This window comes from Rhodococcus sp. TAF43 (assembly GCF_052113525.1).
GTDB lineage: Bacteria > Actinomycetota > Actinomycetes > Mycobacteriales > Mycobacteriaceae > Prescottella.
The window spans coordinates 1-56,735 of the sequence record NZ_JBFRDL010000048.1 but is presented as its reverse complement, the minus strand read 5'-3'; the positions used below and the strand labels follow the sequence as shown (position 1 = coordinate 56,735).

Here is a 56,735-nt window from a genome sequence, read left to right as displayed (position 1 = left end):
TCGCGGGCGGCTTGGAGATCGTCGACGCGATCGGCCGACTCCGGCGGGCCGGCAAGCACACCGTCGTACTGACCGTCGGCGGGAGTGAGGCCAGCACCCGCCTGGCCCGCTCTCACACCGGTTCGCTCACGTCGAGCACCGACGTCGTCGACGCCGCGTTGCGGGTCGCGGGCGCCGTCCGGGTCGCCACCCCCACCGAACTCGTCGACCTCGCTCGGTTACTCCTCTCGAGCGCGCTGCCGGGAGGCGGCCGGGTGGCCATCGTCGGCGACAGCGGAGGCCAGACCGGCATCGCGGCGGACGTCACGGCGCACGCCGGGCTGCAGGTTCCCGAGTTCTCGCCCGACCTGGAATCGGCTCTCGCGAGGCAACTCCCGTCCGGAGCGGCGTGCAGCAACCCGGTCGACCTCGCCGGGGCGGGTGAGCGCGACCTGGCGTCCTACTCCGACGTCGTCTCGCTGCTGCTCGCGTCCGACGAGGTGGACGCCGTCGTGCTCACCGGGTACTTCGGCACCTACGGCGCGGACACCCCGTCGCTCGCCGACCGTGAGCTCGAGATCGTACGCGCCCTGGGCACGGCGGCCTCGGTGTCCGGCAAGCCGCTGCTGGTGCACACCATGGTCGACGGCAACGCCGCCACCGAGGAGATGGCCGCCCGGTCGGTCCCGACCTACCCGGCGATCGACGCCACGGTCCGCGCGCTCGCGCACGGTGTCCGACTGGCCGAGGCCGGACGCGAGCAGCGCCACCCGACACAACGCACCGACATCCTCGATGCGGGCTATCTGGGAGCACAGAAACTTCTGGGCGACACCGGAATCCGATTTCCCGGGAGCGTACCGGTGCGCGGGCGCGACGACCTCGCGGTCGCAACCGCGCGGCTCACACCACCGTACGTCCTCAAGGCCGCCTGGCTCGAGCACAAGAGCGAGGTCGGCGGTGTCCGGGTCAACCTGCCCGACGCCGCCGCACTGGCCGCCGCGTTCGATGCCATGCACGCCGCCCTGGGTGACGGCGACTACGTCGTCGAGGAACTCGACACCCGCCCACACACGGTGGAGATCCTGCTCGGTGCCCGGCGCGACCCCGACCTGGGCGCGGTGGTCGTCGTCGGCGCCGGCGGTACCGAGGCGGAGGTGTACCGGGACGTCGCCGTCGAGTCGGCCCCTGTCGACACCGGCACGGCCCGGCAGATGCTCGAGCGCCTCACCTGCTTCCCGCTCCTGCAGGGCTGGCGCGGACGGCCGGCGGTCGACGTCGCGGCCCTCGCCTCCGCAGTGGCCGCGGTGTCCCAACTCGCCGCCGCGCACCCGGGCATCGCCGAAATCGAGATCAACCCGCTTCGGGTGGGCCCCGACGGGGTCCTCGCCGTCGACGCGCTCGTCATCGAGCAGCAGTACTGACCCATCACTGACCGACCCATCCCGTATCCCCCCGTATCCAAGGAACGATTCATGACTGCACCTGACATCAGAGCCGAGTTCGCCGACCGCGTGGCGGTCGTCACCGGCGGCGGATCCGGGATCGGCCGGGCCGTCGCGGTGCGCTGGGCGGCCGCCGGCGGCACCGTCGCCGTGATGGGACGCCGCGAAGACGCCCTCAACGAGACCGTCGCCCTCGCCGAGCAGGCCGGCGGCAAGGGCATCGCACTGCCTTGCGACGTGCGCGACGCCGCCGCCGTCGACGCGGCGATCGACTCGGTTGTGGAACGGACCGGACGGCTGGACGCGCTGGTCAACAACGCCGCGGGCAATTTCGTGGTGCCGGGCGAGAACCTGTCTCCGAACGGCTGGAAGGCCGTCATCGACATCGTGCTCAACGGAACCTTCTACTGCACCCGGGCCGCCTCCCGCCACATGCTCGCCGCCGGCTCCGGGTCGATCCTCAGCGTGATCGCCACATACGCCTGGCACGGCCACCCCGGCACCGTCCACAGTGCCGCAGCCAAGGCCGGCGTCGTCGCGATGACGCGCACGCTCGCGGTCGAGTGGGCTGCGCGAGGCGTTCGCCTCAACTGCATCGCCCCGGGTCCGACCGAGACCGCCGGCGCCGGGGCCGCGCTGTGGCCCACGGAGGAGGCGCGCAGTCAGGTGCTCTCGAGCGTCCCCGCCGGGCGTTTCACCACGCCCGACGAGGTGGCCGAGTCCGCCGCCTACCTGCTCTCCGAGCGGGCCGCGTACGTGACGGGCGACGTCCTCGTCGTCGACGGCGGCCAGTGGCTGGGCAAGGCCATCTACACCGATCCGACGAAGGGTGCGTGACATGCAGAGCACAGTTCGCACCGGCGGGCAGGCGCTCGTCGACGCCCTGGCTCGACACGGCGTCGACGTGGTGTTCGGGATTCCGGGCACGCACAATCTGTCGATCTACGCCGCTCTCGCCGAGTCCGGCATCGAACACGTCTCACCGCGTCACGAGCAGGGCGCGGGATACGGTGCCGACGGGTACGCCCGCGTCAGCGGTCGCCCCGGGGTCTGTATCACGACAACCGGTCCCGCCATCCTGAATGCGGCAGCTGCTGCGGCGCAGGCATACTCGGATTCGGTGCCGGTCCTGTTCGTCGCGCCCGGCCTGCCGCTCGGTCACCCGAGCAACGGCAACGGCTACCTGCACGAGGTCCGGGACCAGTTTCGGGCGATGGACTCCGTCGTCGGTCACGCACAACGCGTCACGAGCGTCGCGGAAATCCCTCTCGCCGTTGCGCAGTGCTTCGCCGCCATGGCAACCGGACGTCCGCGTCCCGCATACCTCGAGATTCCTCTCGATCTGCTCGACGAAAGCGCCCCCGTGATTCCCGTCGCGCCGGTGAGCCCCTCCATCATCACACCGGCACCATCGCTCCTGGACGAGGCTCAGGCATTGCTGGGCCGATCCGAGCAGCCACTGTTGATCGTCGGTGGCGGTGCAGCAGGGGCCGCCTCCGAGGTTCGTGCGCTAGCCGAACTGCTGGGCGCACCGGTGATCACGACCGCGAACGGAAAAGGCACACTGGAGGAATCGCATCCGCTCGCCCTCGGTGCGGGACTGCAGCACCCGTCGGTCGCGAAACTGGTCGCCGACAGCGACCTGGTGATTGCGGTGGGCACCGAGCTCGCTCCCTCGGACTGGTGGTGGGGGCCTATCGCCGACACCACGCTGATCCGGATCGATGTCGACCCCACCTCGGTCTCGACCAATGCGCGGCCCACCGTTGCCATCGTCGGCGACGCCGCGAAATCCCTCGCTGCGTTGACCGCCGCGTACACGGGAGCTCCGCGGGACGGTGCCGCGAGAGCACAACTGTGGCGCGAGCGACTGCAGGCGGATGCGCGCGACGAGGGGGCTCGCTACGTGCGGCTGTGTAGGTCGCTCGATGCGGTGCTCGACGACACCGCCGTGCTGGCCGCCGACAGTGCAATGGCCTGTTACTACGGAGCGCTGTCGAACCTTCCGCTGCACCGGCCGCGGTCCTTCCTCTACCCCACCGGGCTCGGCACCCTCGGCTACGGCCTGCCCGCGGCGATCGGAGCGAAAGTCGGTGCACCGGAGCGGCAGGTGGTTGCGATGCTGGGTGACGGCGGGGTGATGTTCACGATCGCCGAGCTCGCCGCGGCGGCCGAGGCCCGGCTGCCGATCCCCGTGGTGATCGTCGACAACGGCGGCTATGGGGAGATCCGCAACGAGATGGTCGACCGCGACGACCGGGTCCACGCCGTCGACCTCGGCACCCCCGACTTCCCCGCGCTGGCTCGCGCTCTCGGCTGCTACGGGGTAGCTGTCGGATCCTCGGAGGAAGTTGGTCCCGCGGTCGCGGCCGCCCTCACTGCGGACCGTCCGACCCTGATCCATGTGCGCGAGGAAGAGGTGGAGCAGTGACGACATCGTGGATGCGTGACGCGGTCCTGATCGACAACGAGTGGCGCCGCTGCCCGACCGTCTCCGACGTGTACAACCCGGCGACGGAGGAGGTCGTCGGCAGCGCCGCGACAGCATCGATCGCCGATGTCGATGCGGCGGTGCGGTCCGCACGGAACGCGGGGAAAGACTGGGGCCGAACCGATACCGGCACCCGCGCCGACCTGTTGGACGCCCTCCATGCTCAGTTGGTCTCCGGGCGCGATCGACTCGTGGCCGCCACGGTCGCGGAGGTGGGCGCCCCGGTGACCGTCGCCGAGGCCTCGCACGTCGACCTGGCGATCGAGATCATCGCATCGTTCGCCGACATCGCCCGACGGATGCCGGCACACGACACGATCGGCAACTCGACCATCCTACGGCGCCCGGCCGGGGTGGTCGGCTGCATCACGCCCTGGAACTACCCTCTGTACCAACTGGCGGCGAAGGTCGGCGCGGCGCTGGCCGCCGGGTGCACCACGGTCGTCAAGCCTGCCGAGCTCACCCCGCTCTCGACGTACCTGTTCTGCGACGCTCTACTCGAGGCCGGAATGCCTTCGGGTGTCGTCAATCTCGTTCCCGGGCGCGGATCGGTCGTCGGTGCCGCCATCGTCGAGCATCCCGGCGTGGACGTGGTCTCGTTCACCGGTTCGACGACGGTGGGCCGCCAGGTGGGGCGGGTGGCGGGTGAGCAACTCAAGCGTGCGTGCCTGGAACTGGGAGGCAAGTCGGCCAGCGTGGTCCTCGATGACGCCGACCTGTCGAGTGCGGTCGTCGGCTCGGTGGAAGCTGCGATGCTCAACAGCGGGCAGACGTGCAGCGCCTGGACCCGGCTGTTGGTTCCGCGGCAGCGGTACGCCGAGGCCGTCGAGATGGCGGCGGCCCATTCCGAGGCGATGACCGTGGGCGACCCGCTCGATCGCAACACCCAACTGGGGCCGGTGGTCTCCGGTCAGCAGCGGGCCGCGATTGCGGACTCGGTCGAGCGCGCACTCGCCCGTGGCGCTCGATTAGCTGCCGGTGGCACTCAGACGATTTCGGACCGCGGACACTACCTTCGCCCCACGGTCCTGGCCGACGTCGACCGGGCGGACCCGATTGCCCGGGAGGAGATCTTCGGCCCGGTGCTCGTGGTCCTTCCCCACGACGGCGACGACGACGCGATCGAAACGGCCAACGACAGCGAGTACGGACTTGCCGGCGCAGTCTGGTCGGCGGACCGCGATCGCGCGCTGGCGGTGGCCGGTCGCATGGACACCGGTCAGGTCGACGTCAACGGTGCCGATTTCAATCCGCTGGCCCCCTTCGGCGGTTGGAAGAACTCCGGCCTCGGTCGAGAGTTGGGCCGCGTCGGCATCGACGAATACACCGAACTGACGGCTGTCCAACTCTGACGATGGACCGCCGACTCCCCTGATTCCCCCTCAGCAACACACACCTTCACCAACGCCGAAAGAGGCTCCCCATGACCAGCACCCAGTTCGATCCGTGGCCGCTCACCGTCGAGCAGCGCGAGATCGTCAAGCTCTGCCGTGATTTCGCCGAGAAGGAGATCCGCCCGCGCGGCCGCGAGGTCGACGAGGCCGACGTGGTCACGCCCGTCGACATCTTCGCCAAGGCCGCCCAGGTCGGCATCACCGACTTCATGATCGCCGAGGAGTTCGGTGGCGGCGGCATGACCGACGTGTTCACGCAGTGCCTGGTGCAGGAGGAGCTCTGCTGGGGCGACCCCGGCATCGGAAACCTGGTGTGCTCCAACGGCTTCTTCTCCGACCCCCTGATGGCACTCGGCACCGCCGAGCAGAAGGAGAAGTGGCTGCGGCCGCTCACCGGCACCAATCCGCTGATGACGGCGCTGGCCACCACCGAGCCCGGCTCGGGCTCGGACGCCGCGTCGATCATCACCACCGCCGCCCGCGTGGACGGCGGGTACCGGATCAACGGCCAGAAGGCGTGGATCTCCAATGCGGGCGCTGCCGACCAGTACGTGGTGTTCGCCAAGACCGATCGCAACGAACGGTCCAAGGGCGTCACCGCATTCCTGCTCACCAAGGACACGCCCGGCTTCACATGGGGTGAACCGATGAAGAAGATGGGGCAGCGTGCGATCGTCTGCCGCGAGCTGTTCTTCGACGATGTGTTCGTCCCCGAGGAGAACCGGCTCGGCGACGAGGGCCAGGGCTTCTACGGTCTCATGGAGACCTTCGACATCTCACGAATCGTCCTCGGTGCGGCCGCCGTGGGAGCTGCCCGCGCCGCCTACGAGTACGCGCTCGAGTACGCCCGCACCCGCAAGCAGTTCGGCAAGCCGATCATTGAGCACCAGGCCGTCGCATTCCGACTGGCGGACATGGCAACCCGGATCGAGGCGTCACGGCTCATGGTCCATCACGCCGCGCGCTCGATCGACGCGGGCGTGAACACCACCGGGCTGGCAGCGATGGCCAAGCTGACCGCGTCCGAGACCGCAATGTTCGTGACCCACGCCGCCGTCCAGACCCTCGGCGGCTGGGGCTACTCGCGCGAGTACCCGGTCGAGCAGTGGATGCGGGATGTCAAGCTCGAGGAGATCGAGGAAGGCACCTCCGACATCATGCGGCTCATCATTTCCCGGAAGCTCTGATGAGCCGAGGCCCAGGCGCCGCCGTGAACGCCGGATCGCGTTCGCTAGGGACAGGCGCCTGGGCCGCCGGGCTCGCGTCCGCCGCGGCGTACGGTCTGACTCCCGTGGTCGCGGTCCTCGCGTACCACGACGGAGTCTCGCCGTCCGTCCTCGTCACCCTACGGGGAGTGTGCGGTTCCGTGGTGCTGCTGTTGATCGCTGCCGGAACCGGCCGCCTTCGGGGCATCAGCCGGCGACCGGCAGCGGCGCTGCTCTTCCTGTGCGGTCCACTCTTCGGAGTCCAGATCCTGGCCTACTTCGCGGCGGTGCAAGCCACCGGCGCCCAGGTGGCGCTGGCGCTGGTCCACATCTACCCGTTGTTCGTGCTGCTGCTGGTGTGGCTGGCCCGCCGACAACGCGTCAACGTGTGGACGGTGGCGCTGTGTGTGCCGATGCTCTGCGGGATCGGCCTCGTCGCCGGTGGCGGTGCAGCGTCGTCCTCGATCACGGTGATCGGTGTCGGCGCGGCATTGCTCAGCGCCTCCGGATACGCGGTGTATCTGGTCCTGGGCGAAGAATGGGGACGATCGGTCGGAGTTGTCAACGCGGCACTGCTCGTCACCGTCGGAGCGACGATCACAACCGGAATCGTCGCTGTGGCGACGAGCCAGAGTTTCGCCGTGCCACAGGGTGTATGGCACGTCGCTGTCGTGCAGGGGCTACTGCTCAATCCGGTCGGAATCGGTTGCGCGTTCTACGCGATGCGGCGTCTGGGATCGGTGGCGATGAGCATGATCGGTCTTCTCGAACCGATCTTCGGCATCGTCAGCGCGGCCCTTGTTCTCGGCGAACGCCTCGACCCGGTTCAGTGGCTCGGCGTCGGCTTCATCCTCTCGCTCGGCGGCCTGCTGCCGTGGACGATGTCGGATCGGCGCCGACGCCCAGTCGCATCGTCAGGCGCGGTCCATGCTCACCAGGAAGTCGACCGTGCCGGCGTCGTCGATGGTCACGAATCCCAGTGACGGCGGCGTGATTCCGTAGTCGGACCACGTGACCGGGACGCTGCCGGACGCAACCAGTTTGTCGCCGGCGTGCAGGACCTTCACGTCGACGGTCACCGGCCGGGTCTGGTCCTCGAGGGTCAGCCTCCCGTCCGCCTTCACGGTGGTGGCGGTTCCGTCGGTGGGTAGCGAGGCCGGATCGACCGGCGTCGTGAGGGTGAACGTCGCGGTCGGGAACGTGTCGGCGGCCATGACGTTGCCGCGGAACTGTCCGTCGCGACGCGAGTTGTCGGTGGCGATGGCGGCCACCTGGACCACCACCTGGGCGCCGGAAAGCTTCTCACCGGAGACGTCGGCGGTCCCGGCCACCTGGTCGGTGGCGCCGACGACAGTGACCCGCGCGCCGAAACCGACGCCGCCTGTGCACCCTCGGTGGACACGCTCGCGGCCGGGGCGTCGTCCTCGGCGATGAACTCACCGTAGATCCAGGGGCCCGCCGGAACACCTGCGAGCACCACCACGACCGCGCCACCGATGAGCCACCACTTCTTCATCGGCACAGCGTATGAGCACGACGGGGTAGGCACCACGGCTACGTCGCCGCCCGGTGAGGTCTCGACCACCGGTGCGCCGCTCGGCCCCGCACGTCCGCCTCGAAACGCCGGGCCCGGTCGACCTCGTGTTCAGAATCCCGCATCGTCGCCGCATCGAATTCATCCGTCGATTCATCCGTCGACTTCCGAATCGGAACACTCCGGCCATGATTCACTCGACAAGGCTGATGAGCACTGCAGATCGAAAACCCATCAAGACCAAGCCGGACATCACCGAACCCCGCTTCGGGGCGGCCACGGGGAGGATGGATCTCAATGAGTACGATTCGCGACGTCACGTTCGATCTTCTGCGCAAACTCGGAATTACCACGGTATTCGGCAATCCAGGTTCGACCGAGGAGACATTCCTGAAGGATCTGCCCAGCGACTTCAGATACATCCTGGCGCTGCAGGAGGCTTCAGCAGTCGCCATAGCCGACGGCTACGCTCAGGCCACCCGCTCCCCCGCGCTGGTCAACGTGCACACATCGGCGGGCATTTCCAACGCGATGAGCAACATCATGACTGCGGCGATGAATCACACCCCGCTCATCGTGACCGCCGGAAACCAGACGCGAGAAATGCTCCTGATGGAGCCGTGGCTGACCAACGTCGAGCCCGAAATGCTGACGAAGCCCTGGGCCAAGTGGAGCTACCAACCGGTGCGCGCCGAGGACGTGCCCGCGGCGTTCATGCGTGCGTACGCGATGGCGATGCAGCCGCCGGCCGGTCCGGTCTTCCTCTCGATCCCGCTGGACGACTGGGACCGACCCGCGGCGAGCACCCCGGTGCTTCGCTCGGTGACGACGCGGATCGGACCGGACCCCGACCGAATCGAGGAGTTCGCCCGCCGGTTGTCCGACGCGAAGAACCCGGTGCTCATCTACGGCTCCTCGATCGCGCGCGGGGACGGCTGGGCACAGGCGGTGGCACTGGCGGAGAAGCTCGGTGCACCCGTGTGGGCGGCACCGTCCTCGGAGCGCCCGCCGTTCCCCGAGAACCACCCCAAGTACAGGGGCGGGCTGCCGTTCGCCATCGGCCCCCTGTCGGAACGACTGGCGGGCCACGACATCGGAATCGTCATCGGGGCACCGGTGTTCCGCTACTACCCGTACGTTCCGGGAGAGTATCTACCGGAGGGCATGTCACTCCTGCACGTCACCGACGACCCCGCCGAGGCAGGGAAGGCCCCGGTCGGCGACAGTCTGCTGTGCGATGCGGTCCTGGCCCTCGAGGGTTTGCTCGAGCGGGTCGAGGAACGGGCCCCGAGTGGCCCCGTCGCCGTGAATCCGCACCGCATGGCCCCGCATCCGGCGCCGCTTGTCGCCGAGGCGGGCGAGGCGGGCGGGACACTGACCGCGCTCGAGGTGTTCGAGGCGATCCGGTCCGTGGTGCCCGACGGCACCGTCCTGATGGAGGAGTCGCCGTCCAACATCGCGGAGTTGCACACCGCGTGGCCCATCGAGAAGCCCGACTCGTTCTACACCGCCGCGAGCGGCAGCCTCGGCTGGAATCTGCCGGCCAGTGTGGGTATCTGTCTCGCGGAACGTGATTCAGGCCGCAATCGCCCGGTGGTGGTGATGATAGGCGACGGATCGTTCCAGTACGCCATCCAGGCGTTGTGGACCGCCGCCGCCCACGAACTACCGATCCTCTACGTGGTTCCTCGGAACGAGGAGTACGCCATCCTCAAGGCGTTCGCCAAGCTGGAGGAGACGCCAGGAGTGCCGGGACTCGACATCCCGTCCCTCGACTTCGTCTCCCTCGGAGAGGGATACGGATGCGCAGGCGAACGAGCGGAGACCGTGGACGAGGTGCAGATCGCGGTGAAGGCCGCGCTCGCACGCTCCGGCCCCACCGTTCTGGAGGTTCCGATCGCAGCAACGGTCCCGCCACTGCTGTAGCCCGACATGGACTCCTCGATCGACTACCCAGACGCCGATCGACTACCTGACGCGCTGCCGTTAGCAGCGACCCACAGCCGCTTCGACATTCGAGGTGGCCTGATCTGATAGACCCGACTTCGCCAGACAAGTGGCCGTGCCGAGCTGAACCGCGAGCAGAACCAACACCGCCCCGCCCGCGCCGGCGGTGTTGGCTGCCTAGTGGGACTGCCTGAGAAACGGTGGATCCGGTCGTGGTCTGACACGCCGGGCGTGAGCCTGGCGGGAAGTATCGAGAGTCACCGATGCCTCGTTCGACCCGTAGATCGTCGGGAAACGTCAGCGACGCCTGACCGGGGTGGACGAGATCGTCCACTCGACCGGAACTACCACCCTCACCCACGCGACAACGCTCACGCCCTGTGGGTGCCAGCCCTGTTCCATTTTTCCCTTCACTGTTCCCGTCGAGTGGGCAGTTGGCGGAACGTCACGAGTGGCAGCAATACCGCAAGTCCGAGCACGAACAGGCTCGCGCGCAGCGCGACCAGTCTGGAATCGACGTTGATCTCCACCGCGCGGTCGAGCTGTGCCGAGGTCAAGTCCAGTCCGGCGAGACGGCCGCGGAGGTCATCGTTCGCGACGAAGCTGACCGAACTGGTGGTCACTTCGATTCTGCTGTCGGACCGCAGATCCGGGTCGTCAGCGACACGGCCCGAGGCGGATTGGGCGAGCACGGACATCAGCACGGCTCCCGCGACGGCAGTACCGGTGCAGAGTCCGAGGAAGTTCGCCATACCCCGAGCACTGCCGATCTCTCCGGAGAGCGACTGCGGGCTGGTCTCCATGAGCAGTGCACTTCCCGCACTCAGTCCGACTCCGATACCGAGACCCAGGCACACCTCGCTGACCCCGGTCCACACACCCGACCACTGATTCGAAATGGTCAGTGCCAGCAGCATCACGGCTGCGGCAGCGAGCACATGGGCACCGGTCAACAGCCAGCGGCACGCGAACAATCGCATCAGAACCGGTGTCGCAGCCGCCGAGACGAGCGCGGCGAGGGAGATCGGCACCAGCATCAGTGCCGAACCCACGGGCGTCTTGCCCAATACCATCTGGGTGTACAACGGCAACAGGTAACTCACGCCGGCCATCAGCAGGTTCACCGCGACCAGACCAATCAGGCAGGCACGGTTGAGCCCCGACCCGAACACCTGGGGGTCGAGCAGGGCCGTCCTGCCACCGTCGACGAGCGAATGCTGCCGCGCGGCGAACACATGCAGCACCAGCACGCCGAGCAGCAAAAATGCCAGCACGGGCGACAGGCCGAGCACACTCACCGGCGCCGACTCGGCGGCCAGGAGAAGTCCCCATGCGCCGATCTGGTTGATCGCCGCGACCAACAAGAGCACACCGACCGCCGACAGCGCGATACTCGCCTTGTCGATGGAGCCCCGGAAGGGAGTCCGGGGCAGAACCACCCGGGAAGCGATGACGATGGTCCCCGCGATGACAACGAGCAGAAGGAGGAAGGGCGCCCGCCAGCCCCAGGTCTGCACGAGGAATCCACCGACCAACAGCGCGAGCGCAGCACCGATACCCGTGCTGCCCGCCAGGATCGACACAGCGACGGTGCGCTGTGTGCCGGAGTAGGCCTGACCGAGAATCGCCAGCGCGTTGGGAACGAGCAGCGCGCCACCGAGTCCCGCGACCGCTTCGCCCGCGATCAGCGCCGAGACATCCCGGGCCAGGAGACAGATCAGCATGCCTGCGATGTAGACGGTCAAGCCGAGCAGCTGGGTGTTCTTGGCACCGAGGACTCCGCTGATCTTGCCGCCCGTGACCGTGAAGGCGGCAACGAACACCCCGTACGCGACGATCGCCAACTGCACGTTCGAGATCGTGGTGTCCAGGCCCTCGACCACGCCGCTGATCGCCATGGGTAGCACCGACGCGTTGAACACCGAGACGAGACCAGTGAAACACACGAGAATCAGCGGCAACCAGCTCGCTCGCAGCAGCGCCTCGTCCGCGCTCTCGGTTGTCACACGAACGGCAGGCTGCTGATCAGCGGTGTCCATAGGTGCACCCCTCGGGGATCGTGCAGTGGGTTCGAGCCTGAAGATCAGGACGGCAGAGTCAGGAACTGCATCGGGGCCGTTTCCGCGAAGCGGCCGGTGACGTTGCCGGCGAGTCCGCCCTCGAGCGCCGTATCGCTCATCAGGTCAAGCTTGCCCGCCGGCGCGCCCACCCCGAAATCCAGCTTGTCCAGGTCCACCCACACGATGTTGGGCCGTGTCGTCGAGTCGAAGACGAACCGCTTGTTGGTCAGGTCGGCAACCGTCTGCCAAATCGTCTGCGACGCATACGGCTTGTCGGGATCGGGGATGCGGAAAGGCTGGGCGGCATTGCGGATGACGCTGAACATTCCCGCGACCGCCTCGACCTCGGTCTTGGGCTCGGGCAACCGGCCCACGTAGTACGCGGCGCGGGCGAACCGGTCGGTCGCGAGCGTGGTCCCGGGCAGGGGCCTGGTCCCACCGAACCCGTCGATCTCCTCGAGCAGTTCGATCTGCTTGTCGTAGGTCGGCGAATTGGTCATCACGCGATAGGCGCGGTCGTGCCAGACGGTGGCCTTGCCGTCGACGTACTCGATGATCGCCGAATCTCCGGTCGCATCATCCAGCGCGAGGTGTACCGCGGGCACCTCGCCGGTCGCCGGGTCCCCGAGCGGTACAACCTGAACGTCGGACTCGGTGATCCACGCGGCGGCGTCCGCCACCGTGGCGAAGTTGTCCAGGAAGTACTGAAGCCAGATCGCCATGCTCAGAGCCGGCCGCGACTTGTCATGGGTGCCGTACTCGGACTCCGCGAGCCACAGGACGTGCCCCGCCAGCCCCGCCTCGTTCATGCCGTCCACCGTCATCATGTCGAACGCACCGGCCACGACACTGCCGTATTCGGCGGCCCAGCTGAGTGAACCACCGACGCCGTCATCACGTTTGATTCCCCGGGGAAGCGACCACAGGTTCGTTCCGGTATCTCGGTGATAGTCCATATTTCGCCCGACGAGCACAGCCCCTGCGGCGTCCGGCCAGATCACCCTGGTGCACATCACTCCACCTTCCGCAGGTCTCGAAAGAGCTGGCTTCTTCGTCGAGATCTCGAAACTGGATTAGGCGAACGATAGCAAGACTTTCGAGAGCGGCAGGCTCATTGGAGCAATCACCGCGAGCCCCCCACCACTCGTTCTCAGCCCGCGCCGAAACTCTCAATCATTTTGGTGGACACCCTGTTCTCCGATCCGGTCATCGTGTTCGAGGAGTGGGACGAGGTCGGGGCTCCCGGACACGACGAATGCGAGCGAGTCCCTCCGCGTTGGAGTTCCAGACGGGGTGCGTCTCGGTGAACGCCGCGCTCGCATGCTCCGGCCCACCGGTCTGGAGGTTCCGAGCGCGGCAACGGCCCCGCCGCTGCTGTGGCCGCCGACTCGGGTCTCGTCGGGTGATGCCTGCCGGATCGGCCGGGACCGGTCTGGCAGGTATCCCGCACGGGAAGATCTTCCGGACCGGATACAACTGGTTCACCGGCGACGGCATGGTTCACGGCGTCCGACTCGGCGACGGGCAGGCACTGTGGTACCGGAACCGGTGGGTCGACTCGGAAGCGACGTCGGCGACCCTGCAACGGTTGGCCCCCTCCGAGCGCGGCCGATCACCCCTGCACGGACCGTCTGCGAACACGAACGTCATCGGGTTCACCGGCAAGACGCTCGCCCTGGTCGAGGGCGGTCTGGCGTGCGTGGAACTGTCCGAGGAACTCGACACTGTCGATGTCTGCGACTTCGACGGCACCGTTCGCGGCGGATACACAGCGCACCCATCGGGGGATCCGGAAACCGGTGAGCTCCATGCGGTTTCGTACCACTTCGGTAGGGGAAACACCGTGCAGTACAACGTGATCGGCGCCGACGGCCACCTCCGGAAGAAGATCCCGATCCGCGTCGGCGGCAGTCCGATGATGCACGCCTTCTCCCTGAGTCGCGACTACGTGGTGGTCTACGACCTGCCGGTGACGTTCGACGTTCGAAGCGCCGTCGCGGCCAACGTGGCCCGGCCACTGCGCCCCCTTGGCGGCATTGGCCTCCGAACGGACCGTGACCGCGGCGTGGCCGCCACTCGCGACTTCGATCCCCGATCGGCGATCGGCGATCGGGGAGTTCGTCTTTCATCCCGCGTCTTCCGTTTGCGCGGAGGCCGGATTCCACGGCAACTGGATACCGACAGCGACGCACACGCCCTGACGCAACCGTGTCGACGTCCAGCGGTCTACGGGTGCGAGGGCCTCGGTTCGACGGAACGTTCGGTGACGGCCACGCCGACCTCGTCGACGGCCGTGCGGATCATCGCCCCGTACCCGTCGTCGCCGAGCGCGTCGAAATACCGACCGGCCGCATCGCGATGCTCGCGCGCCTGGTCGAACGATCCGAGCTGCCGGAGGTTGTCGGCGAGATTGAGGTGCAGCGACGGATAGAAGCCGCGAACCACGAGACCCGCGCGGTGTTGCCGGACACGGTCATTCGTGAGGGCATCGGCGCGGGCGGCGTCCGGGTCGCCGTCGCGGCCGAGCGTGACGGCACGGATGATCGCGTCCGTCGTGAGGTCCGTGGTCATCGCGGTTCTCCTGTCGCGGTGGAAGTTACGGGGCAGTGGGCATGGCGAGCGTGGTGAGGTCGCCGACGGTGGCGGAGCGGATGACGACGGGCTGGTCGGCGGCGGAGAGGTCGAGCATGACGTCCGGTCCGACAGCCGTGGCGAGCGCGGCGCGCAGGGTGCCGGACGCGAAGTGCACCTCGATGCCCGGGCCGGACACCTCGGCGGTGAGGCGCGTTTCGCCCTCGCCGACACACACCCCCACGGTGTCGGTGGCGATCGTGCACCGGATCCTCGCGTCGGGACTGTCCTCGATCGCGGCGAGCAGGGCGTCCCGGGACACGACGACCCGGGTGGACGCGGCGGGCAGGGCGGTGAGCATCGCCCGGTAGTCGGGGAACGCGTCGTCGATGGTGGCGCATCGTCTTTCGTCATCGCCGGCGGCGACGACCAAGCGATCGGATCCGGATCGGAGGACGACGTCCCGGCACCCACGCAGCCACGGGCCGAGCGCGGCAAGCTCGGCGGCGGCCACGACGACGGCCCACGGATCACCCGCGCCGGGGCAGGCGATGCTGCGCGTCGACAGGCGGTATCGGTCGGTGGCGGTGAGTGTGACGGCCCCGTCCCCCACCTCCACGAGAATCCCGGCCAGGACCGGAAACGCGGGATCCGACGCCACAGCGACCCGCACCTGCCCGATGGCATCGGCGAGCGTGGCGGCGCAGATCGACGCCGAGGGCCGCGGCGGCGGCGCCTGTCGGACGGACTCGGCGACCGCGGCGGCGGCGTCGGCCCGCTCCCGCAGCGCGCGGACGTGTGCGTCGAGCAGGCGCCCGGCGTCGTCGACCCCGTCGAGGATCCGCGCCACGACGTCCAGCGGGACGGCGATCTCCCGCAGCCGGCGGATCATCGTGGCCTGGTCGCGTTGGGCCTCGGTGTAGTACCGGTACCCGGTCGACGGATCGACGCAGGCCGGGACGAGTAGCCCGCAGTCGGCGTAGAAGCGCAGCGCGCTCGGTGTCAGTCCGCTCGCTCGCGCGAGCACGCCGATCGTGATCAACCTGTCCGTTCCGAATTCGCTCATCGGGCCATCATGGAGTCTCGACCAGCTTGAAGGTCAAGCCGCTTTCGAACGGACGGCCTCGGTGGACGCCGGGCCCTCGGCGATCGCGGGGGCCGGGGCGGTCGGTTCCTCCGGATCCTCGGGGATCGGTTGCGCCTGGGCGGTGACCTTCTTGCCGCGGCCGATCACGATCGCCGCGACCAGGGCGACGACCAGACACGTGATCGCGCCGAGCAGCAGCCCGGCCCGGCCGCCCCACTCCTGGCTGACCCAGCCGGCGACGGGGCCTCCGATGGCCGTCGAGCCCTGGAACGCCGTGGCCCACAGCGCCATGACACGGCCACGCATCTGTGGTTCGGCCTCGAGCTGGAGGGTGCTGTTGGTGGTGGAGTTGAACGCGATGCTGACGGCGCCGACGATCACCAGCGCGATCAGTTCCACCGCCAGCGTGGGCGCGGCGGCCGCGGCCACCAGCGAGAAACCGAACGCGGCGGCCGCGACGATCAGGACGCGAGTGCCGGTGCGACCCCACGTGGCGACCAGCAGGCCGCCGCACACCGCGCCGATGCCCATCGCGGCCGTCATGAACCCGTACGCCTCGGAGCCGGCGCCGAACGTTTGATCGGCGACGATCGGGAGCACCACCTGGAACTCGAACGCGAGGCATCCGATGAACGCCATCATCAGCAGCGGCACCGCGAGATTGCGGTTGCCGCGGACGTAGCGCAGGCCCTCGCGGAGCTGGCCGCGGGCGCGTTCCATCGGCGGCGAGCGGTGCAGCTCGGAGACGTTCAGTCGCAGCAGCGACGTCACCACCGCGACGAAGCTGGCGGCGTTGAGCAGGAAGCACACGCCCAGCCCGCCGGCCGCGATCGTGACACCCGCGACCGCCGGACCGACGATGCGCGACGCGCTGACCAGCGTGGACTGCAGGCTGACGGCGTTGCGCAGGTCCGCCGGACCCACCATCTCGAGCAGGAACGACTGCCGTGCCGGGTTCTCGAAGCAGTTGTTGAGGCCGAGCAGCAGCGCGAGCACGTACACGTGCCACAACTGGACGGTGCCGGTGATCGTGAGGACGCCGAGGACGAGGGCCTGGACGCCCATCATCGTCTGCAGCACGATCATCAGCCGTCGCTTGTCGGTGCGGTCGGCGATGACACCGCCGTACGGCCCGAGCAGCAGGACCGGCAGCGTCTGCAGCGCGACGACCAGGCCGATCGCGGTGCCCGAGCCGGTGAGTTCGAGGACCAGCCAGGACTGCGCGACGAGCTGCATCCAGGTGCCGATGAGCGAGACGGCCTGGCCGCTGATGAAGCGGCGGAAGTTGCGGTTCGCGAGTGCCGCGAACGTCTGACGTCCGAGTTTTCCCGCGGCCGTCATGAGCGGGCCGTAGCCCGGGCCTGACACATCCGTTCGCCGAGCGCCTCGAGGGCCGGCAGCGCGTCGAGCAGATCCTGGGTCTTGGTCTCGGGGAGTTGGGCGAGGTACTCGGCGAACAACTGGGTCCGCTTGTCCCGCAACTGCGAGTGCAGGGCGATCCCCGCGGGCGTCGCGGCGACGACGACGGCTCGGCCGTCGTCGGGATCGGCCGAGCGCATGAGCAGCCCCTCGGCCTCCATCTTGCCGATCATCCGCGAGAGCATCGTCGGGTTGAGGGTCTCGATCTCGGCCATCTCGCTGGCCCGGATCGGCCCGCGGCGCACCGCGGTGGTCAGGATCGAGAACTGAGTCTTGGTCAGCTCACCGCCGGACGTCTGCCGGTCGACCTGCCGGGAAATGCGTCCGAGTGCGACACGAAGCCGGGAGACCTCGTCGTCGTCGAAGAGGCTCGTCAACGTCCACCTCCAATTTACTTGCTTGTCGGCAAGCATACATTGAAGGCGTGGCGATCTCCACCCTCGGGTGCGTGACACCAGCCACGGGAGGGCGTCGGGTCAGGTCAGTTTCGCGGCCCGCACGACGGGCAGCAGACGCTGCTGGTTGTCCACCCACTCGCGCATCACGACCATCTCCTCGCGCCGCTGCACCGAGTCCCAGGTCGCCATCTCGATGTTGCCGACGAGGTTCTGGCTCTCCTTGACCACGCGTTCCCGCTTGGCCGTCACCACCCGGTCGCGGTAGCGCTTGACGGAGACGCGCAGGTCCTGGATGGCGTCGATCTCGCTCTTGATGACCTCGAGCGGCCGCGCGACGTCCTCGTCGAGTTCGGCGGGGTCCTCGATGCCGGCCGTGACGAGCCGCTGCTTGAAGAGGTGGATGCGGTAGAGGTCGGTGTGGATCTTGCGGGCCACGTCGTCGAGCTTGTCCCCCGTGATCCGCATCGGCGCGACATCCTGTCCGGCCCAGTCGAGGAACGCCTTGAACAGGGCCACCTCGGTGGCCAGGTAGACGAGCAGCGCGACCTCGGTGAGGACCTTGGGGTCGTCCGGATGCGGCCGGCTCTTGACGCTGAGCAGCTCACCCTTGACGAGGACCTCGTGCTTGGGGAACACCCGGTGCAGCAGATCCAGGTAGACGCCGGGGCCCACCTTCTTGCTGCGGATGCGCGTGATCCCGGCCTCGTAGCGGGCGGTCCACTCGCCACCGTCGTTCGGGATGTCGTACAGGAACACCCGGATCGGATCGCCGTGGGAAAAGGACGTATCCGAACCCCGCGCCTCGTCGGCAGCGGCATCGTCGGCATCGTCGGCGCCCGCCGCGTCCGGTTCCGCCACGGGCGAATCCGCGGCGACCACCGCGGGGGTGGCCGCGTCCAGCTGCTCCGCGACCACGGGTTCGGGCGCGGCAGCCGCCTTCTTGCGCTTACTGACGGTCGCCATGACTAGTGGGCGGCCGCGTACGCCTTGACGATGTCACCCGAGATCCGGCCGCGGGTCGACACCACATAACCGTTGCGGGCGGCCCACTCCCGGATCTCCTGGGTGCTGGCCCCATCTGTCGTCGGCTTCGCGGCACGGGTCGTCTGGCGTCCGCCGACCTTGGTGGAATGGCGGATGTAGTAGTCCAGCTTGCGGTGGAACTCGGTGGCGTTCTTGTCATTGAGGTCGATGGTGTACTCGACGCCGTTGACAGCGAAACTGATGGTCTCGCCACCGAAGTCGATGGGCTCACCATCAAGATCATCGATGAGCTCGACAATTACCTTCTGTGCCACGTGTTACTCCCGAGGTTCGTCAACCAAGCTGCATCGGGAGCCTACGGGACAACCCCCACACAACCCGATGCGGATCAGGGTCGTCACGGCGTCGACCGTGACGGTGAGACCTTCGCGGTGCCCGCCGGGCGCCGGTCAGCGCGCGGCGACACCTGCCTGCGCGTATTCGACGTCCTGCTCCGGCTGCGCGCCGCTCACGCCGATCCCGCCGACGACCTCCCCGTCGACGCTCACGGGCAGGCCTCCGGGCAGCGTCGTCAGCGACTGCTGGGTCTGCGCATCGATCAGGTCGACCAGCGCGGGATGGGCGTCGGCCAGCCCGGAGTAGGCGGTCGTGGGTATGCCGATCAGCGCCGAGGTCGCGGCCTTCGCGCGTGCCACCCCGGGGGTGAACCATGCGGCGCCGTCGTCGCGCACCACCAGCAGATCGTCTCCCCGCGCGTCGACGACGGTCACGCTGACCCGGTTGCCGTCCCGCCGCGCGGCATCGATCGCCGCGTCCGCGGCGCGCCGGGCCGCCGCGAGATCGAGCCGGGCCTGCTTCGTATCCGCCATCGAACGTCCTCCCTCAGTTGCTCTCGTCGACCTCGATCAAACACGAGCCGCGCTCCGAATCCCCATCCGAGGGTCGGGGATTCGACGATCGCGGCCCCGGACGACCCGGAGCGACCGTCCGGATCAGGCCGGGCACTTCCCGCTGTACTTGTCCAGCCCGAGACCGCCGTTGCGCTTCTTGCTGCGCCCGGTGGGACCACCGGACGGCTTGCGCACCCACTTGCCCTTCGAGTCCAGGCCGGGCATCCGTTCGCTGCCGATGCGGCTGTAGCGCGTCTCGCCGTCGACGGTGAGCACCCCGTCCTGCACGTCGATGTGCGCGACCGTCGCCCAGAACGAGTTCTTGCTGTTGCCGACGTAGACGAGGATCTCGTCGGCATCCGGGCCGGGCAGCCCGTCCTTGCCGGCGCGGCCGTAGCGGATCGCCACGCGCGGATTACCGAAGGCGTCCAGGGCGCCCGCCCCGTTGTCGACGCTCTGGTAGATGTTGACCAGCAGGTCGCCGTTCTCGTTGGGCAGCACCCGCACCTGCTCGACGGCCGGCTTCTTGCCCTTGCCCGGACCCTGGCTGTCCCCGTAGTGGTGGATGAACGGCCAGTGCTCGAGGCTCCCCTGGTGCCCCTTGTCGCCGCTGATGACGACGTACTCGTCGGTGTCCTCGTTGCGGCAGAAGAAGTACACGTCGAGGTCCCCGGTGCCGTACTTCTTCACTTTGCCGTTGCGGTCGTAGGTGGCGCCGCGCCCGTCCCATTCGAGGCCGACGGTCAGGACCCAGTTCGGATCCCCCTGCCCCTTCCTCAGGTCGATCCGCGCGGTCCGATCGGGCGACTCCTTGGTGAGCGCCACCTTCACCTTCTCGAAGGAGATCGGTGGTGCCGCGGCCGCGGCGGGCGCCGCGATCTCCGGAGTGGGCGGCGCGGACGGCGACGCAGGCGCCGAGGTGGCGTCGGCCGGCGTCCCGGGATCGTCGACGTCGATGCCGTGCTCACCGGCCAGCGCCGCCAGGCCCTGGCTGTAGCCCTGTCCGATCGCGTCCATCCGCCAACCGGTTCCCCGCCGGTACAGCGCGACGACCTGCAGCACCGTCTCCGTGGACAGACTCGACGGCGTGAAGCGGAGCCGCTGGGAGGTCTGGGAGGTACCGTGCACCTCGACCGCCAGACCCGTGATCGCACCGAAGTCGATGCCCTGGGCTTCCGTGCTGGCGGTGAGCAGGACCCGATGGATGTCCGCCGGCACCGTGGTCAGGTCGACCGAGACGCTGTCGTCCGCGGTGAGCGCGACACCCGGCGCCATCGGGTTGTTGAAGAAGACGAAGTCGTCGTCGGAACGCACCTTGCCGTCGTCGGCGAGCAGCACCGCGGCGATGTCGACCATCCCCGGCTGACCTGCCGTGGTCACGCGGACCGTGTACCGATCCTCGGCCAGGTCGGTCTTCGAACCCTTGACCACTTCCAGCATCGTGCGTGCCCCCACCGTTCCTGTTCGTCGTGCGACGGCCGCGTCGACCGCGCACCATGCTGACACACCGCGTCGCAGCCGATCTCAGCGCGCTCCGGCGGAAGGCGCGAACGGGTCTGTGGCGGTGCCGATTCGCGCATACGCCTCCTCGAGGACGGCCTCGCCGTGACCTAATCCCGCGATCCGCGCTCGCGTCGCCGCGATCCGCGCGAGAGAACGGCTCGCAGCATCCCTGTCGACGTCGAAGACGCCGAGGATCACCTCGCCGTCGAACTCGGCCACCGCGTCCCCCGTGAGGACGGCATCGGCGTCAGGCAGGTAGAGGGCGATGCTCCCGGGGGTGTGCCCGGGAACGCCGATGACTCGCGTCCCGCCCGCGAAGTCCAGGACGTCGCCGTCGCGGACCTCACGGTCCACGCGGCAGGCAGGTCCGTGGGACGGCTCGTCGAACTCGGCGTGGATGGTCTTCTCGCGATCCGTCAGACGGGGAAGAGGACCGCGCTGTGCCCCCGCCACGAACGGCGCGTCAGCGGCACCCGCGATGACCTCGACGTCCGCCCACCGCGCGATCTCGGCGGCCGAACCGGTGTGGTCTTCGTGGAAATGCGTGAGCACGATCCGCGTCACGTCGGTGCGCTGCCGGCCGAGCACCGACAGCGCGTCGGCGATCAGATCGGCGCTGTCGGGCCAGCCCGTGTCGATGAGCGTCACACCGTCGGCGCCGAGCCAGAGGTAGCAGTTCAACAGGTGCGCTGGGCCGGTGGGGATGCGGAGGCGATGCAGCGCAGGCGTCAGCTGCTGAAGATCGGGGCGAGGCATACCGCGACGGTAGGTAGGCAATGGAGACCGCGTCCCCCGATTTCGTTCTCGGCGGACAGATTTCGACCACAGCGAACAACAGAAAAGTCCCCCACCCCGAAGGGGTGAGGGACTTTCTCGGCGGTGGCGGAGGGATTTGAACCCTCGGTGCGGGGTTACCGCACACAGCATTTCGAGTGCTGCACCTTCGGCCGCTCGGACACGCCACCGCCGAGAACTGTACCGGAGCCGACGCTCAGCCTGAAATCGGCAGGTCAGCGTCACTTTCCAGTCAGTTTGTCCTTGGCGGTGGAGGCGGCGTCCTTGACCTTCTCCGCGGCGTCCTTGACGGCGGATTCGACCTGGTCGCCCTTGCCCTCGTTCTTGAGGTCCTCGTCGCCGGTCGCCTTGCCGGCGGTCTCCTTGGCCTTGCCCCCGAGGTCCTGCGCTTTGTTCTGAGCCTTGTCTGCGATTCCCATGAGCACTCCTCCGTGAATCTGCGTGAACCTTGCGGTCCCGGTGCCACACGAGCACCTGCCTCCACCAGACCACGATCTGCGGAACTCTGCCGAGAAACTCCGCCCATGTGGGCGGCAATCACCCACATCGCTGCAGGTAGAACCGTCAGCGCTGGTCCTGAAAGAAACTTTCGAGCAGGCCCGCGCACTCGTCCTCGAGGACGCCGGCGCGCACCTCCGGACGGTGGGTGAGGCGACGGTCACGGACCACGTCCCACAGCGAACCGACCGCGCCGGTCTTGGGTTCCCACGCGCCGAACACCACCCGTTTGACGCGGGCGAGGACCAGCGCGCCGGCGCACATCGTGCACGGCTCCAGCGTCACCGCGAGGGTCGCGCCCTCGAGCCGCCAGCCGTCGCCGTGCACCTTGGCCGCGGCGCGCAGCGCGAGGATCTCGGCGTGCGCGGTGGGGTCACCGGCGGCCTCGCGGGCGTTCGCCGCCCGCGCCAGTTCCACACCGTCCGCGTCGAACACCACGGCGCCCACCGGCACGTCCGCGTCCGATGCGGCGGCGGCCGCGTCGAGGGCGACACGGATCATCCGCTCGTCGTCCTGGAGGCTCACGCCGGGCTGCCCGCGGTCAGCGTGACGAGAGCTTGTCGAGCTCCGCCGACAGCTCCGTCTCGAAGCCGCAGCGCTGCGCGACCATCGCGAGCTGCTCGTCCGGGTACAGATCGTGCTCGGCGAGGATCACCCCGAGCACGGCGTCCGGCAGACCCAGGTCGGCGAGCACACCGAGGTCGCCCTCCTCCCACGGTTCGACGTCGTCGAGCTCGTCGGGGTCGATGTCGGGGATCTCGATGTTGAGCGACTCGAGGACGTCCGCGGCGATGTCGTAGTCGATGGCGGCCGTGGCGTCGGAGATCAGCAGGCGGGTGCCGGTCGGGGCGGGACGGACGATGACGAAGAACTCCTCGTCGACGTCGAGCAGACCGAACACGGCGCCGGAGCTACGCAGCTCGAGCAGTTCCTTCTCGGCGGTCCGCAAACTCGTCAGTGCACCGCCGGTCAGCGGCGTGCACTTCCAGCGGCCTTCCTCGCGGACGACAGCCATACCGAAGCCGTCCAAGTCCTCGATCGAACCCGCGGAGGCGCTGTTGTTGTTCGCGCGCTGTGCACCCATGCGCGCAACGGTAGCCCGCGCGGTGCCGCTATAAGAAGTCCAGCGGCAAATGTGCCAACCTGTTCGGGTGGCTGACGACGTTTCCGCACCTGAAGTCTGTGTTCTCGGTCTGGGTCTGATCGGCGGATCCCTGCTCCGCGCGGCGGTGGCGGCGGGCCGTGACGGCTGGGGCTGGAACCGGTCGGCCGGGGCGGTGGACGCCGCCCGGGCGGACGGCTTCGACGCCGACACCGATCTGGTCGCGGTGCTGCGCCGCGCCGAGCGGTCCGGCGCGCTGATCGTGGTTGCGGTGCCGATGCCGGCCGTCGACGGGACCCTCGTCGCGATCGCCGAGCACGCGCCCGGCTGCCCGATCACCGACGTCGTCAGCGTCAAGGCCGAGGTGGTCGCTGCGGTCGCCCGGCACGGCCTGCAGGACCGGTTCGTCGGCGGTCATCCGATGGCGGGGACGTCGCAGTCCGGGTGGGACGCCGGGGACGCGGACCTGTTCCGCGACGCGGTGTGGGTGGTCAGCGCCGACGACGGCGTCGACCCGCAGATCTGGTCGCAGGTGGCGCGGCTGGCGCTGGACTGCGGCTCGGTGGTGGTGCCGGCGGAGTCCGTCGAGCACGACGCCGCCGTCGCCCGCATCTCGCACCTGCCGCACGTCCTGGCCGAGGCGCTCGCGCTGTCCGGCGCGGCCGGCGGCGACCTGGCGCTGGGCCTGGCGGCCGGATCGTTTCGGGACGGGACCCGCGTCGCCGGCAGCGCGCCCGGGCTGGTGCGCGCGATGTGCGAGGGCAACCGCGACGCGCTGCTCACCGCCGTGGACGAGACCCTCGACGTCCTGCACCGGGCGCGCACCGAACTCGCCGCGCGGGGCACGCTCGCCGAGTTGGTGGAGTCCGGGCACGACGCCCGCCTGCGTTACGAGCAGCGGGAGCGCTGGACCATCACCGACATCGAACCCGGCTCCGCGAACTGGCTCGAACGGATGCGCGACGCCGGACGCCGCGGCGGGGTGCTGCAGCCGTGAGCACGCCCACGCTGCGAGACGTCGCCCAGTTGCTCGCCAAGAAGGAGATGACGGCCACCGAGCACGTGCGGGCCACGCTCGACGCGCTCGACGACCTGCTGGGCACGCCGTGGGAGAACCTGGTGGCCGCGCGCGACGACGAGGCGGCCCTGGCCGCCGCCGCCCGCGCGGATGCCGCGATCGCCGCCGGCGACTGGATCGGCCCGCTGCACGGCGTGACGGTCGCGGTGAAGGACAACATCGACGTCGCCGGGATGCCGACCCGCTGCGGCAGCGCCGTCCTCGCCGACGCCCCGCCCGCCGCGTCCGACGCCCGCATCGTGACGCGCCTGCGGGAGGCGGGCGCGATCGTCGTCGCCAAGACGCACCTGCACGAGTTCGCCTACGGTCCGACGGGTGCCGTCAACGCGTCCGGCCCGGCGGCGCACCCGCACGATCCGGGGCTCATCACCGGGGGGTCGTCGTCCGGGTCGGCGGCACTGGTCGCGAAGGGCGTCGTCCCGCTCGCGCTGGGCACCGACACCGGTTGCAGCGCACGCACTCCCGCCGCCCTGTGCGGCGTCGTCGGCTTCAAGCCCAGCTTCGGTGCGCTGCCGACCGGCGGTGTGTTCCCGCTGTCGACCACGTTCGACCACGTGGGCCTGCTGGCCGCCGACGTCCTCGACGTCTCGCTCGCGTGGGGCGCGATCCCCGGTATCGCGCACGTCCGCACCCCGGTCGCGGGGCTGCGGGTCGGGCGCCTGCGCGGGGAGAACTGGGACGTCGCGGACGCGGCCATCGCGGCGGCCGTCGAGGCCGCGTGCCGGTCCCTGGTGGACGCGGGCGCCGAGGTGGTGGACGTGGAACTGCCCGAGACGCAGCAGTTCCTGGACGCCTACCCGATCGTCACCGGCTCCGAGGCGTACGAGACGCACCGGGCCTGGTTCGAATCCGCCCCCGAGCGCTACCAGTCGCCGACGGCCGCGCTGCTGGCGGCGCAGAAGGATCGCCCCGCCGTCGAGTACCTGCACGCGCTGCGGACCGTGGAACGGCTTCGCCGCCAGGCGCTCTCACGGCTGCGCGGCGACCTGGGCCTGGATGCCCTGATCACCGCCACCACTCCCCTGCGTGCCGTCACCCAGGAACAGGCGCTCTCGACCGATCCCGCCCTGGCCCGAACCCCGTTGCTGCGCATGTGCAGTCCGTTCAACGCGCTCGGCATCCCGGCGATCTCGGCGCCGGTCACGATCGACGACGGCGCGCCGGTCGGCATCCAGCTGATCGGCCTGCCCACCACCGCGGGCGGGCACGGCTCGCATCCGGCCGAATCCGCGGCCCTCGCCTGCGCACTGGCGGTGAGCAGCTGACCCCGCGCCAGCGGCTCAGGTGAGCTGCAGCGTCGTCACGCAGGTCGGGTCGTCGTCGTGCGTGGAGATCGCCGAGGTGGTCGTGCGGCCGCCGGTTTCGAGTGTGATGGTCGCGTCGACGGCTCGCGGCAGCCAGAGCCCCAGGAACCCGTTGTCGTTGGTGCGGACCGTCTCGTCGACGAGCACGGCGCCGCTTGCGCGGTCGGTGACCTCGACCCGGATGTCCTCGTTCGGCATCTCGCCGAGACAGGTGGTGAGGCTGTGGAAGAAGCACTCGTGAGTCCGGTCGGCGTAGGGCGCGATCGAGACGTAGAACTGCTCGTCGGGTAGCGCCAGGGACGCCGTGGCACCGCTGCCGTCGGAGAGTTCGACCGTGCGGGGCTTGACCGAGGCGAGCAGATCGGCGGGGCGATCGGCGACCGGCATGGTGTCGAGTCGAGCGATCACCTCGCGGGCGTCGAGTCCGTCGAGGTCGTGTTCCGCGAGCAGTTCTTCGGCCGCGGTCGTGGACGGTTCGTTGCGTTCGGTGGTGGCACATCCGGCGAGGAGCGCTACCCCCGCCAGAGCGCAGACGAGGGCCGTGACTGTCTTCGCGAACCGGTTGCAAGCCATGCCGTCGACAGTAACGTGACAGCTACGGGGTAGGGGTATCCGGTAGTCGCGGGCGGACGTGGAGATCTCCGAGAGTCGGCGGATCGAACACGGCAGCAATCACTTTCGCAGGGGCGGCCTGTCGACCGTTTCCCGGTGGCCGGCCGCTCAGATCCGCTCGGCCAGGCCCGGGTAGTCGAGGACGAAGCCGTCCTCGTCGACGGTGATCGACGAGCTCGACACCGGCGAGAGGACGTGGATGCCGTCGGCGCCGCTGCTGTAGGTGAGGGACGCCTCCTGCACGGCGAGGTCGGGCAGGTTGACGTAGACGACGGGGACCTGGAGGTCCTCGGACTCGTGCTGCAGGCCGAACCGTCGGATCGGCAGGGTGTTGAAGAACGGACTGAGCACGACGTCGACGTCCTTCGCGCCGGCGAAGCCGGAGCGCAGGTGGGTGGTGCCGGTCTCGACCATCCAGACGCCCTCCTCGTCGCGGCTGATCGACATCTGCCGCTCCCCCGTCGCGAGCGCGGTGCGCAGCGACAGCCGCCGGGTGACGCCGTTCTCGTCGGTGACGAGGTCGTAGGACGCGCTGAACGCGGGATGCTCGGCGCACTCGCCGCCGATGATGCGGCCGGTGGCCTTGATCCGACTTCCGCTCAACTGCACCCGCACCGATTCCATCCGCGGCGCGGCGTGGGCGCGCCACGTCAGAACGGCAGGCCAAGGCGACGGGGCGCTCGCGGACGACCGGGATGCACCGGGGACGGGGTTGCTCACGGTGTCTACGGTAGGCGACGAACGCCGTCCAGGCGTGGACCGTGGGTGGGATTGGTTCGCGCGGGTCGTCATTCGGACAATTCGCCGCGCCCCTCGGCGCGCTCGAGCACGGCGATGCGCCGCGAGAAGACCACGAGGGCACTCAACCCGACCGCGACGTTGATGAGCGCCCCGAACTCCTCGGCGACGAAGTTGAAGACCTCCGTCAGCAGGATCGTCACCAGCGCCGCGACCCGCAGCATCCGGACCGGCCAGATACGACCGCCCCGCAGTCGGGCGATCGCGACCCAACACAGCACGAACGCGACGGTCGAGCCGCACATCTGGCCGATCGTGGTGATGTCGGTACCGGTGCCGCCCTCGAGGTCCTCGGAGAGCGTGACGACGGCGTTGACCAGTCCGGCGGTGGAGAACAGGGCGAGCGCGACCGCGGCGATCCACAGCGCGCGGGTGCCGTCGAACACCCGCGACAGGCGCTCGCCGAGCCACGTGGCGACGGTGTCGAGGCGTCCGGTCCGGCGCGGCGCACACCGGGACAGCAGGTCCTCGACGCTCGCGATCGCCGCGGGGTCGACACCGGACGCCGCGGCCCGGCGCAACTGCCGGCGAGCCTGGGCCTGGCGGTGCGGCGTGAGGCCGCGGACCAGCCCGTCCGCGGCGGTGCTGGCGGCGTTGACGAGGTCTTCGGCGGTGGTCTGCTGCCGGGCGTCGTGAATCCACCGGTTGACCAGCAGCAGCGCCACGACGACCACGTACATGATCGCGACCGCGGGCTGGAAGAAGTAATCGTTTGTCTGCGTAACGAATTTGCCGACCTCGTCCAGGAACAGACCGAAGCCGATACCGCCGGCCACCACCGCGACCATCCGCGGCAGGGCGCCCAGGAACGAGAAGACGACCACCAGCGCGACCACCATCCCGAGTCCGCCCCACAGCGCGTGCGCGATGTGCAGCGTCGCGCCACCGATCTGAGGGAATCCGGTCGCGTACAGGTACGCGCGGGTCACCAGGATCGTCAGGATTCCGATGACGACGAACGCCTCGACCAGCGCGCCGGCCTGCGCGTCACGCAGCAGCCTCGGGTTGCGGGTACTGGACGGGTGTTGGGTGGGAACAGGCGCGGTCACCATGCGGCACAAACCCTTTCGGCAGGTGTCGGCGGCACGTGCCGCGAACTGGGGGGCGGAGGACTCTTTACTTTCACCCGCGGTGGTCGCAAGGTTGAGGGTGGTCCACCGGGAAGTAAGGACGAGTCCGAACCAGATAGCTGTAATCAGAGATTTGGAGGATAGGACATGACCGAAGGCTGGGGACGCATGGACAGCCCCTTCGACGACATTTTCGCGAGGTTCTTCGGATCGGGGTTGTCGTCTCAGCCCCCGGTCCAACGCGTCGATCTGGGTCGGCTGCTCAATGACGACGCTCGGCGACTGATCGCCGTCGCGCGGGATGCGGCGAGCGAATGGGGCAACACCGAGATCACCCCCGAACACCTGCTGTACGCGGCGGCGCAGAATGATCCGACCCGCGGCGTGCTCAGCAGCATCAACCTGGATCCGGACGAGTTGGCCGCCAAGATGGCGGCCCATCTGGACAAGCACGGCACCCCCAAGACGACACCCGGCGCGCCGAGCCTCAGTCCGGCCGCGAAGCTCGCACTGCGGACCGCGCAACAGCAGGCCAGCGAGGCCGGCAGCAGCTACATCGGCCCCGAGCACATCCTGATCGGCATCGCCGCGAACTCGGAGAGCCCCGCCGGCAAGGCGCTGCTGGGCGCCACCATCGAGGGCGAGAAGGCGTCGGCGCCGCCGAGTTCGACACCGACGCTCGACGAGTACGGCCGCGACCTCACCGCCGAGGCCCGGGCCGGCAACATCGACCCGGTGGTGGGCCGCGCCAACGAGGTCGAGCAGACCATCGAGATCCTGTCCCGGCGGCGCAAGAACAATCCGGTGCTGATCGGTGATCCGGGCGTCGGCAAGACCGCGATCGTCGAGGGACTGGCGCAGCGGATCGTCAACGGCGACGTGCCGTCGACGCTCACGGACCGGCGCGTCGTCGCGCTCGACGTCGGCTCGCTGGTCGCGGGCACGAAGTACCGCGGCGAGTTCGAGGAGCGGCTGACGAAGATCCTCGACGAGGTCAAGGCGCACTCGGACGAGCTGGTCCTGTTCATCGACGAGCTGCACACGATCGTCGGCGCCGGGGCCGGCGGCGAGGGCGCGATGGATGCCGGCAACCTCCTCAAGCCGGCGTTGGCGCGCGGCGAGCTCCACGCGATCGGTGCGACCACGATCGACGAGTACCGCAAGCACATCGAGAAGGACGCCGCGCTCGAGCGCCGCTTCCAGCCGGTGCTGGTCGCGGAACCGTCCGTGGACGACACCATCGAGATCCTGCGCGGCCTGGTCGACAGCTACGAGGCGCACCACCAGGTGCACTACACCGACGAGGCCCTCGTCGCGGCGGCCGAACTCTCCGACCGGTACATCACCGACCGGTTCATGCCGGACAAGGCGATCGACCTCGTGGACCAGGCGGGTGCCCGCGTCCGGCTGCGCACCCGCACACCCGATTTCGACACCCGCGCCGCGGAAGAGGAGCTGTCGCGACTCAAGCGGGAGAAGGATTCCGCGGTCGGCCAGGAGGACTACGAGCGGGCCAACGCGCTCAAGGCGCAGATCACCGAGGCCGAGGAGCGGCTGGGCGAGACGGCGGAGGAGAGCACGCCGGACGTCACGGTCCTCGACATCGCGCACGTCGTCTCGCGGCAGACCGGCATTCCGGTCGCGGACCTCACGGCCGAGGAACGCGAGCGGCTGATGAAGCTCGAGGATGTCCTGCACGAGCGGGTGATCGGGCAGGCCGAGGCGGTCACCGCGGTGGCCGAGGCGGTGCGCCGCTCCCGCGCCGGGCTGTCGGATCCGAACCGCCCGATCGGGTCGTTCATGTTCCTCGGCCCCACCGGCGTCGGCAAGACCGAGACGGCGAAGGCGTTGGCGGAGGCGGTGTTCGGCGACGAGGACCGGATGATCCGGTTCGACATGAGCGAGTTCCAGGAGAAGCACACCGTCTCCCGACTCGTCGGCGCCCCACCCGGTTACGTCGGCTACGAGGAGGCCGGGCAGCTCACCGACAAGGTGCGGCGGCAGCCGTACTCGGTGGTGCTGTTCGACGAGGTCGAGAAGGCGCACCCGGACGTGTTCAACGTGCTGCTGCAGCTGCTCGACGACGGCCGCGTCACCGACGCGCAGGGCCGCACCGTCGACTTCAAGAACACCATCGTCATTCTCACCAGCAACATCGGCTCCGACCTGATCCTCGGCGCCAAGAGCGAGGACATCGACGATCTGGTGCCGACGCTGATGGAGCGGCTGCGCTCGCACTTCCGGCCCGAGTTCCTCAACCGGATCGACGAGACCATCGTGTTCCACCGGCTCGACCAGACCGAGCTGCGGCAGATCATCGAGCTGATCCTCGACAGCACCCGCCGCCAGCTGCACGCCCAGAAGGTGGAGCTCGACATCACCGAGGACGCCGTCGACTGGCTCGCCGAGAAGGGCTACCAGCCGGAGTTCGGGGCGCGGCCGCTGCGCCGCACCATCCAGAAGGAGCTCGACAACCGGCTCGCCGGACTGCTGCTGTCGGGCGAGCTGGAACCCGACGACACGGACAAGTCGGAGAAGTCGGGGGCCACCGCGGCGTCGGAGTCGTGACCGCGGCCCGCGCGTCCGCGGTGGGCGATCAGTCCGCCGCGGACGCGAGGTCCTTCTCGAACCTGGACATGAGGCCCTTCTCGAACCTGGACATGAGGTCCTTCTCGAACCAGTGGGTGGCGTAGGCGTTGTCGTTGTACGCCGGGATGCGCCGATAGCCCGACCGCTCGTACAGCGCGACGGCCTCATTGAGCGCGGCGTTGGTGTCGAGCCGGACCAGCCGTGCGCCGTGGTCGGCGGCGTAGGCCTCGAGAGCGTCGAGCAGACGACGGGCGATCCCGAGACCGCGCGCGTCCGGGGACACCCACATGCGTTTGATCTCCGCGACCCCGTCGTGAAGCTTGACGGCGCCGCAGCCGACCGCGGTGCCGCGCAGATCCGCGATCAGGACGGTCCCGTTGGGCGGCCGCAGGTCGTCGCCGTCGGCGGGCGTGCTCGCCGACGGATCGAAGCCGACGTCGAGGCGCTCGTCGACTTCCGCGAAGTAGCGGCCGAAACACAAGCGGACCGCCTCCGAGTCCGGATCGGCCACGGCGATGCCGACGGCGGCGGCATCGAGCAGGCGCGTGACCGTGCCCATCGCGGCGAGCAGTTCGCCGCGTTGACGGTCCGGCAGTGCGCCCAGGATCCGCTCCGCCCGATCCTGCGACGCCTTCTCCAGCGCGTCGCACTCGGCGCGACCGGCCGTGGTGAGCGTGACCACACGCCCGCGCCCGTCGTCCGGATCGGGCTCGATCCGCAGGACCCCGGCGTCGGCGAGGGCCCCGAGCAGACGACTCGCGTAGCCGGAATCGAGGTCGAATCGCGCCCGCAGATCGCGCACGCGGACAGTGTCGTGGCCGACCTCCCACAGGATCCTGGCCTGCGAGTACGGGCGCGGCAGATCCAGGTAGCGATCGTGCAGCACGCCCAACTGCTCGGTGATGCCCATGTTGAACGAACGCAGCGCCGCGGTGTCCTTCGATAGGTCGCTCATTTACCTGACTTTAGTCAGATAACTTGTTTCCACCCACCCCGAGGGGACGCCGACCCGGGCGGGCGGGCGCTGTGCGCGAAGTCGTCGGAGTTCTCGAGTAACGTTCACCCAGTATTTGTGCGTGAGGAAGGGTGCCGTGACGTCGACCGGGAACATGGTGGGGCTGTTCGCCGGCATCGGCGGGGTGGAGTTGGGCCTCCGCAGCCACGGCTGGGAAACCGAACTGCTGTGCGAGATCGACGCCGGCGCCCAGCAGGTGCTGCGCACCCGATTCGCAGGCGTCGAACTACACGGTGACGTCACCCGGCTGCGCTCGCTGCCGCAGCGTACCGAGCTGGTCGCGGCCGGGTTCCCGTGTCAGGACCTCTCCCAGGCCGGCCGCACCGCCGGCATCACCGGATCCCGTTCCGGGCTGGTCGACGAGGTGTTCCGCCTGGTCAAGCGCAAGAAGGGCCCGCGCTGGCTGCTCATCGAGAACGTCCCGTTCATGCTGCAGCTGAGCCGCGGCGCGGCGATGCGGCACATCACCGACGCGCTCGAGGATCTCGGCTACACGTGGGCGTACCGGGTGGTCGACGCCCGCGCGTTCGGCCTGCCGCAGCGTCGCCAGCGCGTGCTGATGCTCGCGTCGCGCACCGACGATCCCCGCGAGGTGCTGTTCGGCCAGGACGCCGGCGCCCCCGACGAGGGCGATCCGTCGCTGCATCCGTGCGGCTTCTACTGGACCGAGGGCATCCGCGGTCTCGGCTGGGCGGTCAACGCGGTGCCCACCCTCAAGGGCGGCTCCACCGTCGGGATCGCGTCACCGCCCGCGGTGCGGTTGCCGTCCGGCGAGATCGTCACCCCCGGCCTGATCGACGCCGAACGCCTGCAGGGCTTCGACCCGGACTGGACCGCACCGGCCGTCGAGGCCAAGGGGGTTCGCAACGGGCACCGCTGGCGGCTGGTCGGCAACGCCGTGAGCGTCCGGATGGCCGCGTGGGCGGGCGGCCGCCTCACCGAACGCATCCCCTACAGCCCCGACCACGAGACACCGTTGAAGCCGGGCGACGCGTGGCCCAGCGCCGCGTGGGGCCGCAACCGGCAGGCGTTCCGGGTCCACGAATCGCACTGGCCGGTCCAGGACCCGTACGAGGATCTCAGCGGGTTCCTCGAGCACTCGCAGCTGCTGTCGGCCCGGGCCACCGCCGGGTTCCTCAAGCGGGCGCGCACCGGCAGCCTGCGCTTCGTGCCCGGCTTCCTCGACGACATCGAGAGCCACCTCGACCGGATGGGTGGCTACCCGGAAGCAGCCGCCTGATTCCGGTGCGAGGATGGTGTCGATGCCCTCGACCGATCCCCTGACCAGCGCCCGGATGCGGGCGCAGCGCCGCCGCGACACCGTCCCGGAGGTCGCGCTGCGACGCGAGCTGCACCGCCGCGGGGCCCGGTTCTTCGTCGACCGCGCTCCCCTGACCGGGTTACGCCGGCGCGCCGATCTGGTGTTCCCGCGCCGCCGCGTCGCGGTCTACGTCGACGGCTGTTTCTGGCACAGCTGCCCGCAGCACGCCACCGCGCCCAAGAACAACGCGCAGTGGTGGGCGGACAAATTGGCGGCCAACGTCGTTCGCGACCGCGACACCGACGCCCGACTCGCCGCGGCGGGGTGGACCGTGGTGCGGATCTGGGAGCACGAGGATCCGGCGGAAGCGGCGGACCGGGTGCAGGCGGCTCTGGCCGGCGCGTGACCGCGGGTCTCGAATCGGCCGCGAAACCGGCGGCGACGGCGCGAGTTTCCTAGGCTCGTGTCCATGAGGATCCTCATCGCCGGTGCCGGGGGCGTCGTCGGACTGCCACTCACCCGGGAACTGATCGCGCAGGGCCACGAGGTGGTTGGCACCTCGCGCAAGCCGGACTCGCGTCCCGAACTGCGCGACGCGGGCGCCACCGTCGTCCGGTTGGACGCCTTCGACGCGGCCTCCGTCGAACACGCGATCGCCGAGGCCCGCCCGGACGCGGTGATCCATCAGCTCACCGACCTGTCCGGCGCCGACCTCGAGGCCAACGCGGAACTACGCATCGTCGGCACTCGCACCCTCGTCGACGCGATGCGCCGGTACGGCGTCGAGCGACTGATCACGCAGTCCATCGCGTGGCTGTACGCCGACGGGGAAGGTCTCGCCGACGAGACCGCCCCGCTCATGGAGGCCACCGGGCCGAACGCCCGGACCGTCGAGGGCGTGGTCGCCATGGAGCACGAGTCCGCCGAGATCCCGAACCACGTGGTCCTGCGCTACGGCAAGCTGTACGGCCCCGGCACGTGGTACTCCCCCGACGGCGACTTCGGCCGCGCCGCACGCGACGGCGTCTTCGCCGGCAACGGCATCGAGAGCTTCCTGCACATCGCCGACACCGTCGCCCCCACCGTCGCGGCCCTCGACTGGCCCACCGGGATCGTCAACATCGTCGACGACGAGCCCGCAGGACCGGACACCTGGGTGCCGACGTTCTGCCGCTGGGTGGGAGCGCAGGAGCCGACGGGCCTGGGGCCCGGCCACGGTCGGGGCGCGTCGAACGCGAAAGCACGCGGCCTGGGCTGGGAACCGAAGTACCCGACATGGCGGACGGGGATGTCGGGCTGACGATCCGACGACGGCGGCCGACCCCTAGACCGCTCAGCCGTTGCGCGAGAGGCAGAAGGGGTGCCCGGCCGGGTCCAGCAGAACCCTCCAGTGGGCGATGTCGGGCTGGAACGTGGGAAGCTCCGCCCCCAGTGACAGCACGTACGCCTGTGCCGCATCGAGATCGTCGACGCCTAGTTCGATGTGTGCCTGTTTTCCTTCTGCCGGGTCCGGCCACGTGGGCCTGCGGTAGTCGGCGACACGAATGAAGCCGAGACCGGGCTCGCCGCCACGGCCCAGCAGGACGAAGTCGTCACTCGAGTACAGGACCGGAAGCCCGAGCATCGAGCTGTAGAAGRCAGACAGTTCTGCGGGGTCCGGACAGTCGAAATCGACTGACAGGAAGCGGATTTGCGGTGGCGATGTCACGTTGTGCGTCATGAGCGCCACCATAGAAGCCGATAAGGACAGTTACTGTCCTGGTTGTTCGGGAAGATGGTGTTGTGATCGGTACCTCTGCCCGGCTGCTCGACCTGCTGGCCCTGCTGTCCACTCGTGTGCAATGGACTTCCGCCGAGTTGGCGAATCGGATGAATGTCGATGCGCGGACCATCCGTCGTGACGTCGCGCGGTTGCGGGAACTCGGCTACGTCRTGGAATCGGATCCGGGACCATGGGGCGGGTACCGACTGGGATCCGGTCGCCAGATTCCGCCCTTCGTGCTCGATGACGACGAGGCGCTCGCGGTGGCGGTCGCGCTGCGCGAAGCGGCCGGCACCGGCGTGCTGGGCGGTGATCAGGCCGTGCTGTCCGCGCTGTTCAAACTGCACCGGGTACTGCCTGCGAGTGTGGCCGACCGGCTGCGTGCGATGGATACCGTGATCGTGCATTCGGCACAGGCCGGCGAGCCACAGATCGATCCGGACATCCTGCTGCGATTGGCGACGGCATGCCGCCGATTCGAGCGGCTCGTGCTGGCCTACCGAAATCACGGCGGGTTGGACTCCGTTCGAGAGGTGGACGCATATCGCCTCGTTCGACGGAACCGCCGTTGGTACCTGGTGGCCAAGGACGTGTCGAAGGGGGCATGGCGCAGCTTCCGGGCGGATCGCGTGCTCGAAACCCGCACCACGGGCAGCCGGGCCGAGCCGTTGGACGCACCGGATCCGGAAATATTTGTGGCAGAAGGAATCTCCAGCGTCGTGTACCCGATCTACGCGACCATTCGTCTCCCCCTACCGATCGAGCGTGCTCGGGCAGTGGTCCCACCGACGATCGGAACGCATACCGCTCGAGGCTCCGATTCCACGATCGTCGTCATCGGCGGCAACGACACCGATATGCTCGTCACCTACCTCCTGGGCCTGGGGGCCACCATCGAAGTGCTCTCCCCACCCGAGGTGCGCGACTCACTGCTCCAACGGATGCGTGACCTGATCGCGGTCAACACCCGACCGGACGCATAGGGGCACACCTGTCCGCACTCCACGGCGGCTCAGAGCCGCGTCCACGTCCATCGGCAGTCGGCAACGAGGGGAGATTCCGGCGTCACGAGTTGCGGCATCGTGTTGACCCCGTTGGGTGGTCCCGATTGCGGCTCGACGCAGACGGCGTCATCTTCCATGTCGTAGACCACCACCCACTGCTCGGGACTACCGAGTTCCAACCGGAGCAGACTCGGCCACGTCAGCACCACATGCACGCCGTCGACCATCCCGAAGCAGTCGTCCCACGGTCCCGGCCTGGGGGCGATCCGCGCGCCCGACGGAAGGTAGTCGGGGCCGCGTAGTTCTTGCCAGTCGGGCGCGAAATCGATCCGAACAGGCTCGGTGTCGCGGCGCAGGTGGCGTGTGAACCACGGGTGCCACCCGACCTGTGCGGGAAAGGGATCCGATTCCGCGGTCACCTCCATGGAGAGGTCGAGGAAGTCCTCGGTCAGGCGGAATCTCTGGGTCACCCGACCCGCGAACGGCCACGGCGGGGCCAGCGCTTGCCGCAACGTCACGTGTGTGGCGGATGCGTCGACGACGTCCCATTCGCCGTCCCGTACCGTGCCGTGGATGGCGTGGGGGCCCGCATTGAGCGGGAAGTGATGCGTCACCGAGCCGACGGACAACTGGCCGTTGTCGATTCGCCCGCACCACGGCGCCATGGGGAAGCACCCGTACCCGTCGCCCTGCGCGAGCAGTTCGGCCTCGTCGATGACGAGGCCGGTGATCGCGCCGCCGCGCCGTGGCGAGATCCCGACGCGAATGTCACCGGCTTCTATTGCGAGATCGCCATTTTCGGTGTCACTGAACATGGCGGACATCATGCCTCCGATTCCGGAAATAGACCGAATCAATACTCGTCGTTCACCTGACGACCATCGGGCGGCCACGGCCTCCGCATAGCTTTCGCGGCATGAATCTTCGTCGGGCCATCTCCGCACTTGCGGTCACCTCCTTCGCCGCGCTGCCACTCGCGGCCCTCGCCCCGGCCACCGCGTCCGCCACCGGCAGCCTCGACTGGTTCGGATCGGCGGGCAGCAGCGCCCCGGCCGAGCCCACCTTCGACGTCCAGGCGCACCGCGGCGGCCTCGGCCTGTACACCGAGAGCAGCCTCGCCGCCTTCTCCAACGCGCTCGAAATGGGTGTCAGCACAATGGAACTGGACACGCAGGTCACCGAGGACGGCATCGCCGTCGTCACCCACGACCGCAAGATCTCGCACAAGAAGTGTCAGGACACCGCCCCGGCAACCCCGGGCGATCCGGAGTTCCCCTACGTCGGCAAGTACATCAAGGACCTGACGCTCGAGCAGATCAAGACCATGGACTGCGGCTCGCTGCGGCTCGCCGACCACCCCGGTCAGCAGACGGTCCCGGGCGCGAAGATGCAGACCCTCACCGAGGTGCTCGATCTGGTGAAGTCGTACAACGCCCCCGACGTCAAGATGAACATCGAGACCAAGGTGGAGGCCGGCGCGCCGTCGGAGACCGCGCCCCGTGAGCTGTTCGTCGGCACCGTGCTGAACACCATCCGCGACGCCGGGATGCTCGACCGCGTCACGATCCAGAGCTTCGACTGGGGATCGCTCATGCTCACCCGTCAGCTCGCGCCGTCCGTCCCGCTCGTCGCGCTCACCAACGGCGACTTCCTGCAGATCGGCAAGGACGGCGCCTCGCCGTGGCTGGGCGGGCTCGACATCGACGACTTCGGCGGCGACGCCATCGCGGCGATCTCCACGTTCGGCGCGTCGGCGTACTCGCCGGTGCAGGGCACCCCGCAGAACGGCAAGGTGTCCGACCCGAACTTCACGCTGTACGTGACGAAGGAGATGGTCGACTCGGCCCACGCACGTGACATCAAGGTCATCCCGTGGACCGTCGACGACCCCGAGACCATGCATGCCCTGATGGACCTCGACGTCGACGGCATCATCACCGACTACCCCGACCGCCTGCGCACCGTCCTCACCGAGCGGGGACTCGAGCTGCCCGCGCCCGCGGCGAAGAAGTAGCGCCTCACCCATTCGAATTCGACGCCCCCGCCGACACCTGTCGGCGGGGGCGTCGCCGTCGGCCACCCCGACAGTCGCCGGGTTCTCGGTACCATCGGGAGTGGACCTGTCGCCCGTGTGACCGAGGCAGCGGCGGGCCTCGGCAGGTGCAATCCAGGGAGATGATCCACGTGGATCGATCGACGGAGCCGGAACAGATCTCGACCCTCGCGACCCCGCAGCGGCTGGAAAAGCTGCTGCGGCCGGGTGTGACGTGGGTGCCGACGGCGGACGGGTATTTCGACACATTGCCCGGTGAGACCGTTCCCCCACCGGGGCGCGCGCAGGCCGCGTGGCAGACGTCGCTCGGCGCGGCGATGTACCAACGGATGCAACGGGTGACCGCCGCCGTGATGGCCCCCGGATTCTCGACCGTCGCCGCCCAACTCCGGTTGCGACCGGGGCAGACGGTCGTCGACGTCGGTTGTGGGCCCGGCAACGTCACCACCGCCTTGGCCGACGCGGTCGGCCCGCACGGGCTGGCGGTCGGGGTGGACCTGTCGGCGCCGATGTTGGCGCGAGCGGGTCAGCGGCCCCGTCCGAACATCGGACTTCTCCGCGGAAACGCGACACACCTCCCGTTGCGCGACGACTGCGCCGACGCGGCCTGCGCCACATTGGTGATCATGCTCGTGCCCGAACCGGTCGACGCCCTGACCGAGATGATCCGGATCGTGAAACCGGGCGGATGGCTGCTGGTGATGGTCCCGTGCCGACCCGACGGACCCGCCGCGGTGGTCGCCCGCCCGCTGACGGACCTGGCCGAACGTTTCGGCGGCGCACGCATGTTCGCCCCGGATGGCCCGGCCATCCTGCTCGAGCAGCTCGGCTGTGAACGGATCTACACCCGGCAGCGGTGCAACATGCTCACCGTGCGAGCCCGCACCCCGGCCTCCACCCAGGATTCGACATCCGCCTCGTCGGGAAGGAACAGCAAGTGAACGCGAATGCGCCCCAACCACCCACCCCACCGGGTCCCGCCGACTTCGATGCGCTGTATCGCGGCGACTTCGACGCCCTCAACCAGAACCCGCAGCCCACCGAGACCGCACAACACCCCGGGTTCCAGCTCGACAAGGTGCCGTGGGACATCGGCGAGGCCCAGCCGGTGATCCGCAACCTCGAGGCCGACGGTCAGATCGCGAGCGAGGTTCTCGACATCGGTTGYGGGCCGGGCGAAAACACGATATTCCTCGCAGACCGCGGATACCGGGTCTGCGGGCTCGACGCCGCGCCCGCCGCGATCGACATCGCCCGCGAACGCGCCCGACTGCGCGGGCTCGAGAAGGCCGTCCACTTCGACGTCGCCGATGCCCTCACCCTGACCGGCTACACCGACCGATTCACCACCGCGATCGACAGCGCGCTGTACCACTGCTTCGACGAGGACACGCGCCACCGCTACGTCGCGGCGCTGCACCGCGCCTGCCGACCGGGCGCGCGACTGCATCTCCTGTGTTTCTCGGACCTGGTTCCGGACGAGTTCCCCGGCCCCTTCCGGATCAGCGAAGGCAACCTCCGCGACACGCTCGCGGGTGCGGGATGGGCGATCAGACGGCTCGAACGCACCACGTACACCACCGCGATGACCCGCGGCGACATGGCCGGGCAGGCCGACGCGCCGCTGGCCGCCGTCGCCGACAGACTCGGCTACGACGCCCAGGACCGTCTCCTCGCCCCGGCCTGGCTGGCCACGGCCGAACGCGCGCAATGAACACGGTGGCACTGGAATTGGTGCCACCGGAACTCGACGGCGGCACGGACCGGGCCGTGCAGGAGACCGGCGCGGCCGCCGAACACTGTCGGCGCCACGGGCTCACCGGCCGCGTGAGCCACGTGATGCTGCCCGGCATCGTCGCCGAGGACGCGGATCGGCCCGTCGCGCTGACGCCGCGGATGGACGTGCTGGACTTCTGGGCGGCGGTCCGTCCGGCGCTCGGCCCGGTCGTGGGCCTGTGCACGCAGGTCACGGTGTTCCAGGACGAACGCCGACTCACCGACCGCGTGCGGCGGTTGCGCGACGCCGGCATGGACGGCATCACCTTCGTCGGCAAGCCGCACGGCATGCCGGTCGCCGCCGCGCCGGGGATCACGCCCCAGGACGCGCTCATGCGCTTCCGCGACCTGATCCCCCACCGCGGCGTAGTGATGATCCCCACGCGCCGAGGCGAAGTCGGCCGCTTCGACGAGAAATGCGAGTGCGGCGCGACCTTCGCGCTGACCCAGTTGCTGTACTCCGACCGGATCGTGGACTTCCTGCAGACGTTCGCCGCGCGCAGCGCACACCGCCCGGAGATCCTGCTGTCGTTCGGATACGTGCCCGGCATGGAGCGGCAGGTGCGGCTGATCGATTGGCTCATCCACGACACGGGCAACGAACTGGTCCGGCAGGAACAGGAATTCGTCGCCCACACTGCGGCCGGTTCACTGGAACAGCGCCGACACGCGCTGCTGGATCTCTACCGACGCGTGATCGACGGGGTCCACGATCTGGGGTTCCCGCTGGGCGTGCACCTCGAGGCGCCGTACGGCGTCTCCGGCGCGGCGTGCGAGACGTTCGCCGAGATGCTCGACTACTGGTCACCGGCACCGCCGTCGCTGACGTGCGATAGTCGATGACGGACAGTCGAACATCGCCGAGGAGGTTCCATGTCGAGCAGCGGGGCACGGCTCAGCGTCGAGGACGCCCGCACCCATCTCGCATCGCAGCCGTTCAGCGTCCTGCTCGGCGCCCGACTGGTCTCGTTCGACGCGGACGGCGCCGTTCTCGAGGTCGATTCCCGACCGGACCTGCTGCAGCAGAACGGTTTCCTGCACGGCGGGGTGCTCGCCTACGCCGCCGACAACACCCTCACCTACGCCGCCGGCACGGCGCTGGGGCCCGGCGTCCTCACCGGCGGCATGACCATCGAGTACGTGCGCCCCGCCCAGGGAAGGACACTGCGCGCCACCGCGCGGGTGGTCCACTCCGGACGACGCCGCGCGGTGTGCCGGTGCGAGCTGGAGATGGTGGCCGACGACGGCAGCACCCGCCTGTGCGCCGTCGCGCAGGGCACCGTGCTGCCGGTCGCCGTCCCCTGATCAGATGTCGAAGAACACCGTCTCCGCGCCGCCGTCGGGGGTGTCCTGCAGCCGGATATCGAAGGTGTAGAACACCTTTCCGTCCCGCTCGGAACGCTTCGCGATCAGCGTCTCGCGACGGGTCTCCCACTCGATGCCGCCCAGAACGGGGTCGGCGGCGTTCGCGGCGGCCTCGTCGTCGAAGTAGATCCGGGTGTGCAGTCCCACGTTGATACCGCGGGCGAACACCACGACGCAGATGTGCGGGGCCTGCACGCGACCGCCGTCGGCCTCGACCGGACCGGGCTTGATCGTGCGGAACTCGAAGACGCCGGAGTCGAAGTCGGCGCCGGTGCGCCCCCAGCCCCGGAACGTCGGGTCGAGCTGCTTGTCCTGCGGGTCGAGGCGGTGCGCGTACTTGCCCGACGCGTTGGCCTGCCAGATCTCGAGCAACGCGTCGCGCACCAGGGTGCCGCTGCCGTCGAACACGCGGCCCTCGATCGTGATCCGCTCGCCCACGGTGTCGTCGGCGATCAGGTCGTTACCGAAGTTGTTCTCGAAGATCTCGAAGCCGGCCTGCTGCGGCGCGAGTCCGATGTGGACGTACGGGCCGCCGGTCTGCGACGGCGTCTCCGGGAACCGGGTGACCATCGGGCGCGGGGTCAGCGGGGCGGAGGGCAGGGCGAAGGTCATCGCGGGGCTCCCGGGAGGGTGTTCTCGAAGAAGGTGGCGCGGCGGCCGCGCAGGGTGAGATCGAAGCGGTAGGTGCGGGCGTCGAACGGGATGTGGTTCGCCGGATCCTCCTGCGCGATGAGGCTGCGGACCTGCTCGACGGTGGGGATCGTCTTGGCGATGGGGCAGCGCTCGATCAGCGGGTCGCCCTCGAAGTACAGCTGGGTGATCAGCCGCTGTGCCCAGCCGTCGGCGCTGAGCGACATGTGGATGTGCGCGGGCCGCCACGCGTTGGTGCTGTTGGCCCACGGGTACGGTCCCGGCTTGATGGTGCGGAAGACGTAGTAGCCGTTGCTGTCGGTGATCATCCGGCCGCAGCCGCCGAAGTTCGGATCGATCGGCGCGAGATACTGGTCCTTCTTGTGCCGGTAGCGGCCGCCCGCGTTGGCCTGCCACACCTCGACCAGCGCGCCGGAGACGGGATTGCCGAACTCGTCGCGCACGTACCCGTGGACCACCAGGCGCTCACCGATCGGCAGCCCGTCCTTCGCGAAGTTGAGGATCAGGTCGTTGTCCTTCTCCCCCAGTTCGCGCGCGCCGAACACCGGCCCGGTGATCTCGGACAACGTGTTCCGCGGCGAGATGAGCGCGTTGCGCGGCGAGCGCAGCACGCTGGTCTTGTAGCCCGGGGTCAGCGCGGGCGGATGCACCGTCGCGTCGCGTTCGACGAATTCGCCGATGGTCATGGTGATACTCCTGTCGAGCGGGTTCCCGACCACACTATTTTTGAGCTCACCTCATGTAAATTGACCATTTCGGCGCCTTTCCATAACCTACGGATATGCCTGCCGGGTTCGTTCCGCCTCCCGAATCCCTCGCCGCGTCCCGACTGCTGCACCGGATCCGGCTGCGACACCTCACGTGCTTCGTCGCGGTGGCCCAGGAGCGCAACCTGGGCCGGGCCGCCGAGCGGCTGCACCTGACGCAACCCGCGGTGACCAAGACCCTCAACGAGCTCGAGGCTCTCGCCGGGACGCGCCTGGTCGACCGCGGTCGGCACGGCGCCCGGCTCACCCCGGCCGGCGAGCAGTTCCTGCGGCACGCGGTGGAGGTGACCGACGCGATGGAGTCGGCGGCGTCGGCCCTCGCGGGCGCGGGCGCCCCCAGCACACCGATCCGGGTCGGCGCCCTGCCGACGGTCGCCAGCGTGCTGCTGCCGGCCGCGATCTCCCGCGTGCACGAGCGGTATCCCGGCGTGGGAGTCCAGGTCACCACCGGGTCCAATGCGGTCCTGCTCGCCGCGGTGCGCGCCGGGGAACTCGATCTCGCCCTCGGCCGCATGACCGAACCCGTTGCGCTGCACGATGTCGCCTTCGAACTGCTCTACACCGAGTCGCTGGCGCTGATCGTCCGCCCCGACCACCCGCTCACCGCGTCCACGGGTCCGGCGGCGATGCCCGCGGTGCTCGAGTACCCGCTGGTGGTCGCGACGGCCGGCACCGTCCCGCGTCACCACACCGAGGTGCTGCTGCAGCGGCACGGCCTGCACCTGCCGGCCGGCTGCGTCGAAACCCTCGACGTCACCGTGGCCCGCACCCTCGCCCGCCGCGGCAACGCGGTGTGGTTCACCCCCGAGCGGGTGCCGCAGACCGACCTCGACGACGGCACCCTCGTGCGGCTGCCGCAGCCGACGCCGGGCACCGCAGAGCCGGTGGGGCTGTTCCGACGACCCGCAGCGGAATCCTCCGCCGCCATCGAGGAACTAGCCGGAATCCTGCGGGAGCTCGCCGACGGCTAGCCGTACCGGGCGCCGGACTCGTCGGCCACATCACCTCTCGGCAATGATGTATCCGGCCAGTCCGAACAAACGGCTGACCGAATGAGGCGAGACGTGGAGGTGTCGATGACGGTCGGCGGGTCGCGGAGCCCCCTGGCTTCCCGCGAACTACGCGGCGAACCCCCGGTCTCGATGATCGAGCGCACGACCCTGATCCTCGAGTCGTTCGACAGTCGGACGTCGCGACTGACCCTCGAGGAGGTCACCCGGCGCACGCGACTTCCCCGCTCGACGGTGCACAGGATCCTCGACAAACTCGTCCAGTTGGACTGGCTCGAGCACCTGACGTCGGGCTACTGCCTGGGGGGCCGCGCGATGGCCCTGTCCGCCGACGACGACAGCCAGACCGAGATCCGCGCCGCGGCGGCGCCACTGCTGCACGAACTGCACCTGCAGACCGGACTCGTGGTCCACCTGGCGGTGCTGGACCGCAGCCAGAGCGTCTACCTCGACAAGGTCGGCGGGCGCCTCGCCGCGACGCTGCCGACCCGCGTCGGTGGCCGCGGCCCCGCCTACTCGACCGCCGGTGGAAAATCGATGCTCGCGTGGCTCGACCCGGAGCGGATCGACGGACTCTACGAGAACCGGCTGAGCCGCTGCACCGACCGCACGATCACCGACATCTCCGCGCTGCATCTGGAGTTGGGGCGGATCCGCCATCGCCGGGGGCTGGCCTACGAGCGCGGCGAGGCGGTTCGCGGCGTCGCCTGCGTGGGCGCCGCGGTCCACCTCCGCGACCGCCCGGTGGCCGCGATCTCACTGTGCGGCGACGCGCGTTCGGGCAAGCTCGAGCACTTCGCCCCGCTCGTCCTCGACGCCACGCGCGAAGCCTCGCGCGTCCTTCACCTCAGCTGAGTACGTGCGCGCTCCGTTCCACTCTCCCGGACCCGTGACGAGGGCAAACGTGACGAGAACCTGGTCGCACGGGCCGACTTGGCACGCGTGGCAACTCCACTTCATCACGGGGAACACAGTTCGCCCGCTGGCACAGCCAGAACAGCAGCACCGCGACGACCACGACCGGTTACGGGTCACCCCGGATCAGTAGCCCACCGACGCATCGATCCGCGCCACCAACTCCTCGCCCGCGACGAAGCGCTGCACGTTCTCCGCGACGTGCTCAGCGAACGCGGAGTGGCGCACCGAGGGCGGATTCGAGTCGTGCGGGGTGATGATCGCGTTCGGCAGCGTCCACAACGGGTGGCCGTCGGGCAGCGGTTCCGGGTCGGTGACGTCCAGTCCCGCGCCACCGATCATGTTGTCCCGCAGGGCGGTCACCAGCGCATCGGTGTCGACGAGCGACCCCCGAGCGACGTTGATCACCCACGACCGCGGGCCGAGTTCGGCGAGCTGCCGGGCCCCGACCAGGTGCCGGGTCTCGTTGGTTGCCGGGGCCGCGACCACGACGTGGTCGACCCGCCCGAAGACCTCGTCGACGCGGTCGGCGGGGATCGTCTCGGCGGCGCCGGGCACCGGGCGGCCGGAGCGGTTGACCGCGATCACCGTCGCGCCGACCGCGGCGAGCATCGGGATCATCGCCCGCCCGATTCCACCCGCCCCGACGATCGCGACCCGCGCCCCGCGCAGCGTCCCGACCCTGCCGAAGAACTCGCGCTGCCGCCACGTGGTCGCGGCCAGGTGCTCGGGCAGCGCGCGGACACCCGCCAGCAGCAGCATGAACGCGTGCTCGGCGACGGTCGCCGAGAAGGCACCGGCCGCCGACGTCCACACGACCTCCGGGTGCCGCTGGATGACGCCGGCGTCGAACCAGTGCTCCACGCCGGCCGAGTTGAGTTGCACCCACCGAATCGACTCGGGCAGCTCGGCCGGGAAACTCGTGGCGTCCTCGCCGTCCCACACGAGCGCCTGCGCGTCCGCCAGGTCCGCGAGTTCAGCGCCACCGCGGACGACGGCGTCCGACAGCAGGTCGTCGGGCTTCGGGCCGAGGGCGATGAGCATCGGTGTCGTCACAAGGTCTCCTTCGCAGTGCGGCCGGTCGTCCCGGGCCTCGGGTCCGAGGCTAGGCGTCGAGGCCGCGGGATCTACAGCTGCCGTCCCCACCAGCGGTGCCGGTGGGGGATTTCCGATATGCGTCCGAAGGGATTAGAGCCTCCGACCTCGATCTGCGGCTCTGCGCAGGAGCCCGTCACCGTCGGCGCGGCGGTACCAGCGCGAGGAAGTTCCGGCCCGGTTCATCGGCAGGCCATCCGGCGGCATTCCGTCGTTGTGGTTGCCGACCTACCGTCCTCGCGTCGTTGACTATCCAATGGGAGGTACCCGCACAGTGACCACCTCACCGCTCAATCGCCGCACGTTCCTCGAACGCACCGCCCTGGCCGGAATCGGGGTAACGCTCGCGGGCAGTGTCGGCACCCTGTTCCGGCCCGCTCTCGCGGGCGCCGCGCCCGGCGGCGTGATCGGCTACGGCCCGCTCGTCCCCGACCCCAACGGGATTCTCGCCCTGCCCGAGGGGTTCTCGTACACGATCGTCTCCCGCTCGGGCGAGACGCTGCTCGACGGTGGCGTCCCGTTCCCGAGTGATCCCGATGCGAACGGTGTATTCGCGAACGGCACCGGCACCACGATCGTCACCAACCATGAGGTCGGCAGCAACGAACCGTACGGTGTCCCGGCCGTCGACGGGCTCACCTACGACCCGGGTGCCCGCGGTGGCACCACCACCACCACCGCGATCGACCGCAGCGGTGCACGCCAGGGCCAGTACGTCAGCGTCGCGGGCACGGTGAACAACTGTGCGGGCGGCATCACCCCGTGGGGCACCTGGCTCACGTGCGAGGAGACCGAGGCGCGCGCCGGCTCGAACGGTTTCACCCTCGCCCACGGCTACGTCTTCGAGGTCGATCCCACCAGCCAGGCCGCGAACATCGGCAAGAGCCCGATTCCGCTGAAGTTCCTCGGCCGGTACGCGCACGAGGCGGTCGCCGTCGACCCGTCGTCGACCGCCGTCTATCTCACCGAGGACGCAGGCGGCCCCAACGGCCTGTTCTACCGGTGGACCCCGCCGCAGGGCTTCATCGGTGGCCCGGGTGCGTTCCACGCGCTCGCGCAGTCGCCGGGCGGGGACACCGCCGGCACCCTGCAGGCGATGAAGTGCTTCCTCGACGGCACCCACGTGCCCGATCTCTCGCAGGCGACCGCACCGGGCGTCCGCTACACCGTGCAGTGGATCGACGTCCCCGACCGTGACGCGAAGACCACCTCGGTGCGCAAGCAGTTCACCAACGACCAGGTCACCCGTAGCCGCAAGCTCGAGGGGCAGTGGTGGGGCGACGGCGGCGTCTACGTCGTCGCCAGCTTCGCCCGCACCAGCGATGGCAGCGTCGCCGAGCACGACGGGCAGGTGTGGTTCTACGATCCGGCCACCCAGACGATCGAGCTGAAGACCCTGTTCGGTGTGAACCCGGACCCCTCCGTCGACACCAGCAACTACGACGGGCCCGACAACATCACTGTGTCGCCGCACGGCGGCCTGATCCTCGCCGAGGACGGCGACGGCATCAGCCATCTGATCGGGGTCACCGAGAACGGCGAGCCGTTCTCGGTCGCCCGGAACGAACTGAACGAGAGCGAGTTCTGCGGTCCGGCATTCAGCCACGACGGCCAGACGCTCTACGCCAACATCCAGACCCCCGGGATCACCGTCGCGATCCGGGGCCCCTGGCGGACTTCGACGGGCTCGTCCGTCGGCTCGGCCGGCTTCTCCTTCGGCTCGGCCAGTCTGCCGTTCGGCTCGTAGACCGAAGCCCTTGCAGTAGCAGGGGAACGAAGTATCAGCGGCCCGCTCCAACGTCTGGAGCGGGCCGCCCACGGGAAGTGCGACTTCCGATTCGTTCCGTGTCGTACTCGAGGAGGGCGCTGACAGCCAATCGAGGTGTCATTGACCACGATGGATGCCATCGCCAAAAATCAGTCCGACTGGTCTGATTCATCCCGGGCATGAAACGGACAATCACCGCAATCGCTATATCTGCTGCCGCGCTGGTGATCGGAGGGTGCTCCAGCTCGGATCCTGGACCATCGGACTCGACCCCGACTGCGGAGCTCGGCGCCACGCAAACTGTGAAGGGCGACGGCTGGGAAGCCGAGGTCACCGTCGCGGATCTCGTCACGCGCGAGATGGACTACTACGGCGAGATCAAGCCGGAACGGCAATACCGGGCGCTAGTCGCGGTCCGGTCCGTCAGCGGCGCGACTCCACTCGCGTCGAATGCGTTTGAGGCCATCTCCGCAGACGGGGCGAGCCTCACGCTGTCAATCGGCGGCGAGTCGGATGACATCCAGACCGGTGACATCCCCGCCGGCCAGCAGCGCGCGGGGATGGTGACATGGACCGGCAAGCCGGACATCCAGGTCTCGAAGATCTCGTACTTACGAGAGGGCGCCTTCCCTGCTGCAACGTGGACCGTGCCCGGTGCGGCTGAGTCGGCGCCGCCGTCACGGATGCCGAACCATGACGAGGTCGTCGCGACTCAGTCCGCTGCTCCGGCACCAGCTACCTCCGTTTCCGCGCCAGCGGTCGAAACACCCGGGGTGACGCAGGYACCGGCCGTGGCGACTGCCCGGCAGGTGACGCCGACCTACGAGGCCCCCGCCGCCGGGGAGCCGCAGGCGCCGATCGGATTCACGGGTGCACCGAATGGGGCACCCGGGCCCTTGACGGGCAAGACGGTGGACTACTGCATGGATCAGTCGATGTATCAACGCGGCACCACGCAGTTCACCGACGGAACGACCGGATGGACTGAGCAGTGCGCCTACGGCGGCTGAGCTTGCCGCGCAGCTGACGTGAATCGCACCCCACAGTTCCAAGTGGGTATACCCGAACGCCCCGAGAACGTGCCGTCGTGACCGGCTGACGCAAAACGAGAAATCCCCCACCAGCGGTGCTGGTGGGGGATTTCTGATGTGCGCCCGAAGGGATTCGAACCCCTAACCTCTTGATCCGTAGTCAAGTGCTCTATCCGTTGAGCTACGGGCGCATGTCCAAACAGTGTTCATTTGTTACTGGCCCAACGAAGCACCAGTGTGGCGGAGGCGAGAGGATTTGAACCTCCGGTCCCCTTTAAGGGGGACAACTCATTAGCAGTGAGTCCCATTCGGCCGCTCTGGCACGCCTCCTTGGGGGCCGGCCCTTTCGAACCGCCGGGCGAAACATTACACAGAGATCCCCGGCAAACGCAAAACCGCTGGTCAGCGGCCCAAGCACATGCAATCACCGCAGGTTCCCGTCGAACCAGTCGAAGATCCGGCGCTGGGCGTCGAGCATCGCCACGACGAGCGGGTCCTCGTCGCCGGCGGCCGCCTCGGTGACCGGCGGCTCGTCGGCCCGGTGCGCGAGACCGCTGTAGCTGACGATGTTGGTGGCGACGTCGGCCCGCGCGACCGCGTCTCGTAGCCGCTCGACGTGGTCGCGCGGGGTCATCGGATCGTCCTCGCCGTACAGGCCCAGCCACGGCGCCTTGAGCGACGGCCCGGCCTCGACGAGGGTGGGGGTGTCGGCGTTGAGGGGTTCGACGATGCCGTGGGCGGAGACGCTCACGGCGGCCGCGACCGGCCGATTGGTGGCGACGATCATCGCGGCGGTGCCGGCGTCGTCGAATCCGAGCACCCCGACGCAGTCGGTGTAGATGCCACGGTCGACGAGCCAGTCGAAGGTGGCATCGAAGTCGTCGAAGAGGTTCTGGCCGAACACCTCGGTGTCGCTGTGCGCGGCTTCGCGATGGAACAGGTGCGGGGCCACCACCAGCCAGCCCTCCGCGGCGAGGGCGCGCATCAGGTCGATCAGCGCGGGGGTGAACTGTCGGGACTCGTGGAGCACCACGATGCCGCCGCGCGCATGGCGATCGGGCTGGACGGCGGTGAGCGGTACCCGCGGCGCCTCCACGACGGCGTCGTCGTCGGCGCGCAGGGGGGCGCTGTCCCGGAAGATTCCCGGCATGATTCAACCTTGGCACGACCACGTCGACAGTGCACGTGATCGCAGGGCGCATAATCGCATCGTGACCCCCGTGACGACCCGCGCCGATCTTGATTCCATCCCCACCTACGTGCCGGGCCGCAGTTATCCCGGGGCGATCAAGCTGGCGAGCAACGAGACGACGCAGGGCCCGCTGCCCGGCGTCGCGCAGGCCATCGCCGACACCGCCGCCACCGCCAACCGGTACCCGGACAACACCTCCGCGGCGCTGATCCGCGCGCTGTCCGAGTCGCTCGGTGTTCCCACTGAGAACATCGCTACCGGATGCGGCTCCGTCGCGCTGTGCCAGGAGTTGGTGCAGGCCACGTGCAGCGTGGGTGACGAGGTCGTCTACGCGTGGCGCTCGTTCGAGGCCTACCCGGTCGTCACGAAGGTCGCCGGCGCGACGCCGGTCCCGGTGCCCCTCACCGCCGAGCACGGCCACGACCTGGACGCGATGCTGGCCGCGATCACCGACCGCACCCGCCTGATCTTCGTGTGCAACCCCAACAACCCCACCGGCTCCGCGCTGGGCCGCGAGGAGCTCGAGCGGTTCCTCGACGCCGTCCCGGCGAACATCGTCGTCGCACTGGACGAGGCCTACTTCGAGTACAACCGCTCCGGCGTCGATGGCGTCGGGCTGGCCCGCACCCGCCGCAACGTCGTGGTGCTGCGCACGTTCTCCAAGGCGTACGGGCTGGCAGGCATCCGCGTCGGCTACGCGGTCGCCGATCCGGCGATCGTCACCGCACTGGCCAAGGTGCACATCACGTTCAGCGTCAACGCGGTGGCACAGGCCGCGGCGATCGCGTGCCTCGACGCGCAGGACGAGCTGCTGCACCGCACCCACGCCGTGGTCGCCGAGCGCGAGCGGATGCGCGACGCGCTCCTCGCCGCGGGCTACGACGTCCCGGTGACGGAGGCCAACTTCGTGTGGCTGCCGCTGCTGGACCGCTCCGCCGCATACGGCGAGGCCAGCGCCGAGGCCGGCGTGCTCATCCGCCCCTACGGTGTGGACGGCGTGCGGATCACGATCGGCGACCCGCACGAGAACGATGCGTTCCTCGCGTTCGCGACATCCGGTGCGGCACTGGAACTCGCCGGCCTCACGGCGGGCTCCCCCACGACGTAATCCAACCGTTATCGGTCGGCAGTTTCACCGCCGCCGAATCGTTGGCAGACTCTGGGCGGTGTGTCGACCAGGGAGCGGTTTGTCCGGACGCCGGACGCGGGGTCGTGTGTCGGTTCTCGCCGCGGCGCTCGGGGCGTCGCTGACCGTCGGCACGCATGCCGTCGACGCCCGCCCGCCGGACGTCGACACCGTTCCGGTGCGTCTGCTCGCGATCAACGACCTGCACGGCAGCCTGCAGCCGCCCAAGGGGGCGCGCGCCCAGATCTCACGGCCCGACGGTCCCGCGACCGACGCCGGTGGCGCCGCCTACCTCGCCGCGTACGTCGACCAGTTGCGCGCGCAGGCCTCCCACTCGCTGCTCTACTCGGTCGGCGACAGCTGGGGGTCGTCACCGATCGAGTCGGCGTTGTTTCACGACGAACCGACCGTGAACCTGTTGAACGAGATGGGCGTCGACGCGGCATCGATCGGAACCCACGAGCTCGACGAGGGATTCGGAGAGCTGCGCCGCCTGCAGGACGGCGGCTGCCACCCGGTGGACGGCTGCCAGTTCGAAGCGGACTTCACCGGCGCGCAGTTTCCGCTGCTCGCCGCGAACATGACCTTCTCCGACGGCACCCCCGCCACGCTCCCCTACTCGGTGAACTACGTCGACGGCGTGCCCGTCGGCGTCATCGGCGTGATGCCGTTCGACGCACCGTCGAAGGTCAGCGTCGACGGCGTCGCGGGTCTCCAGTTCGGCGACGAGATCGACGCCATCGACCGCACGGCCGACTCCCTCGACTTCCTCGGGGTGCGCGCGATCGTCGTCCTCCTGCACCGCGGCGACGAGCAGGCCACCGGCGGCCCCAACGCGTGCGACGTCGGCGACAGCCCGGCCCGCGACATCGCGACCCGGGCGACCCCGAAGGTGGACGCGATCTTCACCGCCGACAGCCACACCCAGTACAACTGCACGGTCGACGACCCGGCGGGCAACCCGCGGCCGATGATGCAGGCCGCCTCGCACGGACGGATCGTGTCGGTGGTCGACATGAGTCTCGACCGCGCGACCGGTGAGGTGGATCGCGAACAGACGCAGGCCTTCAACCAGATCGTCACGCACGACATCACGCCCGACCCGCGGGTCGCCGAACTCGTCGACCGGGCGAGTACGCAGTCCGGCGAGGTGGCCCAGCGGCCGGTCGGCGCCGTCACCGCGGACATCACCCGCGAACCCGGCACGGGCGGCGAGAGCCCGTTGGGCGACCTGATCGCCGACGCCCAACTCGAGGCGGCGCGCGGGCGTGGGGCACAGATCGCCCTCACCAATCCCGGAGGCGTCCGGGCCGACCTGCTCGCCGGCGACGACGACACCGTCACCTTCGGTGACGCCTACCAGGTCCAGCCGTTCGCGAACTCGCTCCAGGTCCGAACCCTCACCGGAGCGCAGCTGAAAGAGGTTCTCGAGCAACAGTTCCAGCCTCGCGACGACGGGTCCGTGCTGGAGCTGATCCTGGCACCGTCGGCCACACTGACCTACCGGATCGACCGCAGATCGCCGCTCGGTTCGCGCATCGCCGACATCCGCGTCGACGGCGGTCCCGTCGATCCGGACGGCCTCTACCGGGTGGCGGTCAACAAGTTCCTCGCCGACGGCGGCGACGGCTTCACCGTCCTGCGCGACGCCACGCAGCACCACAGCCGATCGATCACCACCACAGAGATTCACCGTCCGAGCCGGCGCCGATCGAAGGCGGGTGTCAGGCTCGGTGGGCGAGTTTGGCAGTCAGCCAACAGATCCTGCTAGATCCCCAAGGCGCGGGCCAGCGTCGGCCACGCTTCCCGCAGGTCGTCCTGCCAGTACGGCCAGGAGTGAGTTCCGTACGGGCGGTACAGGAATGTGGCCGGGATGCCGAGTTGCGCCAGCCTGCCGTCGAACAGCTGGGTACACGAGTGCGACGCTGCTTCGAGCGGCCCGCCGACGACCACCTTCTCGAGCGCATCGGGTGCGCCGAGCTCGTACGGGCCCGCCAGCCCGTTGCCGGTGGAGACGAAGATGTCCTTGCCACGCAACTGTTCCGCGTTCACGGATGGATCGTGTGCGGGCCACGCCGGGTCGCCCGGCGTCCCCCACATGTTGTCGGCGTCGCCGCCCTTCGACGCGACGGTGCCGCGCACCGCGGCCTGCGATTCGACGCGGCCGGTGTCCATGCAACCGCTGAGCGCGGCGACCCCGCGGTAGAGGTCGGGATTGCGGGCGACGAGTGTCATCGCGCCCTGTGCACCCATCGACAGGCCGGCGATCGCGTTGACGCCGTTGCCCCGGAACCGCCCGTCGACGATCGGCGGCAGCTCGCGAGTCAGGAATGTCTCCCAACGGTTTTCACCGAGAACGGGATCGATTCGCTCCCAGTCGGTGTAGTAGCCGGCCGTGCCACCGACGGGCAGGACGACGTTGACGTTCTTGTCCGCGAAGAACTCGACGGCATCGGTCTTCTGCGTCCAGGTGCTCTCCTGGTAGTCCGACTCGGATCCGGCGCTGACACCGTCGAGCAGATACAGCGACGGCCGTGCGGCCGCGCCCTTCGGATGCAGGATCTGCACCTGGACGACCTTGTTCATCGCCGGCGAGAACACGAACAGTGCCGTGCGCTGATCCGTCAACTCCRCCACGTGGTCGACGTGCGCCGCCGCGGCAACCGCCGGTGGCATCTGCTCGATCGGCACGGCATTCGCCGCGAATGCCGGACTGAACATCGACAGCGCGGCCGTCAGGCCCACCGTCGTCATGGCTGATCGCCCCATCACTACTCCGCCCACCCCCTGGGTATCAGTTGACACTCCACGGTACGGAGCGATCCGGTTCGCTGCCGGGTTCTCGACGACATCCGCCGCCGCTGATGTGCCGCCGGGCCGCAGGTGAGGGGGAAATGTGAGAGCAGTCCGTTACAAGTGGACGCGGCCGGATCACGTCGCTGCCGGACGCGGACAATCCACATCACACCCGCGGTTCCGGAATACCCCGCTACCGGTCGGCGTTGTGGACTTCGGATCGGTGCGCTCCGTGTCCCCCGGGCTCAACCCATTGCCCTCGCGGAGTTCCGTCCGGCTGGAGCCGCGTTGCGCCTTTCGCCGTGAGGCGACCGAGCGCACCGATCCACTTCTCGTTTCGACAGCATGCCCATCCGACAGTGTCCCTCCCCCGAAATCGCCACGTATACGTCACGCCGATCTCACGAACCACAGCCGCCGGCCACCGACCGTTCACCGGGCGGCCACGGTTCCGCCAGTTCCTTCGATCAGGATTCGGTCGTTCTGTTGCGAGTGTTCGAAGGAGAAGCGTTGAATTCCCGTCTCAAAGTTGTCGGTGTCGCTGCGGCATTGACCGTTGTCCTCGCCGGATGCAGCCAGTCGACGACCGCCGACACCGCAACCGCCCCGACCGTCTCGTCGACCACGTCCTCGCTGCCGGCGAGTTCGACCGCGACGGCGCAGACTCCGCGTCTGATGTCGGTCAACAACTTCCGCGATCTTGCCGGGCCGGACGGCGGCTACACCACCTCCGACGGACGTCGTGTTCGCGAGGGCGTTCTCTACCGCTCCAACGCACTGGCCACCAGCGACGCGGACGCCGCGACGCTGGACGCCCTCGGCGTGAAGGCTGTCTACGACCTCCGAACCACGGCGGAGATCGGCAAGAGTCCGGATCGTGTTCCCGCGGGCGCGCGCTACACCCACGTCAACATCCTCGGCGACGCCGCGAGCGGCGCGGTCACGTCGTCGGTGGATCTCTCCACGCCCGAGAGCGCCGCGGCAGTGCTCACCGAGGCCAACCGACGGTTCGTGACCGATCCGGCGATGCGCGCACAGTTCGCGACCCTGCTGACCGACATCGCGACCACCGACGGGCCGCAGCTCTTCCACTGCACCGCGGGCAAGGACCGAGCCGGTTGGACCAGCGCGGTTCTGCTGAAGATCGCCGGTGTCGACGACGCGACGGTGATGAGCAATTACCTACTCACCAACGAGTATTCGAAGGATTCCATCGAGGCGACCGCCGCACAGGTCGCGGCCGCGAAGGGCGAGCAGGCCGGTGCGGCCATGAAGGTTCTCATGGGCGTCTCGCCCGAGTTCCTCCAGGCCGGGTTCGACGAGATCAGCACCAACTTCGGTACGTTCGACAACTATCTGACCTCCGGGCTCGGGCTGTCGGCCGACACGATCACCGCATTGAATACCAAGCTCACCGTGTAGGTCTCGGGACTCGCACCGAGCGACGGGTCATGCGCCGCTGCATGATCGACTGAGACCGGCGGACGTAGGTGCTTCCTGTCACGGGCAGGAACGTGCCCGAAGATCCGTGGTGAGGGGGGAATGCCCGACCGTCATTGCAGCGCGTCGAGGTGAACGACGCGCGGTCGTCGGGGGACACTGGGGCGAACGCCGGGCGGGCACCTCGACACCGATGAGTTTGGGGTGGATCGTCGGTCTGTATCACCGAACAGTTCGTCGAGACGAAGGAGACAGTCCGTGCGCATCGTGGTCAGTGAGTTCATGAGCCTGGACGGCGTCGTGCAGGCACCGGGTGGGCCCGAGGAGGACACCGACGGTGGCTTCGCCCACGGCGGGTGGTCCCATCCGTACTTCGACGCCGAGGTGATGGGCGCGGCGATCGGTGCCGCGGCGCAGCAGACGGAGGCGCTGCTGTTCGGGCGCCGCACGTGGCAGACGATGGCGGCCGCGTGGCCGGAGCGGGCCGGAGACCCGTTCGCCGACCACATGAACAACATCCGCAAGTACGTCGTCACCGACACCCTCACCGACGACCAGCTGACCTGGACCAACACCACGCGCATCCCGGCCGGCGACGCCATCGCGGAGATCCGGAAGCTGCGCGCCACCGCAGGCGGCGACCTGTCGGTGATGGGCAGCACGACGCTGGTGCGGACGCTGCTGCGTGAGGGCCTGGTCGACGAACTCCTGCTCATGATCGAGCCGGTGCTCCTCGGCGGCGGGAAGACGATCTTCCCCGACGACGGCGTCCAGCGCCCGCTCGAGCTGGTCTCGTCGGTCACCACGGGCACCGGGGTACTCGTGTGCACCTACCGCCCCGTCACCGACTAGCACCGCACGGGTCTAGGCATCGAAAATCCGTTTACAAGGCCCGGCAGGGCGGACGAGGATCGGGCCCATGTCTGTGGATATCTCGGCGCCGGCCCGACTGGGCGAATCGCGCCTCGCCGACGGGCGAGTGATCGGGTGGGCCGAATGGGGACGCGAGGACGGCGTTCCGGTGCTGGTGTGCCCGGGCGCCGCCACCACCCGATCACTCGGGTTCGGCGCCGGCGTCGTCGATGCGCTCGGCGCGCGGCTCGTCTCGCTCGACCGTCCGGGCCTCGGCCGGTCGACACCGCTGCCCGGTAAGACGTTTCGAGACTTCGCGGCCGATGTCGGCGAGTTCACCGCGCTGCGTGGGCTCGGCAGGCCGGCGATCGTGGGGAACTCTCAGGGGGCGCCCTTCGCCCTCGCCTGCGCGGCGGCCGGTGTCAGTGGCGCGGTCGCGATCGTGTCCGGTGCGGACGAGGTGGCGGCACCGCAGTTCGCCGATGCCCTGCCCGAACCACTCCGCGATCTCGTCGAACTGACCGCGTCGGATCCGGACGCCGCGGAGCGTCTCTTCGCGACGTTCGACGCGGACGCCATGTGGCAGATGGTGATCGACTCCAGCCCCGCGTCCGACCTCGCCGTCTACCGGGACCCCACGTTCGAGGGTTCCTATCGTGCCAGCATGCGTGAGGCGTTCGCGCCGGGCCCCGCCGGCTACGCACGCGACACGGTGTTGGCGATGGGCCGCTGGCCCATCGACCTCACGACGATCGTTGTCCCCGTGGACATCTGGTACGGCGATCAGGACACCGGCCACTCACCCGACAACGGTGAGAGTCTGGCCGCCCGCATCCCCGGAGCTGTTCGCCACCTGGTGCCCGGCATCGGCGGCGCCGTCCTGTGGACACACGCCGAACCGATCCTGCGCGCGTTGCTCGGTCACGCCGATCCGCAGGACCGGGACCAACGGAGCTAGGTGTACCCGGTCAGGACGTTGGTAGCGGGCGTGTCGGCTTGATGTGAAGAGAACCTCCGAGTGGGGTGTGGCTTGTCTAAGGCCCACATCCGCTCGGAGGTTCTCGTGTCCCACCGTAATGCCCGAACCACATATCTCGGCAGAT

Annotated in this window: 53 protein-coding genes, 3 tRNA genes and 2 pseudogenes (1 of these 58 running past the window's edge); 29 read left to right on the top strand and 29 right to left on the bottom strand. The window is 69.1% G+C overall.

Going from position 1 to position 56,735, the window contains the following annotated elements; all coding sequences use genetic code 11:
* From AB4Z09_RS23600 to AB4Z09_RS23575, 6 genes are all read left to right on the top strand, one after another.
* Window positions 1–1,403 carry the 3' portion of an acetate--CoA ligase family protein gene (locus tag AB4Z09_RS23600; protein ID WP_174907632.1) on the top strand. 646 nt of this gene lie to the left of the window's left edge, so the window shows 1,403 of its 2,049 coding nt (coding positions 647–2,049); its start codon lies off the left edge, out of view; the stop codon is at window positions 1,401–1,403.
* A gap of 51 nt (window positions 1,404–1,454) precedes the next feature.
* On the top strand, window positions 1,455–2,261 hold the full coding sequence (locus AB4Z09_RS23595; protein ID WP_174907630.1) for an SDR family oxidoreductase: 807 nt from the start codon (window positions 1,455–1,457) through the stop codon (window positions 2,259–2,261).
* A 1-nt stretch (window position 2,262) separates the two neighbouring features.
* Window positions 2,263–3,855: a thiamine pyrophosphate-binding protein gene (locus AB4Z09_RS23590; RefSeq protein WP_174907628.1), complete on the top strand. Its 1,593-nt coding sequence runs from the start codon at window positions 2,263–2,265 to the stop codon at window positions 3,853–3,855.
* Window positions 3,852–5,267: an aldehyde dehydrogenase family protein gene (locus tag AB4Z09_RS23585; protein ID WP_254622742.1), complete on the top strand. Its 1,416-nt coding sequence runs from the start codon at window positions 3,852–3,854 to the stop codon at window positions 5,265–5,267. The genes AB4Z09_RS23590 and AB4Z09_RS23585 overlap by 4 nt, the downstream gene beginning before the upstream one ends.
* 71 nt (window positions 5,268–5,338) lie before the next feature.
* A complete protein-coding gene (locus tag AB4Z09_RS23580) occupies window positions 5,339–6,496 on the top strand; it encodes an acyl-CoA dehydrogenase family protein (RefSeq protein ID WP_442240798.1) in 1,158 nt (385 codons plus the stop codon).
* On the top strand, window positions 6,496–7,497 hold the full coding sequence (locus AB4Z09_RS23575; protein WP_174907624.1) for a DMT family transporter: 1,002 nt from the start codon (window positions 6,496–6,498) through the stop codon (window positions 7,495–7,497). Before AB4Z09_RS23580 ends, AB4Z09_RS23575 begins: the two co-directional genes overlap by 1 nt.
* Here the strand turns inward: AB4Z09_RS23575 and AB4Z09_RS23570 are convergent.
* Window positions 7,429–8,030, bottom strand: a pseudogene (locus AB4Z09_RS23570) (YceI family protein). The gene AB4Z09_RS23575 and the pseudogene AB4Z09_RS23570 sit on opposite strands and share 69 nt — an antisense overlap.
* A 315-nt stretch (window positions 8,031–8,345) precedes the next feature.
* Here AB4Z09_RS23570 and mdlC point away from each other — a divergent pair.
* On the top strand, window positions 8,346–9,974 hold the full coding sequence (gene mdlC / locus AB4Z09_RS23565) for a benzoylformate decarboxylase (protein ID WP_174907622.1): 1,629 nt from the start codon (window positions 8,346–8,348) through the stop codon (window positions 9,972–9,974).
* 431 nt (window positions 9,975–10,405) lie between these two features.
* Here mdlC and AB4Z09_RS23560 read toward each other — a convergent pair whose 3' ends face one another.
* The gene (locus AB4Z09_RS23560; protein ID WP_442240797.1) at window positions 10,406–12,001 is read right to left on the bottom strand and encodes an MFS transporter; all 1,596 of its coding nucleotides are present in this window, start codon (window positions 11,999–12,001) and stop codon (window positions 10,406–10,408) included.
* 77 nt (window positions 12,002–12,078) lie between these two features.
* Complete coding sequence (locus tag AB4Z09_RS23555) at window positions 12,079–13,068, bottom strand: linear amide C-N hydrolase (RefSeq protein ID WP_174907617.1); 990 nt, start codon at window positions 13,066–13,068, stop codon at window positions 12,079–12,081.
* 458 nt (window positions 13,069–13,526) lie between these two features.
* Between AB4Z09_RS23555 and AB4Z09_RS23550 the strand changes: the two are divergent.
* A pseudogene (locus AB4Z09_RS23550) lies at window positions 13,527–14,099 on the top strand (carotenoid oxygenase family protein); the annotation flags it as partial.
* A 182-nt stretch (window positions 14,100–14,281) separates the two neighbouring features.
* On the opposite strand, the gene AB4Z09_RS23545 reads toward AB4Z09_RS23550, so the two are convergent.
* The 13 genes from AB4Z09_RS23545 to AB4Z09_RS23485 all read right to left on the bottom strand — a co-directional run bounded on the left by AB4Z09_RS23545 (window position 14,282) and on the right by AB4Z09_RS23485 (window position 23,284).
* The gene (locus AB4Z09_RS23545; RefSeq protein ID WP_174907614.1) at window positions 14,282–14,626 is read right to left on the bottom strand and encodes a hypothetical protein; all 345 of its coding nucleotides are present in this window, start codon (window positions 14,624–14,626) and stop codon (window positions 14,282–14,284) included.
* Between the two features lie 25 nt (window positions 14,627–14,651).
* Entirely contained in the window at window positions 14,652–15,692 is a 1,041-nt protein-coding gene (locus tag AB4Z09_RS23540; protein ID WP_174907612.1) for a MerR family transcriptional regulator, read from the bottom strand.
* A 33-nt stretch (window positions 15,693–15,725) separates the two neighbouring features.
* Window positions 15,726–17,054 (bottom strand): MFS transporter, encoded by a 1,329-nt coding sequence (locus AB4Z09_RS23535; RefSeq protein WP_114723876.1) that lies wholly within the window; start codon window positions 17,052–17,054, stop codon window positions 15,726–15,728.
* Complete coding sequence (locus tag AB4Z09_RS23530; protein WP_114723826.1) at window positions 17,051–17,509, bottom strand: MarR family winged helix-turn-helix transcriptional regulator; 459 nt, start codon at window positions 17,507–17,509, stop codon at window positions 17,051–17,053. The genes AB4Z09_RS23535 and AB4Z09_RS23530 overlap by 4 nt, the downstream gene beginning before the upstream one ends.
* Window positions 17,510–17,608: 99 nt before the next feature.
* Entirely contained in the window at window positions 17,609–18,493 is an 885-nt protein-coding gene (locus tag AB4Z09_RS23525) for a hypothetical protein (RefSeq protein WP_442240796.1), read from the bottom strand.
* Between the two features lie 2 nt (window positions 18,494–18,495).
* Window positions 18,496–18,828: a histone-like nucleoid-structuring protein Lsr2 gene (locus AB4Z09_RS23520; RefSeq protein WP_114723824.1), complete on the bottom strand. Its 333-nt coding sequence runs from the start codon at window positions 18,826–18,828 to the stop codon at window positions 18,496–18,498.
* Window positions 18,829–18,963: 135 nt separating this feature from the next.
* Window positions 18,964–19,383 (bottom strand): GlcG/HbpS family heme-binding protein, encoded by a 420-nt coding sequence (locus AB4Z09_RS23515; RefSeq protein WP_442240795.1) that lies wholly within the window; start codon window positions 19,381–19,383, stop codon window positions 18,964–18,966.
* A gap of 123 nt (window positions 19,384–19,506) precedes the next feature.
* On the bottom strand, window positions 19,507–20,844 hold the full coding sequence (locus tag AB4Z09_RS23510) for a TerD family protein (RefSeq protein ID WP_442240803.1): 1,338 nt from the start codon (window positions 20,842–20,844) through the stop codon (window positions 19,507–19,509).
* An 84-nt stretch (window positions 20,845–20,928) separates the two neighbouring features.
* Window positions 20,929–21,663, bottom strand: coding sequence for an MBL fold metallo-hydrolase (locus AB4Z09_RS23505; protein WP_442240794.1), 735 nt, complete (start codon window positions 21,661–21,663; stop codon window positions 20,929–20,931).
* Between the two features lie 121 nt (window positions 21,664–21,784).
* Window positions 21,785–21,872 (bottom strand) — tRNA-Ser (locus AB4Z09_RS23500).
* A gap of 51 nt (window positions 21,873–21,923) precedes the next feature.
* Entirely contained in the window at window positions 21,924–22,121 is a 198-nt protein-coding gene (locus AB4Z09_RS23495; RefSeq protein ID WP_114723820.1) for a CsbD family protein, read from the bottom strand.
* Between the two features lie 145 nt (window positions 22,122–22,266).
* Entirely contained in the window at window positions 22,267–22,725 is a 459-nt protein-coding gene (locus AB4Z09_RS23490) for a nucleoside deaminase (RefSeq protein WP_114723819.1), read from the bottom strand.
* 16 nt (window positions 22,726–22,741) lie between these two features.
* Window positions 22,742–23,284 (bottom strand): tRNA adenosine deaminase-associated protein, encoded by a 543-nt coding sequence (locus AB4Z09_RS23485; protein ID WP_114723818.1) that lies wholly within the window; start codon window positions 23,282–23,284, stop codon window positions 22,742–22,744.
* A 49-nt stretch (window positions 23,285–23,333) separates the two neighbouring features.
* On the opposite strand from AB4Z09_RS23485, the gene AB4Z09_RS23480 reads away from it, so the two are divergent.
* Both AB4Z09_RS23480 and AB4Z09_RS23475 read left to right on the top strand, forming a co-directional pair.
* The gene (locus tag AB4Z09_RS23480; RefSeq protein WP_442240793.1) at window positions 23,334–24,299 is read left to right on the top strand and encodes a prephenate dehydrogenase; all 966 of its coding nucleotides are present in this window, start codon (window positions 23,334–23,336) and stop codon (window positions 24,297–24,299) included.
* The gene (locus tag AB4Z09_RS23475) at window positions 24,296–25,645 is read left to right on the top strand and encodes an amidase (protein ID WP_442240792.1); all 1,350 of its coding nucleotides are present in this window, start codon (window positions 24,296–24,298) and stop codon (window positions 25,643–25,645) included. Before AB4Z09_RS23480 ends, AB4Z09_RS23475 begins: the two co-directional genes overlap by 4 nt.
* Window positions 25,646–25,660: 15 nt before the next feature.
* On the opposite strand, the gene AB4Z09_RS23470 is transcribed toward AB4Z09_RS23475, so the two are convergent.
* The 3 genes from AB4Z09_RS23470 to AB4Z09_RS23460 all read right to left on the bottom strand — a co-directional run bounded on the left by AB4Z09_RS23470 (window position 25,661) and on the right by AB4Z09_RS23460 (window position 28,146).
* Window positions 25,661–26,257, bottom strand: a complete 597-nt coding sequence (locus AB4Z09_RS23470) for a CueP family metal-binding protein (protein ID WP_114723816.1) — start codon at window positions 26,255–26,257, stop codon at window positions 25,661–25,663.
* A 147-nt stretch (window positions 26,258–26,404) separates the two neighbouring features.
* Entirely contained in the window at window positions 26,405–27,016 is a 612-nt protein-coding gene (locus AB4Z09_RS23465) for a putative glycolipid-binding domain-containing protein (protein WP_174907597.1), read from the bottom strand.
* Between the two features lie 68 nt (window positions 27,017–27,084).
* Window positions 27,085–28,146, bottom strand: a complete 1,062-nt coding sequence (locus AB4Z09_RS23460) for a hypothetical protein (protein ID WP_442240791.1) — start codon at window positions 28,144–28,146, stop codon at window positions 27,085–27,087.
* A 165-nt stretch (window positions 28,147–28,311) separates the two neighbouring features.
* On the opposite strand from AB4Z09_RS23460, the gene AB4Z09_RS23455 reads away from it, so the two are divergent.
* Window positions 28,312–30,732, top strand: a complete 2,421-nt coding sequence (locus AB4Z09_RS23455) for an ATP-dependent Clp protease ATP-binding subunit (protein WP_442240790.1) — start codon at window positions 28,312–28,314, stop codon at window positions 30,730–30,732.
* Between the two features lie 28 nt (window positions 30,733–30,760).
* On the opposite strand, the gene AB4Z09_RS23450 is transcribed toward AB4Z09_RS23455, so the two are convergent.
* Window positions 30,761–31,708: a helix-turn-helix domain-containing GNAT family N-acetyltransferase gene (locus AB4Z09_RS23450; protein WP_174907593.1), complete on the bottom strand. Its 948-nt coding sequence runs from the start codon at window positions 31,706–31,708 to the stop codon at window positions 30,761–30,763.
* Between the two features lie 136 nt (window positions 31,709–31,844).
* Between AB4Z09_RS23450 and dcm the strand changes: the two genes are divergently transcribed.
* The 3 genes from dcm (at window position 31,845) to AB4Z09_RS23435 (ending at window position 34,329) form a co-directional block, all read left to right on the top strand.
* Window positions 31,845–33,008 (top strand): DNA cytosine methyltransferase, encoded by a 1,164-nt coding sequence (dcm, locus tag AB4Z09_RS23445; RefSeq protein WP_114723874.1) that lies wholly within the window; start codon window positions 31,845–31,847, stop codon window positions 33,006–33,008.
* Between the two features lie 22 nt (window positions 33,009–33,030).
* The gene (locus AB4Z09_RS23440) at window positions 33,031–33,435 is read left to right on the top strand and encodes a very short patch repair endonuclease (RefSeq protein ID WP_114723873.1); all 405 of its coding nucleotides are present in this window, start codon (window positions 33,031–33,033) and stop codon (window positions 33,433–33,435) included.
* Between the two features lie 63 nt (window positions 33,436–33,498).
* Window positions 33,499–34,329, top strand: coding sequence for an NAD-dependent epimerase/dehydratase family protein (locus AB4Z09_RS23435; protein WP_114723811.1), 831 nt, complete (start codon window positions 33,499–33,501; stop codon window positions 34,327–34,329).
* 33 nt (window positions 34,330–34,362) lie between these two features.
* On the opposite strand, the gene AB4Z09_RS23430 is transcribed toward AB4Z09_RS23435, so the two are convergent.
* Complete coding sequence (locus tag AB4Z09_RS23430; protein ID WP_442240789.1) at window positions 34,363–34,749, bottom strand: VOC family protein; 387 nt, start codon at window positions 34,747–34,749, stop codon at window positions 34,363–34,365.
* 62 nt (window positions 34,750–34,811) lie between these two features.
* Between AB4Z09_RS23430 and AB4Z09_RS23425 the strand changes: the two genes are divergently transcribed.
* On the top strand, window positions 34,812–35,774 hold the full coding sequence (locus AB4Z09_RS23425) for a helix-turn-helix transcriptional regulator (protein WP_442240788.1): 963 nt from the start codon (window positions 34,812–34,814) through the stop codon (window positions 35,772–35,774).
* A 29-nt stretch (window positions 35,775–35,803) separates the two neighbouring features.
* On the opposite strand, the gene AB4Z09_RS23420 is transcribed toward AB4Z09_RS23425, so the two are convergent.
* The gene (locus AB4Z09_RS23420; RefSeq protein WP_442240787.1) at window positions 35,804–36,610 is read right to left on the bottom strand and encodes an aldose epimerase family protein; all 807 of its coding nucleotides are present in this window, start codon (window positions 36,608–36,610) and stop codon (window positions 35,804–35,806) included.
* Window positions 36,611–36,711: 101 nt separating this feature from the next.
* Here AB4Z09_RS23420 and AB4Z09_RS23415 point away from each other — a divergent pair, with 101 nt between their 5' ends.
* The 5 genes from AB4Z09_RS23415 (at window position 36,712) to AB4Z09_RS23395 (ending at window position 40,929) form a co-directional block, all read left to right on the top strand.
* Window positions 36,712–37,809 carry a glycerophosphodiester phosphodiesterase family protein gene (locus AB4Z09_RS23415; RefSeq protein ID WP_442240786.1) on the top strand — a complete coding sequence of 366 codons (1,098 nt, stop codon included), beginning with the start codon at window positions 36,712–36,714 and terminating at the stop codon, window positions 37,807–37,809.
* Between the two features lie 170 nt (window positions 37,810–37,979).
* Complete coding sequence (locus AB4Z09_RS23410; protein WP_442240785.1) at window positions 37,980–38,789, top strand: class I SAM-dependent methyltransferase; 810 nt, start codon at window positions 37,980–37,982, stop codon at window positions 38,787–38,789.
* Window positions 38,786–39,562, top strand: coding sequence for a class I SAM-dependent methyltransferase (locus AB4Z09_RS23405; RefSeq protein WP_442240784.1), 777 nt, complete (start codon window positions 38,786–38,788; stop codon window positions 39,560–39,562). Before AB4Z09_RS23410 ends, AB4Z09_RS23405 begins: the two co-directional genes overlap by 4 nt.
* The gene (locus AB4Z09_RS23400; RefSeq protein ID WP_442240783.1) at window positions 39,559–40,467 is read left to right on the top strand and encodes a mycobacterial-type methylenetetrahydrofolate reductase; all 909 of its coding nucleotides are present in this window, start codon (window positions 39,559–39,561) and stop codon (window positions 40,465–40,467) included. Before AB4Z09_RS23405 ends, AB4Z09_RS23400 begins: the two co-directional genes overlap by 4 nt.
* 30 nt (window positions 40,468–40,497) lie before the next feature.
* Entirely contained in the window at window positions 40,498–40,929 is a 432-nt protein-coding gene (locus tag AB4Z09_RS23395; protein WP_442240782.1) for a PaaI family thioesterase, read from the top strand.
* Here the strand turns inward: AB4Z09_RS23395 and pcaG are convergent, their stop codons facing one another.
* On the bottom strand, window positions 40,930–41,601 hold the full coding sequence (pcaG, locus tag AB4Z09_RS23390) for a protocatechuate 3,4-dioxygenase subunit alpha (RefSeq protein ID WP_442240781.1): 672 nt from the start codon (window positions 41,599–41,601) through the stop codon (window positions 40,930–40,932).
* A complete protein-coding gene (gene pcaH / locus AB4Z09_RS23385; RefSeq protein WP_442240780.1) occupies window positions 41,598–42,326 on the bottom strand; it encodes a protocatechuate 3,4-dioxygenase subunit beta in 729 nt (242 codons plus the stop codon). Before pcaH ends, pcaG begins: the two co-directional genes overlap by 4 nt.
* Before the next feature lie 95 nt (window positions 42,327–42,421).
* On the opposite strand from pcaH, the gene AB4Z09_RS23380 reads away from it, so the two are divergent.
* Both AB4Z09_RS23380 and AB4Z09_RS23375 read left to right on the top strand, forming a co-directional pair.
* Complete coding sequence (locus AB4Z09_RS23380; protein ID WP_442240779.1) at window positions 42,422–43,378, top strand: LysR substrate-binding domain-containing protein; 957 nt, start codon at window positions 42,422–42,424, stop codon at window positions 43,376–43,378.
* A 105-nt stretch (window positions 43,379–43,483) separates the two neighbouring features.
* A complete protein-coding gene (locus AB4Z09_RS23375; RefSeq protein WP_397484751.1) occupies window positions 43,484–44,272 on the top strand; it encodes an IclR family transcriptional regulator in 789 nt (262 codons plus the stop codon).
* Window positions 44,273–44,458: 186 nt separating this feature from the next.
* Here the strand turns inward: AB4Z09_RS23375 and AB4Z09_RS23370 are convergent, their stop codons facing one another.
* The gene (locus AB4Z09_RS23370) at window positions 44,459–45,376 is read right to left on the bottom strand and encodes a D-isomer specific 2-hydroxyacid dehydrogenase family protein (protein WP_442240802.1); all 918 of its coding nucleotides are present in this window, start codon (window positions 45,374–45,376) and stop codon (window positions 44,459–44,461) included.
* Window positions 45,377–45,701: 325 nt separating this feature from the next.
* On the opposite strand from AB4Z09_RS23370, the gene AB4Z09_RS23365 reads away from it, so the two are divergent.
* Both AB4Z09_RS23365 and AB4Z09_RS23360 read left to right on the top strand, forming a co-directional pair.
* Complete coding sequence (locus tag AB4Z09_RS23365) at window positions 45,702–47,174, top strand: alkaline phosphatase PhoX (protein WP_442240778.1); 1,473 nt, start codon at window positions 45,702–45,704, stop codon at window positions 47,172–47,174.
* A gap of 323 nt (window positions 47,175–47,497) precedes the next feature.
* Window positions 47,498–48,205, top strand: a complete 708-nt coding sequence (locus AB4Z09_RS23360; RefSeq protein ID WP_442240777.1) for a hypothetical protein — start codon at window positions 47,498–47,500, stop codon at window positions 48,203–48,205.
* A 139-nt stretch (window positions 48,206–48,344) separates the two neighbouring features.
* Here the strand turns inward: AB4Z09_RS23360 and AB4Z09_RS23355 are convergent.
* From AB4Z09_RS23355 to AB4Z09_RS23345, 3 genes are all read right to left on the bottom strand, one after another.
* Window positions 48,345–48,417: transfer RNA gene (locus AB4Z09_RS23355), tRNA-Arg, on the bottom strand.
* 47 nt (window positions 48,418–48,464) lie between these two features.
* Window positions 48,465–48,556: transfer RNA gene (locus AB4Z09_RS23350), tRNA-Ser, on the bottom strand.
* A gap of 94 nt (window positions 48,557–48,650) precedes the next feature.
* A complete protein-coding gene (locus AB4Z09_RS23345; RefSeq protein ID WP_174907577.1) occupies window positions 48,651–49,376 on the bottom strand; it encodes a dienelactone hydrolase family protein in 726 nt (241 codons plus the stop codon).
* Between the two features lie 61 nt (window positions 49,377–49,437).
* Between AB4Z09_RS23345 and hisC the strand changes: the two genes are divergently transcribed.
* Both hisC and AB4Z09_RS23335 read left to right on the top strand, forming a co-directional pair.
* On the top strand, window positions 49,438–50,526 hold the full coding sequence (gene hisC, locus AB4Z09_RS23340; RefSeq protein ID WP_442240776.1) for a histidinol-phosphate transaminase: 1,089 nt from the start codon (window positions 49,438–49,440) through the stop codon (window positions 50,524–50,526).
* 79 nt (window positions 50,527–50,605) lie between these two features.
* Window positions 50,606–52,315, top strand: coding sequence for a bifunctional metallophosphatase/5'-nucleotidase (locus tag AB4Z09_RS23335; RefSeq protein ID WP_442240775.1), 1,710 nt, complete (start codon window positions 50,606–50,608; stop codon window positions 52,313–52,315).
* On the opposite strand, the gene AB4Z09_RS23330 is transcribed toward AB4Z09_RS23335, so the two are convergent.
* Window positions 52,312–53,313 carry an alpha/beta hydrolase gene (locus AB4Z09_RS23330; RefSeq protein WP_442240774.1) on the bottom strand — a complete coding sequence of 334 codons (1,002 nt, stop codon included), beginning with the start codon at window positions 53,311–53,313 and terminating at the stop codon, window positions 52,312–52,314. The two genes, AB4Z09_RS23335 and AB4Z09_RS23330, sit on opposite strands and share 4 nt — an antisense overlap.
* Window positions 53,314–53,850: 537 nt before the next feature.
* On the opposite strand from AB4Z09_RS23330, the gene AB4Z09_RS23325 reads away from it, so the two are divergent.
* The 3 genes from AB4Z09_RS23325 to AB4Z09_RS23315 all read left to right on the top strand — a co-directional run bounded on the left by AB4Z09_RS23325 (window position 53,851) and on the right by AB4Z09_RS23315 (window position 56,590).
* Window positions 53,851–54,762, top strand: a complete 912-nt coding sequence (locus AB4Z09_RS23325; protein WP_442240773.1) for a tyrosine-protein phosphatase — start codon at window positions 53,851–53,853, stop codon at window positions 54,760–54,762.
* Between the two features lie 276 nt (window positions 54,763–55,038).
* Window positions 55,039–55,632 (top strand): dihydrofolate reductase family protein, encoded by a 594-nt coding sequence (locus tag AB4Z09_RS23320; RefSeq protein ID WP_114723795.1) that lies wholly within the window; start codon window positions 55,039–55,041, stop codon window positions 55,630–55,632.
* A 67-nt stretch (window positions 55,633–55,699) separates the two neighbouring features.
* A complete protein-coding gene (locus tag AB4Z09_RS23315) occupies window positions 55,700–56,590 on the top strand; it encodes an alpha/beta fold hydrolase (RefSeq protein ID WP_217487171.1) in 891 nt (296 codons plus the stop codon).
* Window positions 56,591–56,735 lie beyond the last annotated feature (145 nt).

Bases quoted from the DNA above. Each gene is read 5' to 3' on its own strand.
- AB4Z09_RS23595 (WP_174907630.1), top strand. From the start codon at position 1,455: ATGACTGCACCTGACATCAGAGCCGAGTTCGCCGACCGCGTGGCGGTC.
- AB4Z09_RS23590 (WP_174907628.1), top strand. From the start codon at position 2,263: ATGCAGAGCACAGTTCGCACCGGCGGGCAGGCGCTCGTCGACGCCCTG.
- AB4Z09_RS23580 (WP_442240798.1), top strand. From the start codon at position 5,339: ATGACCAGCACCCAGTTCGATCCGTGGCCGCTCACCGTCGAGCAGCGC.
- AB4Z09_RS23575 (WP_174907624.1), top strand. From the start codon at position 6,496: ATGAGCCGAGGCCCAGGCGCCGCCGTGAACGCCGGATCGCGTTCGCTA.
- mdlC (WP_174907622.1), top strand. From the start codon at position 8,346: ATGAGTACGATTCGCGACGTCACGTTCGATCTTCTGCGCAAACTCGGA.
- AB4Z09_RS23555 (WP_174907617.1), bottom strand. From the start codon at position 13,068: ATGTGCACCAGGGTGATCTGGCCGGACGCCGCAGGGGCTGTGCTCGTC.
- AB4Z09_RS23545 (WP_174907614.1), bottom strand. From the start codon at position 14,626: ATGACCACGGACCTCACGACGGACGCGATCATCCGTGCCGTCACGCTC.
- AB4Z09_RS23540 (WP_174907612.1), bottom strand. From the start codon at position 15,692: ATGAGCGAATTCGGAACGGACAGGTTGATCACGATCGGCGTGCTCGCG.
- AB4Z09_RS23535 (WP_114723876.1), bottom strand. From the start codon at position 17,054: ATGACGGCCGCGGGAAAACTCGGACGTCAGACGTTCGCGGCACTCGCG.
- AB4Z09_RS23525 (WP_442240796.1), bottom strand. From the start codon at position 18,493: ATGGCGACCGTCAGTAAGCGCAAGAAGGCGGCTGCCGCGCCCGAACCC.
- AB4Z09_RS23515 (WP_442240795.1), bottom strand. From the start codon at position 19,383: ATGGCGGATACGAAGCAGGCCCGGCTCGATCTCGCGGCGGCCCGGCGC.
- AB4Z09_RS23510 (WP_442240803.1), bottom strand. From the start codon at position 20,844: ATGCTGGAAGTGGTCAAGGGTTCGAAGACCGACCTGGCCGAGGATCGG.
- AB4Z09_RS23505 (WP_442240794.1), bottom strand. From the start codon at position 21,663: ATGCCTCGCCCCGATCTTCAGCAGCTGACGCCTGCGCTGCATCGCCTC.
- AB4Z09_RS23495 (WP_114723820.1), bottom strand. From the start codon at position 22,121: ATGGGAATCGCAGACAAGGCTCAGAACAAAGCGCAGGACCTCGGGGGC.
- AB4Z09_RS23485 (WP_114723818.1), bottom strand. From the start codon at position 23,284: ATGGGTGCACAGCGCGCGAACAACAACAGCGCCTCCGCGGGTTCGATC.
- AB4Z09_RS23480 (WP_442240793.1), top strand. From the start codon at position 23,334: ATGTGCCAACCTGTTCGGGTGGCTGACGACGTTTCCGCACCTGAAGTC.
- AB4Z09_RS23470 (WP_114723816.1), bottom strand. From the start codon at position 26,257: ATGGCTTGCAACCGGTTCGCGAAGACAGTCACGGCCCTCGTCTGCGCT.
- AB4Z09_RS23460 (WP_442240791.1), bottom strand. From the start codon at position 28,146: ATGGTGACCGCGCCTGTTCCCACCCAACACCCGTCCAGTACCCGCAAC.
- AB4Z09_RS23455 (WP_442240790.1), top strand. From the start codon at position 28,312: ATGACCGAAGGCTGGGGACGCATGGACAGCCCCTTCGACGACATTTTC.
- AB4Z09_RS23450 (WP_174907593.1), bottom strand. From the start codon at position 31,708: ATGAGCGACCTATCGAAGGACACCGCGGCGCTGCGTTCGTTCAACATG.
- AB4Z09_RS23440 (WP_114723873.1), top strand. From the start codon at position 33,031: ATGCCCTCGACCGATCCCCTGACCAGCGCCCGGATGCGGGCGCAGCGC.
- AB4Z09_RS23435 (WP_114723811.1), top strand. From the start codon at position 33,499: ATGAGGATCCTCATCGCCGGTGCCGGGGGCGTCGTCGGACTGCCACTC.
- AB4Z09_RS23420 (WP_442240787.1), bottom strand. From the start codon at position 36,610: ATGTTCAGTGACACCGAAAATGGCGATCTCGCAATAGAAGCCGGTGAC.
- AB4Z09_RS23415 (WP_442240786.1), top strand. From the start codon at position 36,712: ATGAATCTTCGTCGGGCCATCTCCGCACTTGCGGTCACCTCCTTCGCC.
- AB4Z09_RS23400 (WP_442240783.1), top strand. From the start codon at position 39,559: ATGAACACGGTGGCACTGGAATTGGTGCCACCGGAACTCGACGGCGGC.
- AB4Z09_RS23395 (WP_442240782.1), top strand. From the start codon at position 40,498: ATGTCGAGCAGCGGGGCACGGCTCAGCGTCGAGGACGCCCGCACCCAT.
- pcaG (WP_442240781.1), bottom strand. From the start codon at position 41,601: ATGACCTTCGCCCTGCCCTCCGCCCCGCTGACCCCGCGCCCGATGGTC.
- pcaH (WP_442240780.1), bottom strand. From the start codon at position 42,326: ATGACCATCGGCGAATTCGTCGAACGCGACGCGACGGTGCATCCGCCC.
- AB4Z09_RS23380 (WP_442240779.1), top strand. From the start codon at position 42,422: ATGCCTGCCGGGTTCGTTCCGCCTCCCGAATCCCTCGCCGCGTCCCGA.
- AB4Z09_RS23375 (WP_397484751.1), top strand. From the start codon at position 43,484: ATGACGGTCGGCGGGTCGCGGAGCCCCCTGGCTTCCCGCGAACTACGC.
- AB4Z09_RS23370 (WP_442240802.1), bottom strand. From the start codon at position 45,376: ATGCTCATCGCCCTCGGCCCGAAGCCCGACGACCTGCTGTCGGACGCC.
- AB4Z09_RS23345 (WP_174907577.1), bottom strand. From the start codon at position 49,376: ATGCCGGGAATCTTCCGGGACAGCGCCCCCCTGCGCGCCGACGACGAC.
- AB4Z09_RS23315 (WP_217487171.1), top strand. From the start codon at position 55,700: ATGTCTGTGGATATCTCGGCGCCGGCCCGACTGGGCGAATCGCGCCTC.